We start from the raw sequence: 57,671 nt of genomic DNA, 5'->3' as shown, positions 1-57,671 counted from the left end.
CTGCTCGCCGGATTGATCCCGGTCGCGCGCCACGACGAGTATCGCTTCGCCCGCTGTCCCGGCGCGCCGGGACAGGCGAACGCGCCGGCCTGGGGCCGCGCCGACGAACTGAAGGCCCTCGCCCGGACGAAGATCCTCGCCCCGTGGCAGGGACTCGTCGAGCGCGCGGTGCACAGCCTGAGGAGCATCAACGCCGACCCGACACGCGCCAAGGAAGCCGACCCGGCCAAGCGTCTTCCCGACATCGCCGACCTGAACAGCGGCATCCGCCAGCTCAACAGCCAGCTCGCCGAGACTTCGTGGCGACTGCTCCAGGACTTCCGCGAGTTCCTCGACGCGCACCTGCCGCGCGTCGCCGGGCGACTCGGCGAGGTTCCGCCGGGCTCACCCGCAGCGGCCGACCACGCCGGGCGGCTGCTCGTCTCGCTGGACCGGCTGTCCTGGCCGGCGACCCTGCAGGCGGACCTGACCGCGCGCGACTGCCTGGTCTCCGAACTGCACGGCGCGAGCCGGCCGTTCTCCGCGTCGCTGCGCGTCGCGCTCGATGGGCTCGACCCGTTGGCCCACGCCGCCGTGGTCCGCGCGCTCGACAACGCGGCGAGCGTCTTCCCGCAGCCGATCGACGGCGGCTGGCCAGGCTTCGCCTTTCCGCTCGTCGTCGCCGACACGCGCAGCGCGACGCAGGCCGAACACCTCGCGCTGCCGCGCGAGAACGCCGCGCCACTCGCCTTCGCGGCCGACGACAGTGGTCAGGCGACGGCGACGACCGCACTCGAGAGCTGGTTCGCGCTGCTCGAAGCGGCGATCGACCAGGCCGTCGCCGCCGGCGAGTCGGGCCCCACGACGCCGCAGGCGACCTCGGCGGCCCGGCTTGCCGAGGATCTGCGCGACGATTCCGGGCCACCGCGTTACATCGTCCGCTTCGTCCACCGCCGCTGCGACTGCGGGCCGCTGCACCCGCCGGTGATCTCGGGCCCTTCGGAGGTTTTCGAGCTCGCCGGCTTCTTCGACTCCGAAGCGCCTCTGCGCCCGATCCGCATCGCGCTGCCTTTCGACACGACGCCGGGCGGGCTGCGCAAGTTCGGCCGGAACAGCGCGTTCATCATGTCCGACATCCTCTGCGGGCAAATGAAACGCGTCCGCCGGCTCGGCTTCGGCGACCTGGTTCTCTCGGTGCTCCCCTGGCCGTTCCACAAGGACCTCGACGTCGGAGCGATGGGCCCCTGCGGCGCCGACAGCGGAGCCCGCTTCGGAACGATCTGTTCGCTGTCGATCCCGATCATCACGATCGTCGCGTTCATCCTGCTGATCGTCATCGCCACGCTGCTCGACCTGATCTTCCGCTGGCTGCCCTTCCTGATCACCTGCTTCCCGGTACCCGGACTGAAAGGAAAACGCTGATGGACGAGGCCGATCTCTACGGGCGCGGCATGGCCTTCCCGATCCGCGTCGGCGGCGATGGGCGGATCGCCTGGTCGGCCGGCGAGAGCAACGTTCGCGAATCGCTGCATCTCGTCCTGCTCACCGGCCAGGGCGAGCGACTGCGTCGGCCCGACTTCGGCGCCGGCCTCGAGCGTTTCCTCTTCGAGCCGAACACACCGGCCACCTGGCGGGCGATCGAGGAGCGCATTCGCCGAAGTCTCGAGCGCTGGGAAGCGCGGCTGCGCGTCGAGAGCATCGAAGTGCTCGCCGACCCCGACGATCCCGAAGCCGCGCTGGCCACGCTCGCCTTCACGCTCGTCGCCAGCGGCGAGAGTGGCCGCAGCACGCTGTCGATCCCGGTCCGCGGAAGATAGGAGACCGTCATGCCGATCACCCTGCCCGCGATCGACGATCGCAGCTATCAGCAACTGGTTGCCGACGCGCTCGCGCGCATCCCGATCCACACCCCCGAGTGGACGCACACCGGGCCGTCGGACCCGGGCGTCACGCTGATCGAACTGTTCGCGTTCATGGCCGAGAGCCTGCTCTACCGCGCGAACCTGATTCCCGAACGCAACCGCCTCAAGTTCCTGCAACTGCTCGGGGTCCCGGTGCTGCCGGCGAACCCGGCACACGGTCTGGTCCAGGTGCGCAACGACGCCGGGCCGCGGGTCAATGTCACGCTGCCCGCAGGTCTCACGTTCTTCGCCGGAGCGCTGCCCTTCGTCGGCGAACAGGGGCTCGACGTCCCGCCGGTCGACGGCTACTGCGTCGTCAAACGGACGGTCAACAACCCGGACAGCGCCTTGCTCGACTACTACCGCCAGCTCTACGAAGCGACCGGACGCGACTTCGACGGGCTCGCCGGGAGCACAGGCGAAGCCGGCACGACGGCCGATCCGGTGCTCTACGAGAGTGTCGCGCTCGACGACCTGCGCGACGTCTTCGACGCCGGTAACGACGCCGTCGACGGCGCACTGTGGATCGCGCTGCTCGCTCCGGCGAAGAGCAACGAAGCCGAAAAAGCCGCGGTGCGCGCCGAGCTCGCCGGCCGCACGCTCTCGGTCGGGTTGATCCCGGTTCGTGCCGATCCTGCGGCGCGCCTCGTCCCGGGCAGCCCGGCCGCCCCCCCGCCGGCGCTTTCGGTGTGGATCCCCGATCCGAGTTCCGGCGGCACCCGCTACGCGCGCCTCGACTCGGTCGCTCCGCAGGGCTTCCCCGATCAGCCGGGAATCCTGCAGGTCACCCTCCCGAAAGCCGAGTCGCTGATCACCTGGAGTGACCAAGAGCCGCTCGAGGCCGGCGTCGGCGACCGTCCGCCGGCGCTCACCGACGACGCCATCGACGATCGCGTGCTGACCTGGCTGCGCATCGACGGCCTCGCCGGCGCCGGTGTCCGCCTGTGCTGGGCCGGCGTGCACTGCGTGCCGATCAGCCAGCGCAGCCGCGTCGCGCGCGAACTGCTCGCCCCGGGAGACGGCGAGGCCGACCAGCGGCGGCAACTGAGCCACGGCCAGGTGCTCGCCGATTCGCTCGTCGTCCTCGTCGGCGGCCAGCGCTGGACGCCGACCGACGAACTCGAATCGGCCACCGGCGAAGGGCAGCCCGGCTCGCTGGTCTTCGCGCTCGACGCCGAAGCCGGGATCATCCGCTTCGGCGACGGTGTACGCGGCGCGCGGCCGGCGAACGGCGCCGAGATCGCCGCCGGCTTCGACTGGTCGGCCGGAGCCGCCGGCAACGTCGCCGCCGGGGCGATCCGGCTCGCCCCGGATCTGCCGCCGGGCTTCAAGGTCGGCAACCCCGTCGCGTGCACCGGTGGCACCGACGCCGAGCAGGCGGCTGACGCCGAAAAACGGATTCCGCTGGTCCTCCGCCACCGCGACCGGGCAGTCAGTGCCGAAGACTTCGTCGAGGTGCTCAAGGCCGCGCCGGGCGCCGACGTCGGGCGCATCGACGTGCTCGCGGCATGGCACCCCGAACTTTCGCCGGCGATGCCCGGTGACCAGCCGGGCGTGGTCACCGTGATGGTCATCCCGCGCCGTGATCCGGGACACCCCGACACGCCGCGGCCCGACGCCGGGTTCATCGACGCGCTGTGCCGGCACCTCGCCCCACGCCGCCTGGTGACCTGCGAGGTGCTGCTGCGCGCGCCGGTCTATGCGGCGATCTGGATCAGCGTCGGCATCGAGATCATCGCCGGACAGTCGGTCGCCGAAGTTCGCGAACGCGTCCGCGCGGCGCTCCACGACCACCTCTCGCCGCTGCCGCCGACGGTGACCGGGAGACCCATACCGAGTGTCCCTGGCCTCGAGAACGGCTGGCCGCTGTTCCGCGCGGTCGGCGCGCTCGAACTGGCGACGGTCGTCGCGCGCTGTGCCGGAGTTGCCGGCGTCAGCGGCCTGCTGCTCGGCGACGGCAGTGGCAGCCGCCGGGACAGCGTGCCGATGCACGGCCTGCAGCTGCCGTACATCGCCGGACTGTCGGTGACCCTCGGCGATGCGGTGCCGCTCGACGAGCTCGTCGGACGCGGCAGCGGCCCGTCGGCCGACGGCGGAGCCGACGCGGCAGGACCTCCGCCGCGCCGGCGCCTGCCGGTACCCAAGGTTCCGCAGGAGTGCTGAAGTGGACGTCAACGGCAGCCGCCACCATACACTGACCAGCCGCGACGACTGGCTCGGCTGCCTGTCGTCAGCCGGCGACGAACGGCAGCTCGAGTGGCGCGGCGGTGCGCTGGCGCTGCGTGCGCGGCTCTTCGAGTTCCGCGCGCAGCATCCCGAAGCTCCGGCTGGCGACGAGGAGACCGGGCGCGGCGGCGTCTTCGATGCCTACGGCAACCTCTATTCGATCTCCGCGGATCGTCGCGGACTGTGCATCCGCTCGTCAGGCAGCGGCGGGGTCAGCGACTTCTGGCCGGTCGCGGGCTCGACGGGCGGCGACACGCAGCTCGCCGGGAGCGGCGAGATCGAGGGCTATCGGCCGGGCACCGGCGTTTCGTCCGACGGCTCCTTCCGGCCGCTGACCCCGGTTGGCCCGCTGCCGGGCTTGCCGCCGCGCCTCGACGCGATCACCATCACCCGGGCACATTACCTCGTCGCCGCTTCGCGCGAAGCCGGCGGCCTGCTGATCTTCGATCTGCACGGCGCCGGGCCGCCGCTCTTCCAGCCGTGGCCCGGATTGGGCGGCGCCGAGGCGCTCGTCGAGCACGCCGACGGCAGCGTCGGCGTGCTCGTCGGCAGCCGGCTGCTGCGTAGCGCACCCGACCTCAGACCTTTGGTCGCCGACGACCGGAGGCCGCCGGCTTTCGCTGAGACGCTGCCGGGAGACGGCGCGTCGAGCCCGCCGGTCACGCCGGAGAGCCCGCCAACCGGTGATCGCCCGTGCGAACTCGACCTTCGCCCGGCGTTGCCCGATGACGCCGACGCCGAGGCGACCGCGCTCGCCATCCTGCCCGGCGACCGACTGCTCGTCCTCGGCCAGCTCGGCGGTCAGCCCGGCCGCGTCTGGCTCGGCGCGCTGGGCCTCGACGGAAGACCGATCCCGGTCGCCGCCGGCGAAGAAGGCGGCGAGAGCCCGCCAGGCACGGCGACGATGGTCGTCGCGCTCAATCCGCTGATCGGAGCGGTCACCGTCGATCGCCGCGACCCGACTCTCGCCAGCCGCGCGCTGGCCATCGACTGGGGACCGAAAGCCGCCGCCACGAAGGACGGCGACGCGCCGTTTTCGATCGTCGTCGTCGGATCGACCGGCGACCAGGCCTATCGCTTCGCCGCGCGCTGGAACGACGGAAGACTCGTCGTCGGCGTCGTCGGCGAGTACCTGCCGATGCGCCGCTATCAGGCGATGGGCCTCGCCGCACTGCCTCCCGGCGCGCGCCTGCACGCGTATCCCGACAGCCGCGTCTTCTACGCGACCAGCGGGCGCTGGGCGCCGCTGCTCGCCCTCGCGCAGCCGCGCTTCGTGCGCGCCGCGACGCTGACCACCCCGGCGTGGGACAGCGGAATTCCTGGCTGCGTCTGGCACCGGCTGACGATCGATCTGCGCCTGCCACCAGGAACTTCGCTGAGCGTCGACACGCGCAGCGGCGAGACCGCCGAGGACCTGCAGAGGGCCGAATGGCGCAACGAGCCGGCACCGCTGCGCAGCGCACGCGGCAGCGAGCTTGCCTGGCGCGCTTCCGGGGATGCGCCCGATGGCACCTGGGAAATCCTCCTCCAGGCGGCGCACGGCCGCTGGTTCCAGGCGCGCCTGCAGATCGACGGCGATGGCCGGCAGACGCCGTTGCTGCGCGCGCTGCGCGTCTGGTATCCGCGCTTCTCGTACGCTCGCGAGTATCTGCCGCCGGTCTTCCGCGCCGACCGATCGAGCGCGGACTTCCTCGACCGGCTGTTGGCCCTCTTCGAAGGCGAGTTCACGCGCTGGGAAGAACGGATCGCCGCCGCCCAGTGGCTGTTCGACGCGCGTACGGCACCACGCGAGAGCCTCGACTGGCTCGCCGGCTGGCTCGGCCTGGCTTTCGACCCGGCAGCCGACGAGACCCGGCGCCGCCTGCTGATCCGCCACGCGATGCTCGGCCACGCGCGTCGGGGCACCGGACCCGGAATCCTGCTCGGCGCGACGCTGGCCTGGGAAGCGACGGTCGAAGAAGACTGGCTGCGCCACCCCGAAGCGCTCGCCGAACGCCCGCACGGACTGCGACTGCACGAACTCTTCGCGCTCGACGCGCCGTTACCGGCGGGCGTCTGGCGCCCGACTGAAGGGCGCGCCGCGCTGCTCGCCACCGGGCGACTCGCCGGCGACCCGCGGTTGGCCGACCCTGGCGAGCTCGCCGCCGCCGGAGTCGCTGGCGCGGCAGCGCTCGCCGCCGCCGAACCCGCGCGGCGAGCGCAGTTGCTCGGCGCACTCGGCTTCGTTCCGCGCGCGGCGCTCGAGGAGACTCGTCTCTGGGCCGCGTGGTCCGACGCCGCCGGCAGCGACGCGCAACCGGCACTGCCCGAAGACGAGCCCGCAGACGCCACAACGTGGACGCGCTACCTCGCAGCGAGTCAGCCCTGCGCACCTCTCCGCCAGCGCTGGCAGGACTTCCTCGCCCGGCGCTGGCGCCGCGTCTCGGCGCTCAACGCCGCGTGGGGAAGCCGCTGGCGGAGCTTCGCGCGGATTCCGTCGCCGGTCGTCGTTCCCGGGCCGGAAGGCGCGCTCGGCGACTGGCACCGCTTCGAGGCACAGGTGCTGCGCGCGCTGGCCAACGCGCACCGTTTCCGCGTCGTCCTGCCGCTGCCCGACGGCGACCTCGACCTCGACGATCTGGTGCGCCGTCGCGCCGCCGTGCTGCGCGTCGTCGAGCGCGAGAAGCCGGCGCACACGACCGCCGAGGTGCGCTTCGGTTTCGACCTCTTCCGCGTCGGTGAGGCTCGCCTCGGCCTCGACACGCGACTCGAGACCGGGCTTTCGCGGCGCCCCGAGCTCGCCGCCCTGGCCTTCGGCAGCGGCCCATTCGATCCGGCGGTGCTCGGACGCACCGATCTCGGCGGCGCGCGTCTGGCCACCGCCCGTCCCCACCCGCCGGCCGACCGGATCGGTCTGGATCGCGGCTAACCCTCTACCGGAGATCATCATGGCTTGCTGCAGCGGATCCTCGTTCATTCCCGCTCCCGACGCCGCCCTCGATCCGGGCAAACGCGTCCATTTCACCTTCGGCATGGTCCTCGGCGTCGACGATTTCCGTCAGGAACACGCCTACCTGGCGGCCCGCGACGAACGGCTGCTCCGCGAAGCGATCGGTTACGGGGTGATCAGCGGTCTCGACGTCGTCGCCCGCGCCGATGCCGCGGACGCGACACGCGTCGAGGTCAGGGTGGCGCCGGGCCTCGCGCTGCTCCCTGACGGCAAGCTCGTCGGTGTCGCTGCCGAGCAGTGCGCGTCACTCGGCGACTGGCTCGCCGGGCCGGAGCGCAGGAACGCCAGCGGCGACGTCAGCGCCTATGTGGTTCTGCGCTACGCCGAGAAGTCGAGCACACCGGTGCCGATCCCGGGTGAACCGTGCCGCGACGAAAGCGCACTGCAGGCCGATTCGCGGATCGCCGACAGCTTCGTCCTCGACTTCACGTGGAGTGCCCCTTCGAGTCGCGAGGACGACGCGCTGCGCAGCTTCGCCGCCTGGCTGCGCCGCATTCCGGTGCACAGCACGCCGGCGGTCACCCCGCCGACGGTCGCCGAGTTCCAGACCGCCGTCGAACAGTCGGTCGGCCAGGCGATCGACGCCGGCTGGCCGGCGACGGTCGACCCGCCGCTCGCCGAAACCCCGCCCGCCGCAGCGGCCCTCTACGCCGGTCTGCTCATCCCGCATGCGCACTACGCCGAGTACGTCCAGGCGGCCTTCGACGTCTGGGTCCGTCGCCTGCGCGGCAGGTACCTGGCCCACCACGGCCCGGTCCCGACCGCCGAAGACGACGCAGAAACCGGTCTGCTGCTCGCGGCGATCGACTGCACACTGGTCGGCGGACTGCTCTCGGCGCTGCGCGGAGTCCGCCTGCTCGGCCGCCCGCAGCTCGCCCATCTGCGCCTGCTCCAGGAATGGTTGCTGACCCGGGCCGACGACGCGCCACGCGACGCGCATTACGTTCTCGGCACGAGCGACCCGCGCCTGCCCGAAGCCCAGGACTTGCACGCCGCTTTCGCCGCCACGACGCGCAGGATGGCCCGCGTCGAGATCCAGGGCGACGACGGTCTCGTCCGACCGGCGGCGATCTGGCCGGAGACTGCCGCCGATTACTACGGTCCGGAAATGAGCGCTCCGATCCCCGTCGGTGACGGCGGAACCGGCCAGAGCACAGACCCGCAGCCTGGGCAGCTGCTCGTCGGCGCGCCGCCGGCCTTCGTTCTCGGCAACCTGCTCGGCGCGACGCACGCCGGCAGCGGCGGACCGGTGGCCAACGTGCGCGTCGATGTCGTCGCGCAAGCGCCGGACATCCTGCTCGACACCGCCCAGGATATCGACCCCGAAGCGTCGCCGAGCTTCGCCGGGCTGACCGTCGGCGGGACGCTGACCAGCGAGACGCTGACCGTCGCTCAGACGGCCGGCATCGGCGGCCTGCTGACCGCCGGTGGCGGGATTAGCGCCAGCGCGATCACCGTCGCCGGACTCGACTCGGCGCTGATCGCCGGTGACACGCTCGGCCAGTTGGTCAAGGCGACGCGCTGGGACGGCGTCGAGGCCAACGTCACCAGCCAGCCGACCTACTACTACGCGCCGGGTCAGGGTCATGCGGTGCGCGTCGGCGACGGCGGAACCGGCCTGACCACAAGGCCGCAGCCGCTGCAGATGCTCGTCGGGCGCAACGACGCTGCCGCACCGGCATACGTGCTCGCCAACCTCGTCGCCGGCGCGAACGTGAGTCTGTCGCTGACCCACCAGGATCTGCCGCCGCTGCCCCCGCAGCCGGCGCGACGAATCTGGAACCTGCAGATCGACGCCACCGGCGGCAGCGTCGCGCTGCCGATCGACGCCGCGCGCGGCGGCACGGGCCAGACGACGAACCCGCAGCCCGGGCAGATTCTCGTCGGCGACGGCGGCGGCGAGTTCGCCGTTGGCGACGTCTCGGGCGCCAACGGCGGCCGCAACCTGAGCGTCAGCGCGAGTGCTTCGGGCCTGTCGATCGACACCGTCCAGGACCTGCACGCCGCGGCCGAGCCGACCTTCGCCGCGCTGCGCCTGAGCCAGCCGGCGACGACCCGGGCGACGCACGCGCTCGGCTGGAGCCGCGACACTCGCGAAGTGGTGATCGACGATCTGCCGGCAAGCCGCGGCGTGCACCTTCTGACGACGGCACAGCGCGTTCAGCAAGCTGTCCGTGACCTGCCCGCCTTGGGCACCGGCGACCAGGTCCTGGTTTACCTCAACGACAGCGCGGTCAGCGCGGCACTCGACGAACCGACGGTGGACGGCCAGATGCTGATTGTCAAGATCGCGCGCGACGCTGGACCGCTGACCCTGGGCGGCAGGATCGACCTCGGCGATCTGGCTCTCGAGAAAGGCCAATCGATAACCCTGATCGGCAGCACGCGACTCCGGGAGTGGCTGGTCGTCGGGAGGATCTGAACATGGCCGGAACTGCGATCGCCCTCAATCAGCCTGTGGCCGCAAGCGGCTCGGCGCGGACCTTCTTCTTCAACGGCCGCTTGCTCTCGGCCGAGGACCTGCGGCGCGAACAGGCGCTGCGCGAGAACGGCCAGAGCCAGCTCGCGCGCCTTCTCGGCTGCGGCGTCGCCAGTGGGCTCGAGGTTTCCGGCAGCCCGCTGAGCAGCGCGCTGTCGATTGCCGGCGGTCTCGGCGTCACCGCCTCGGGCCAGGTGATCGAGGTCGACGATCTCGATCTCGACCTCGCCGGTGCCGCAGGCAGCCGCCGCAGCGGCGGCTTTGCCGACTGCGCGGCGGCGATGGCCAACCTCGAAGGCCCTTCGGCCGGCGTTTACCTGCTCGTCCTGACGCCGACGTGGATCGCCAGCGGACGGGCCGCGACGCTGCTCGGTGAAGTCGGCGCGTGCAACCGGAACGTCGAGCAGCCGGCCGTTCGCCTGCGGCTGCTCAAGCTCAGTGCGCCGGCCGGAGCCAGCGAAGCGACGCTGCGCAACCTCGTCGCGTACTCGCTGCTCGCACCCGAGGACCCGGCCACCGCGATCAGCACTCGTCCGGCCAGCGGCGCCCCGCCCGGCACCGTCCGGCTCGTCGGCTGGTGGCCGGGAGCGGTCGTGCCGACGCTCGGCGTAGACGACCTGCCGCTCGCCGTGCTGCGCATCGACGACCGGGCGCGGCTCGTGTGGATCGACGGACCGGCTGCCCGGCGCCGTCTCGCGCAGCCGCCGGGACTCGCCGGCGATGGCCTCTGGCGCGAATCGCACGCGCTCGAAATGGAAGCCTTCGCCGGTCAGTTCGTGGCCCAGCTCGCCGACGAAAAGGCCAGCCTCGACCGGAACAGCCAGGCGCCCGGAGCCGCGGCGTTCGTCCGCCTGCCGCCGGTCGTGCTGCTCGACAGCGCTGAGCTCAGGCTGCTCTCCGGTGTGTTCGGCGAGGTGTTCAAGCTGCCCGCGCCGGTGTCGACGAGCCGCGCCGACTTCGTCCGCGCGCTGCATGACGGGCTTCACGACACAACCGGAACGACGCGCGAAGCCGGCAGGCTGCACCTGGCGATCCTGCGCCTCGCCGGGAGCGACCGTTACCTGCTCCGATTGCACGCGCCGACCGAGACGACGCTCGTCGACCGCGGCCCTGGCGAGCTGTCGTCGAAGCGGCTGGCCAGCCTCGCCGGCCGGACGCTGCACGATCGCAATGCCGACGCCGAGAAGCGCTCGCTCGCCGCTTCGGTGCTCACCCAGGCCCCCGACCGGCCGCGGCGGTCGCGCAAGCCACCGGCAGGCTGAGAAGCGATGCCAGGCGTCGACCAGGCGGTGGCGCGGCGGGCCGTGCCGGCGGGAGTTCGTCGCAGTAACCGGAAAGTCTCGCGATGTTCCCCTCCCCAGCGTTGACCATCGGCCGCCTGCGCGCACGCTCCGACGGCGCGCAACCGGTGATCGCCCGGCTCGCCGCCGAGGCGTTGGCCAGCGAGGTCGCAGAAGCGTTGCCGCTGCTCCCGCCGCAGTCGCTGCTGTTCGTCCGCCGAGTCGAGCTGCTGGTGGCCGGCGACGCTCTTTCGCGGATTCCCGGCAGCGCTCTTCGCCGAGGTTCCGCGGCGGCGGTGCGCAGCCAGCTCGCCGTCGCGCTCGCCGGGGCGATCCGGCCGGCCAGCGAAGCCGCCCGCGACGACGCCGTGGCAGTGCTCTTCGCCGACGAAGCCGAGATGCTCGCCTGCCTCGCGCGCGACGCACTCGCCGGTCGCCTCGACCGCTGGTGGTGGCGCAGCGTGCTCGGCCGGCGGCACCCCGAATGGACGCAGGCCTTTCTCGACCGCCCGGCAGCGGTTTCGGCCGCACTCGGCCTGCTCGCCCGCGCCGGACTCGCCGAGCGAGTGCAGGCGTCGCTGGCCGGCGATCATCCGGGCAGCGAGCACTCGCCGGTGCCCGTCGGACTGCAACCCGGCTCGGCAGCAACCCGCGTCGACGCCGAAAGGATGAGGCCATCCGCCGACCAGCCACAGGCCGCGGCGGCGGCGCCGCCCATCGAGCGCAGCGCGCGGCAGCCAGCCGTTTCCGGGGGCGCTGGGAGCGACTGGCATCCCGCGGCCCTCGAGCCTGCACCAGCCGCGACGGCGTCGGCGGACGACGCGCCAGCCCGGTTGGCCGTCGTGCAGCCCGCCGACCCGGAGACCAACAGCGGCCGGCGATCGCCGGGCACGCCCCCGACGACCTCGCGGGACACCGCGCGTCCTTCGGCAAGCAATCTCCCGGTGGCCCCTTCCGGCAGCGAATCGCTGGCGGCCGATCGGCAGGAGGGCAGCGCCGACGGGGCGCCCGGGATCGCCTTCCGGCCGACCACCGACGTTCCACCCGTCGCGGGCGACCCGCATGCGCCGCGGCCACCGGGCGCAGTGCCGGCCGCAGATCGCCGTTCCCCGGCCGGTTGCCCGACGCTGACTGAACGGCCCCGCCGGGTCGCGGCGACGCCCGGATCCGGCCACGCCGCTTCCATCGACGGGCACGTGCGCCCTGTACGGAGCGACTCCACGCCGACCGCCGGTCGGCTACCGGCGTCCTCTCCCGAGGCTCCGCCGGGCATCCCGCAACCGGCGCCGCCCAGCGCGCCGGCCAGCGAACGCGGCGAGATCGACCGTTCACCAGTCGCCGATGACCTTGCCCCGGCGCTCGAAGCGCCCGCGGCCGTCGACGAGCCTGCGGCCTGGCTGCTCGCCGAGCCGCCGAGGGTGATCGTCACGCGTTGCGCGCGGCTGCTTTTCCTGGTCAACCTGCTGCTCGGCGACGGTCTCTATCCGGATTTCACGCGCCCCGCCGAGCGCGGCTTTCCGGTCTCGCTCTGGCGTCTGCTCGCGTTGCTCGGCGTCGCGCTCGCCGGCCCCGAATTCCGCGACGATCCGCTGCACGCGGCGCTCGTCGCGCTGGCCGACGAATCACCGCCCGACCCGCGTCTCGAGACGACCGATCTCGCCGCGTCGTGGCCGATTCCCGAGCCCCCTGGAGAGCGACGGCTGCGCGCGCGCAGCCTGCGTCGGCAGGCGCGAAACGGCTTCGCTCGCTGGTTCGCTCGCTACCGGATCTCGGTCCGCCGGCGTCTCGCGGCCGCGCTGTCGGTCGCCCCGGCGCGCGTCGGCAGCGCATTCTGGCAGGAACGGGGAAGCGCCAGCGTCTGGCTCTCGCCGAGCGAAGTCGTCGCCGTTCTGCCGCTCGCCGAGCATCCGGTCGTCTGGCGGCTCGCCGGACTCGACCGCGACCCCGGCCATCTGCCGAGCACCGGGCGCTCGCTGCGCTTCGTCTTCGAGTGAGCGGCGATGAAGCCCGACGACCTGCGCCCGATGATCGCCGAAGCCGAAGACACGGCCAGCGGCGAATGCTTCCGGCCGCTGCTGCTCGCTGCCGCGTGGCGCATCGCCATCCATGCGCATGAACTGCTCGGCGACCAGATCGACGAGCGTTTCCCGTTCCTCTCCGAGTACGCAGCGGCATTCGAGGCAGGCGGCGACGAGCCGCCCGAGCACCCGCTGCGTGCGCTGGCGAGCTGCGCCGGCTGGCCGGCAAACGCGATCGACGTCTGGCTCGTACACGGACTGCCCGAGGAGGACGCGCGCTTCGCCGCGGTGTTTCAGGCGCTCGACCTGGACAGCGGCGGGCGCCGGCCGAGCCTGACGCTGATGCAGGCCTGGTGGGGCACGCTGCCGCGCGAAGGGCTGCGCCCGGCGCTGCGCGCGCTGCTCGATTGTGGGCTGCTGGCCGGCAACGCCGAAGGCGGCTACCTCGTCGAGGAGAACTGCTGGGCGGCGGCGCGCGGCGAGGCGCCAGGCGAACCGCTGCCGGGCGTCTGCCTGCAGCCTGCGACAGCCGCGCCGGCACTCGCCGATCTCCTGCTCCCCGACGAAACCCGGCGCATCGTCGACCGACTCACCACGCGGCTCGCGGAGAGCGGCGGGACGGTCATCGTTCGCGGCCCCGAGCACAACGGGCGAGGCAGCCTGCTGGCCGCGCTCGCGCGCAGCGAGGGCCGCCCGACGCTGACCATCGACTGGCCGCTGCCCGCCGGCGAAGTGCCGCTCTGGCTCGGCGCCTTTGCCGCGCTGACCGGCGCCCGGCCGCTGTTCCGCCTGCGCGCGAATCCCGGCGAGCGGCTGCGCCTGCCGCGGCTGCCGGGCTACGACGGCTGGGTCGGCGTCGTCTGTGCCGACGACGATGCCCTCGACGATCCGCCGCTGCCGGCTCGCCGCCTGACGCTGCCGCTGCCGGACGCGGCGTTGCGCGAGCGCCTGCTCGCCGCCGGCGCGCCCGAGCTGACCCGCGCCACGCGCAGCGAGCTCGCCGCGCTGCTCCATCTCTCGAGCGGCCACCTGCGGCGCGCGCTGGCCCAGGGCCTCGACCCGCTGCAGCCACCAGCCGAGCTCGCCGCGGCGCTGCGCGAGGTGGCGCTGGCCGCTGGCTCGGCCGAACTCGACGGCCTCGCCCGGCGACTCGAGACGAGCGGCACCGACTGGCATTCGCTGGTCCTCGATCACGACTTGCGCCGCGACCTCGACAACCTCGAAGCCCGTTGCCGGCAGCGCGACCGGCTGCGCGAGACCCTGCCGCAGGCCTTCGCCGCACGGCTCAACGCCGGCGTCCGGGCGCTGCTTGCCGGACCTTCAGGGACCGGCAAGACGCTCGCCGCGCAGGTTCTCGCCGGACGGCTCGGCGTGCCGCTCTACCGCCTCGACCTGTCGTCGGTGGTCAGCAAGTACATCGGCGAGACCGAGCGCAATCTGCACCGGCTGTTCGCCGCCGCCGAAGCGCTCGACGTGATGCTGCTGCTCGACGAGGGCGATGCGCTGCTCGCCCGGCGGACTTCGGTCGGCAACGCGCACGACCGCTACGCCAACCTCGAGACGAACTTCCTGCTGCAACGCCTCGAAAGCCATCGCGGGCTCGTGCTGGTCACGACCAACGCGCTCGAGCGCATCGACGACGCCTTCCTGCGCCGCTTCGACGTGCTCCTCAACTTCCGGCTGCCCGAGGCCGGCGAGCGGCTCGCCCTCTGGCGCGCGCACCTGCCCCACGGACACGCCATCGCCGCGCCGGTGCTCGAGCGCATCGCCGAAGCCTGCCTGCTCTCGGGCGGGCAAGTGCGCAACGTCGTCCTCGCCGCCGCCTCGTCGGCGCTCGCCGTCGGCCGCCCGATCGACGAGGAGATCCTCTTCGATGCGCTGCGCCGCGAATACCGGCGCAGCGGCGGTCTTTTCCCGCTCGGCGGCTGAAGATGGCCATGCTCGCGCTGCGCGCCCCTCCGCGGCGAGTCGCCAGGCCAAAGGCCGACCCGCGCTTCGTCGCCGTCACGCAGCAGATCGACGCCGGCGCGGCAAGGCTGCGCAAGCACGTCCCGGCGGCGCAGAAGGCGCGCGAAGCGTCGCGCTCGGCGAAAGCGCCGGCCAACGAGCGGCTCGCCGGCGCCAAGGCCAAGGTCGTCGACGAGGTCAAGGCGGCGCCGACTCCGAAGCCGCAGCCGACGTCGTTCAAGGCGCTGCTGCGCGCCGAGATCGACAAGGCGATGCCCAAGACGCTCGGCGACACCGAAAAGTTCATGGCCGGAGGCCAGTCGGGGGCGATGAAGGGCGCGCTCGGCGGAAACGTGGCGACCCAGAAGAGCGCGGCGACGGGGCCGGTCGACCAGGCGACGAAGAAGAGCCCCGACCCGGGCAGCGTTCCCGCGCAGGCGTCGGCCGCGCTGCCCGCCGAGCCGGCCCCGCAAAAGCCCGCCGTCGCCGCGGGCGAAGGAATGCCCCCGCCGGCGACGCCGGCCGAGGTCTCGCTCGATCAGTCGAAGAAGGACACGACGCAGGCGCTCAAGGACGAGAGGATCAGGCCCGAGAGCCTGACACGGGCCAACGACCCGCGCTTCAGCGCCGTCGCCGGCGCCCAGGCGCAGGTCGCCAGCCAGGCCGACAAGGCGCCGGCGGCGTTTCGTGCGAGGGAGAGCGGCGTGCTCGCCGGCGCCCGGGCGCAGGCAGGCGGCGTCGCCGGCCGTGGAGCGTTGCTCCTCGCCGCGACGCGCGGACGCGGCAACGCGCAGGTGCTCAGCCGCCAGCAGCAGCAGGCGGCCAGGGAAGAGGCCGAGCGCCAGAAGGTCGCCGCGCACATCGAGGGCATCTTCGCGCGCACCAAGGCGCGCGTCGAGGCGCGCCTGCAGTCGCTCGACGGCGAGGTCTCGGCGATCTTCGATCCCGGAGTCGACGCCGCGCTGACGGCGATGAAGTCCTTCGTCGACGACCGGATCTTCAAGTACAAGCTCGAGCGCTACCTGACGATTCCCGGCCTCGGCCTTGCCCGCTGGCTGCGCGATCAGGCGCTCGGCCTGCCCGACGAAGTCAACGCCTTCTACGAGCAGGGCCGGCGAGTCTTCCAGGCGGCGATGGACCGGCTGATCGACCGCGTCGCCAACCTCGTCGAGACCCGCCTGGCGCAGGCCAAGGCCGACGTGGAGTCAGGCCAGAACGAGATCCGCGGCTTCGTCGCCGGCCTGCCGGCGAACCTCAAGGCCGCTGGCGACGCGGCGGCGAAGGCGGTCGGCGACCGCTTCAACGAACTGTCGCAGAGCATCGACGCGAAGAAGGAAGAACTCGCTGCGAGCCTCGCGCAGAAGTACAAGGAAGCCTTCGACAAGGCCGACGAAGCGCTCAAGGCGATGCAGGACGAGAACAAGGGCCTGCTCCAGCAGTTCGCCGAGAAACTCGGCGAGGTCGTCAAGGCGCTGCTCGAGTTCAAGGCCAGGCTGATGGGCATCCTCAGGAAGGGTCAGGAGACGATCCAGCTGATCCTCGACGACCCGATCGCCTTCCTCGGCAACCTGATCGCCGCCGTCAAGGGCGGCTTCAACGCTTTCGTCGGCAACATCTGGACGCATCTCAAGGCCGGTTTCATGGCCTGGCTGTTCGGCTCGCTGGCGGCGATGGGCATCACCCTGCCGAGCGACCTCAGCCTGCCGTCGATCCTCAAGCTGGTCCTCGACGTGCTCGGCATCACCTACGAGAAGATGCGCGCCAAGGCGGTCAGGCTGATCGGCGAGCGCGCGGTCGGCGCGATCGAGAAGGTGGTCGAGTACGTCCGCGAACTGATCACCGGCGGACCGGCGAAGCTCTGGGAGAAGATCAAGGAGGATCTCGGCAACCTCAAGCAGATGGTCATCGACGCGATCCAGGACTGGCTGATCACGACGATCATCAAGCAGGCGGTGGCCAAGGTCGTCTCGATGTTCAACCCCGCCGGAGCGATCGTCCAGGCGGTCATCGCGATCTACAACGTGGTCATGTTCGTGATCGAGAAGGCGCAGCAGATCATGGCCCTGGTCGAGGCGGTGGTCAATTCGGTGGCGGCGATCGCCAGCGGCGCGATCGGCGGCGCGATCAGCTGGATCGAGAAGTCTCTGGCCAGCGCGATTCCCGTGCTCATCGGCTTCCTCGCCCGGCTGATCGGTCTCGGCGGGATCAGCGACAAGATCCGCGAGTTCATCCGCAAGGTGCAGTCGAAGGTCGATGCGGCGATCGACAAGGTGATCGGCAAGATCGTCGCCACGGTCAAGAAGCTGTTCGGCAAGGGCGGCAAGGCAGGCGACGGAGACAAGCAGAAACAGCTCGAGGCCGGCGAGAAGGCCATCCTCGAGGTCGCCGGCAAGTACCGTGCGGGCGTCGAGGAGCGCGCCGACATCGACCGTGAACTCGCCGGCGTCAAGCGGGCACACCCGGTCTTCAAGACCATCGGCACGAGGGTCGAGAGCGGTCAGGTGTACTGGTTCTACACCGGCTCGGGCAAGAAGGGGATCGTCGCGGCCGAGTCCAAGGAATGGGCGGTCGGCACGCACGAGGTACCACGCCCGGCGGCGGTCACCAAGGCCAAGGGCGAATCGCACCACGTGCCGCAGAAGATCCTGCTGGCGTCGATGGGCGAGTTCTACCAGGCGGTCGCGACACCGATCGCCAAGGTCGACAAGCCCCTCGCCGAGCGCATGCGCTCGGCCGGCAAGTCGCGCCTGAACAGGTACAAGAAGGATGGACCCGGGCTGTCGGCGATCTGGCTGAAGAAGAAGGTGCACAAGGCCGCGCACCAGGCGCAACCACTGAAGGACGTCGAAGCAGAGGCGAAGAAGCTCGAAAGCAAGGGCGACCTTCTCGATTCGACGATTGTCGGCGAGGGAGCGGTCGGCGGCGGCATCGCGGTCGACAAGGGCGTCAGCGTGCCCGCGACGACGCTACCCGCGAACGTCTCGCTGGTCGGCAAGACGCCCGACAGCGGAGGGGTCACGGAAGCCAACGTACACGTTCAACGCCGCCACCTGTTCGCCGCCATCGGCGGCTCGCTCGGCAGCAGCAGTGTCGGCTTCGGCCGGACGTCGACTGGCAAGCGGCGGGCAACCGCGCAGCAGATCGCCAGGGAGAAAGCCACGAACGCAGCCCAGGCCGAGAAACTCAACGAGCGCGCCTCGGCTCTGTTCAAGGCGCAGTGGAACGGGTTGCTGGCTGGCGGGCTGACCGGCGTCAATGCAGCGCTGGGCAAGGACGACGGCTGGCGGGCCAAGCTTGTCGAACAGGCGAAATCCACCTGGGCGGGTGACCTGGCAAAACCGTGAGCCACGCCGCTGCGCCGCGCATCAGCTGCCTGATGCCGACCTGCAAGCGCCAGCGTTGGCTGCCCGCGGCGGTCGCCAACTTCCTCGCCCAGGACTTCGCCGACGCCGAACTGCTGATCGTCAGCGAGGACGGCTTTCCCGACAGCCTCGTCGCGGCGCTCGCTGGCGGCCGTGTCCGCCACGCCGCCTGCCCGCCCGGGCTGAGCCTCGGCGCGAAGCGCAACCTGGCTGGCGAACTCGCGCATGGCGAGATCCTCGCCCACTGGGACGACGACGACTGGTACGCCCCCGACCGCCTGAGCCGGCAGTACGCCGCGCTGCACGGCGACCCCGGCAAGGCCCTCTGCGGGTCGGGCCGGGTCTACTTCCGCGAACTCGACGGCGACCGGGCCTGGGAGTACCGCTACCAGGGCAGCCGCCGACCATGGCTCTGTGGCGCGACGCTGATGTACCGCCGCGCCTTCTGGCTGGCCCACCGCTTCCCCGACCAGGCGATCGGCGAGGACAACGCCTTCGTCTGGTCGGCCCGGCCGGGCCAGGCGCTCGACCTCGACGACCCGGCGCTCTGCGTGGCCAGCGTGCATGCCGGCAATTCGAGCCGCAAGCAGACGAATGGCGCCTGGTGGACGCCGGTACCGCGTTCGCGCATCGAGGCGCTGATCGCCGCGAGCGCGACGCGCGGCGCGAATTCCGTTGAGGGACGCCCGCGCGCCGTGCTCGCTCTCGCCGGTGGCCTCGGCGACGTGCTGCGCTGGGCGTCGCTGATCCCGGTGCTCGACGCCGCCGGCTACGCCGTCGACCTGCTCGTCGCCGCCGACCAGCCCGACTGCACAGCGCTGTTCGACGGGGCGGCGGGCGTGCGTCGCGTGCTTGCCGCCGGTCGGCCCGGCGACGCGCCGCCGGCCGGCGAGCCGCCACCCGAGCTGGCCGTTTTCGCCTACTGGGCGATTCCCTTCGCCGACCGGCTGCCGGCACGCCGGCAGTTCGCCGCCGACCGCGAGCGCTGGATCGTCGAAGGCGACTGCGGCTGCATCGCGGCGATCGCCGGCGAACTCGGCTGGCGCGCTCCACTGCCCGTCCCACCGCTGTCGCCGCTGCTCGCCCGCACGGCCGACGCGACCACCGCCGGGACGCTGGCCATCCACGCCGGCTGCAAGCCCGGCTGGCCGTGGAAGAAGTGGCACGGCTACGGCGAAGTCGCCGGACACTTCGCGTGCGTGCTGCGCGTCGGCACAGCCACCGACGACGACGCCAACGGCACCTACTTCGGCGAGCCGATCCGCTGGCCGGAACACGTCCGCGACGCGACCACGCCGCGGTCGCTCGCCGATACCGCGCGGCTGATCGCCGGCTGTACGGCGATGGTCGCCAACGACTCGGGGCTGATGCATCTCGCCGCGGCACTCGGGGTGCCGACTCTCGGCATCTTCGGGCTGACCAGCCCGGCGCGCGAGGCGATGCCCTGGCCGGCGCTGCACACGCTCACCGGCGGCCTCGACTGCGAACCGGCTTGCCGGCGTCAGCCGTGGGGCCGACGCGACTGCGAACGCCACCTGCAATGCCTGAAGCAGATCCAGCCGAGCGCCGTCGCCGCTCGCCTCCGGGAGATCGCCCCGGGGCTAGCCGAAAAGGGGATCGCGGAAAGCCGGCCGTCCGGCGCTGCGCCGATCGCCGTTGGCCCGGCCCGCGCGCCGCTGCCGCTCGCCGTCCGCCTCGGCGGCGGCTTCGGCGACCTGCTACTCGCCGGCCGGGTGATCGAGAGGCTCCGCGAACTCGCCGGCCACGGCGAAGTCGTCTGCTACGGCGAACGGCCCGAGCTCGCCGAGCAGGCGCTCGTCGGCCGTGGCCTGATCGTCGCCGCGCGGCCGCTGCGCGAGTGGCCGGCGGCCGGCGGCTTGCGCGTCGAGATCACCCAGTTCGTCCGCTTCTTCGACTCGCCCGTGCGCTGGCGGCCGACTCATCCCGAGCTCGCCGGAGTGATCGCCACCTCGAACCGGCGGATCGAGAGCGTCCGCGGCCTGGTCGATCACCACCCGCATCTCGACGGCTTCTGGGCGCGCTTCAACCAGGCCGCCGGCCGGCGACGCGGCGAGTCGCTGGCCTGGACTGCCGGGCTCGACATCGACCCGACCGACCCCTCGCCGGCCGGCGCGAGCGGGCGCACGCCGCACGAGTCGCCGCTCTGCGTGAGCCTCGACGAAGCCGACGCCGGCCCGCGGCTGCGGCTCGCCGCGGAGGGCCGGCGCTGGGTCACCGTGCACGACGGCTTCGACACCAGCGCCCGCGTTTCGCCCGGGGGAGCGGTCAAGTGCTGGCCGCTCGAACACTGGCGCGAACTCGTCGGCCGACTCGGGGCCGCCCGCCCCGAGCTGCGCATCGTGCAGATCGGCGGGCCGAGCAGCCGGCCGATCCCCGGCGTCGATGACTGCCTGATCGGGCGGATTCGCCTCGGCGAAGCGCTCTGGCTGCTGCATGGCGCGGAGCTGCACATCGACGGCGAATCGGGCCTCGTCCATGCGGCGCACGCGCTGGGCACGCCGTCGGTCGTCCTCTTCGGGCCGACCGACGCCGGCTTCTTCGGCTACCCGGCGAACGCCAACCTCAGCGCTGGCGTCTGCGCGCCGTGCTGGTGGAGCACGCCCGACTGGATGGGGCGCTGCCCGCGCGGGCTCGAACGACCCGAGTGCATGACCGCGATCAACCCGGCGACCGTCTTTGCGGCGGCGCTCGCGCGGCTCGACGCCGCAGCCGCGCAGCCGCGCCCGCGGCTGCGCGTCGCCGTGGGCGCCGTGTGGACGGCTCCCGGCGAAGCGGCCGGCGAGCGGCTCGCGGAACTCGAGCGGAACGCCGGAATCGTCTACGGCACCGACGGCCACGGCCACGGCCCGGCCAGCGGCTGCCACCTGCACGCGAGCAAGCGCTGGGAATACGGCTTCGCGCTCGACGCGCTCGCCGGCCTCGACGGGAAACGGCTGCGCGTCGCCGACCTCGGCTGCGGCCGCGGCGCGCTCGGCCCCTGGCTGGCCGCGCTCGGCCACGCGGTCAGCGGATTCGACCGCGACTTCGCCTGGGACGGTCGCCCCGACGCGGCGGCCCGCTTCCTCGCCTGGGCGCCGACGCAGGGCTTCCGCCCGCGCCCGGCGACGCTGCACGCGCTGCCCGAGCCCGACGCCGACCCGGGACGCGGCTTCGACGTCGTGCTGATGATCTCGGTCCTGCAGCACCTCGCCCACCCGGCGCTGGCACTCGCCGAGGCGGCGCGGATCGTCCGCCCCGGCGGGCGGATCGTGCTCACTTTCGATCTGGCCAGCGATCCCCGGCGCTTCGAGGATCCGCGGCACCGCCGTTCGATCGCCAGCCCGGATCGCCTCGGCGAATGGCTTGGCATCGCCGCCGGTGAAACCGTCCTCGATGACGAGCGGATCGGGCGTTCGGCGATCGCGCTGCAGGCCGCCGGGGTCGCCGGCATCCCGCCCGGGCTGACCGTCGGCGGGCTCTGCCTGGTCCGCGAGGACTGAGCGCAGGCCGGCAACCGGCAGACTGTCGAAATTTTTTACACCGGCCCGCCAACGGCGTCGGGCCGTTAACAAGTTTTTCTTTCCGCTCAGAGACTTCTCGATCCACCATGCGATCGGCATGGCATTTGCTTCCCATTCGACTGCAGGGGGTTTCCAGTACTCGGTTGCAAGGCCGGGGTTTGACTGGATTTCTTTCGATCATGGCAAGGAGGGAAGATGAGCAAGAGATCCTTCGCCCGCTCGGCAGCGAGCCTGGCGATTGCGACAACGACGCTGTGTGCGACACTCGGTTTTTCAGCCGCCGCGAACGCGGCGCCAACGGCTATGGCACCGGGCTCGGTGGTCGCGGGCAAGACCATCGGGGAATGGACTGCCGCCTGGTGGCAGTGGGCGTTCTCGCTTGGCGGAGCAACAACCACGCCGCCGACCAATCCGTTCCTCGACGACGGTTCGTTCGGCGCTCAGGTCGCACAGGCCGCGGCCAACAGCGGCCAAGGTGGGCCGGTGTTCTTCCTCGCCGGAACGACCGTGCTGAACCCAACCCTCCCCGTGACCCGCAGTTTCGACGTTCCGGCCGACAAGTATCTGCTGCTGCCGATGATCAACTACGAGTGCTCCGACCTCGAAGGCAACGGGAACAACTATGGCGACCTTCGAAAGTGCGCCACCACGGACGGGATCGACGCGGTCGACAGCCTGACGGCAACTGGCGTCAGCCTGCCGACCAATAACCTGTACGCGTTTCGCGAACCGACTCCTGCCAACACGACGTTCTCTTTCACCGTTGCACCCGACAACGCCTTCGGTCTCAACCCGGGAACGGCGAACCTCGCCGTCGCCGACGGCTACTACCTGATGCTCCAGCCAATCGGCCTTGGGCAGCACACCATCACGTACGGTGGCGGGATCAGCAGCATGCCCTTTTTCACCGCGGTCCAGCTGACGATGAACGGCGTTCCCGAACCGGCGTCGCTGAGCCTGCTGGCCGTCGCGCTGCTGGGCATCGGCCTTGCCGGAGGCCGATTCCGGCGAGTCTGAGTCCGTCTGCCGTCCTGGCGAAGCCATAGCCTCCTGCATCCGCCCGGACGGCATCGCGACGGCCTTGCACCGGGCCGGCGTTCGAGCCGGCCCCGACCAGTTTCCGTCCGCAACGTTTCGCGACCGAGGCCAGCACGGCCGGTCGGCAGCGGAGACCCCGGCGATATGCCGGTTCGAGGACGGCGACACGCTCCCGTCGCGTTGATCGCCCCCGATCGACGCGAAGGCCAACGCGCCCGAACCCCGGCCGTCGACGCAGGGACCGCGGTCGCCGGTGATCCTCGACAACGTCGTGAGCAACTGATTGACCACCGCGTCCCGTCGGGCGTCTTCGCGGAGATCCGCAGCGGCGGGCCGCGGGCGAGCCATTTTGTCAGCCCGAGGTCGCTCGCTGAGCACGAACAGGCAGGCGACACTCGTTGCCGCACCGCTCACCGCTGCGGGAACTCGCCTTTCGCCCGCCGATTCGCCGATAATCCGCGCATCGTCCCGCGAAGGTCCCCATGCTCTCCATGCATCCCCTCTGGCCGTATTCCGGCGCACGCCGCCGGCTGTTGTTGCGGGTCGCCCTGAGCTCCCTGCTGTTCTGCGCAGCCCCGCCACGGGCCGGCGCCGGCGAGTTGCTCTGGTTCGCGGACGGGCGGCCGACGCCGGCTGCGCAGCAGGTGGTCGACCTGCTGCTCGCGGCGACGGCGGATGGGCTCGATCCCCGGGACTACCAGGCGCGAGCGCTTGCCGAGGCGATCGCGCGGGCATCCGGCGAAGCCGAACTCGCCGCCGACGCGCTGTCGAGCCTCGACGAGGCGTTGACGGGCGCGCTCAGAAGCTACCTCGACGATCGCCGTTTCGGGCGCGTCGACCCGCGTCAGGTCGGCGCGAACTACGCGCCACCGCACCGCGACCTCAACGAGGCCGACTCGCTGCTCGCCTCGATCGCCGGTAACCGATCGGCCGACGAGACGGCCGGCGGGCTGACCGAGGCACTGCCCGAATACTCGCAACTGCGCACGGCGCTCGCCGGCTACCGCCGGCTGGCTGCGGAGCAGGCCTGGAAGAGGAGCCTGCCGGCGCCGCCCGATGGCCGCCTGAGCCCCGGCCAGAAGTACGCCGGCCTCGATCTGCTCGCCGAGCGCCTGAGACTGCTCGGCGATCTGGCGAATGGCCCGTCGCTTCCGGCGCGCTACGAGGGGCGGATCGTCGAAGCAGTGAAGGCCTTCCAGCGCCGGCACGGGATCTCGGCCGACGGGGTCGTCGGCCGCGAGACGCTGGCGCAGCTGCAGGTCCCGCCGGCGGTGCGTGTCCGGCAGATCGAGCTGGCGCTCGAGCGCCTGCGCTGGACGCCGCTGCTCCAGGCGCCGCGGGTGATCGTCGTCAATGTTCCGGAATTCGCCCTCGGCGCGTACGAGGTGCATGACGGCCAGCTGCGATCACGCCTGGCGATGCGGGTGATCGTCGGCACCGCCGGCAAGACGCAGACGCCGATCTTCGACGCCGAGCTGCGCTTCATCGAGTTCAGCCCGTACTGGAACGTTCCGCCGTCGATCGCCCGCGGCGAGACGCTGCCGCGCTTGCGCCGCGACCCGTCGTACTTCGACCGCCAGGGCTTCGAGTTCGTCGACGGCGACGGGCGGGTCGTCGCCGGTTTCTCCGAGGCCGGGCTCGACGCAGTGCAGCGCGGCCAGATGCGCATCCGGCAACGCCCCGGCGCAGCCAACGCGCTCGGCGACATCAAGTTCGTCTTCCCGAACAGCGACAACATCTATCTTCACCACACGCCCGGTACCCATCTCTTCCGCCGCGACCGGCGCGACTTCAGTCATGGCTGCATTCGCGTCGAAGCGCCCGTCGAACTGGCGCGGTTCGTCCTCGCCGGAGAACCCGAGTGGACCGAAGAAAGGATCGTCCAGGCGATGCGCCGCGGAAAATCGGCGACGATCCGCCTCCCCGAACCACTGCCGGTGGTCGTCGCCTACCGCACCGCCGTCTTCCGTGACGGGAAGATCCATTTCTTCCCGGACATCTACGGGCTCGACCGCGTTCTCGACGAGGCGCTGAGCCGGCGCAGGCCGCCGCCACTGCCTTCCCTGGCCAGCCAATCTGCCATAAGATCGCGGTTCTGGAACTGAGCCAGGGAAACCACGTTGAGACTGCAAGAAAACTCCCGCCGACGCTTCCTCGGTCACGCCGCCCGCCTCGCCCTGGCCTCGGCGGTACTGCCACTGGCCCGACCCGCGCTGGCGGCGCTGCCGAATTCCCGCCACCTCGCATTCGAGCACACGCACACCGGCGAACGCCTGTCGATCGTCTATGCGCTCGGCGAGCGTTACCTGCCCAACGCGCTGCAGCGCCTGAACGTCTTCCTGCGCGATCATTACTCGGGCGCAGTCGGGACGATCGACCCGCAGCTCTTCGACCTGCTCTTCCACGTCCGCGAGGATCTGGCCTGCGATCAGCCGTTCCAGGTCATCTCCGGCTATCGCTGCCCGGAGACCAATTCACGGCTGCGCCGCACTCGCGGCGGCGGCGTCGCCAGGCACAGTCTGCACATGGAGGGGAAGGCGATCGACGTGCGCATCGGTGGAGTTCCACTGGCCGACCTGCGCGAAGTGGCGATGGCCCGGGAAACCGGCGGAGTCGGCTTCTACTCGGACGCGGACTTCGTCCATCTGGACACCGGACGGATCCGCTACTGGTAACCGGCGCCGCGCGGACGGGCCGCCGGCGACTGCTTCACGGCCGGCCGCGAAGCTTCCCCGGCGCGCCGCAGAGCGGGCAGTGCTGCAGCGACAGCGGCTGCGCGAGGCGGCAACGTTCGAGCAGTGCCTGGTCGGCGAAGATTTCGCGGGCAGATCTGTCTGCGACGACCCTGCCCTGGTCGAGAACGACGATTCGCGGGCACAGTTCGGCGACCATGTCGAGGTCGTGGCTGGCGATGATCGTCGTCTGGCCGAAATTGCGGATCAGCCCGAGGATCTCGCGCCGGGCGAAGGGATCGAGCCCGGCCGTCGGCTCGTCGAGGACGAGCACTTCCGGCGACATCGAGAGCACCGTGGCGATGGCCACCCGCTTGCGTTCGCCCACCGACAGCCGGTACGGCGCGCGGTCGCGTAGAGGCCACGCGCCCACCCTGCTGAGCGCTTCCTGAGTCACCCGCTCGGCCTCGGCGCGCGAAAACCCGAGGTTGAGCGGACCGAAGGCGACGTCCTCGAAGACCGTGGCCATGAACAGCTGATCGTCGGGGTCCTGGAAGACGAGGCCGACCGAGCGGCGGATCGCCGGCAGGCTCCGGGTCTCGACGCGCTGGCCACCGAGCTGCACCTCGCCGGTGGTGGGCAGCAGGCAGCCGTTGAGGTGCAAGAGCAGCGTCGACTTGCCGGCGCCGTTGGCACCGACGATGCCGACGCACTCGCCGGCGGCGACGCGCAGCGAGACCGCGCTCAGCGCGACCGTAGCGTCGGGATAGACGTGCCCGAGATCGCGCAGGTCGACGACGAACTCGCTCACGCCAGGACCCGCCGGGTCAGCGATCCGAGCAGTTCGGGCAGGTCGTAGCGACGGACGACACCGAAGAAGCCAAGCCAGCCGGCGACGAAGACCAATTCGCGAATGGCGAGGCGCCGGCCATCGGCGATAGCGGGTTCGCCGGCGTAGCAGCGGGAGAGCATGGCCATCTGCACGCGCTCCGCGCGCTCCCAGGTGCGCAGCAGAAGCAGCCCGATCAGCGACGAGGCGGTGGTCAGGGCGACGCCCCTTCCCGCCGAGCGCAGCGTCACCGCCCGCACACTGCGCTCGACTTCGTCGATCAGCACGAACAGGTAGCGATGGAGGAAGCGCAACTGGGCAACCAGCGGGCGCGGCAGTCCGAGGCGCTGGAGCGCCGTGCACAGCGCCGGAAAGCTGGTGACCCCAACGAGGATCACTGCCGCACTGAGCGTCAGCAGCGCGCGAACGCTGATCGACGCCCACGAGAGCCAGCCACCGGTCAGCGCAAGCGGGCCGATCGCGAAGACGACCTGCCGGTCGAAGAACGGGTTAGCGAGGCCCACGAGCAACGCGAACGGAGCGGCCACGGCAACCTGGCTCGCCACGCACGACAGCGGCAGTCGCCCGATGATCGCGAGGGCGACTGGAAAGACGGCCAGCGGCAGCAGCGACGCGACGGCGTAGCGATCGAACGAAGCGACGCAGACGACGAAGGCGAGCGTCGCGAGCAGCTTCGCGCGCGCATCGAGACGGTGGATCGGCGTCTCCGACCGGCCAAGCCGGTCGAGCTGCCGGACCTGGGCCAGCAGCGTGCCGATCAGCGCCATGGCTCGAAATCAGCCTGCGCAAGCGGCGGCCGGGTGAAGCGCCCCGGGACGAATTGCGGCGCGCATCAGCGCTGCTCCCCTGGCGCACGCGCCGGTCGCGTCCACCACCTGAGCAGAACGCCGATCAGTACGACCAGAACGAGGGTGACGAGAGCGCCGACGATGCCCGAAACGCTGCTGCCGATGCGGGCGCGCGACGGGTCCTCGGCAGACCGGCCGGCTTCGCCGGACGCCCTGCCGTCCTCCTCCTTCGCGAATCCGTAGTCGGGAAACACGGCGAGCCTCTGCTGGATCCCGGCGAGGAGGCCGTGAAGCCCCCCGGCGGGCGCGTCAAGGGCCTGCTCACCGGCCACCCGCGCGATCGACCACTCGAGCCCATCGGGATCCTCGGAGGCAAACCACGACAGCAGACCGCCGGTGACCAGCGCCGCGCAGAAGAGAACACCGATCAGCCGGGTAGCCGAGCGGCCCGCGGAGGCGCTGATCGCGGTGCCTTGGTCGAGCAGATCCGGACGGGCTCGCCCGACCAGGCCGACGATCGCGGCAGTCACGAAGCCCTCGACGAGACCGATCGCCAGATGGATCGGAAGCATGAACAACACGAAGGTGGCGAACGGCAGCGCCGATATCCCCGAGGCGAGCGTCTCGACGACCACCGCGAAGGCGCCGAGCTGCAGGGCGACGACCGCCGCCACGACGCAGGCGACGCTCAGTCGCTTCGCGCCGGGCCGGTCGCCGGCGATCGGCCGGTAGATCAGCGGGTAGGCGACGAACGCCGGCAGAAACGCCATGTTGAAGATGTTGCAGCCGAGCGCCAGCAGGCCGCCATCAGCGAAGAACAGCGCCTGGACGATCAGCACGGAGCTCACCGTCAGGAAAGCCGCATACGGTCCGAGCAGGATGGTCAACAGCAGCCCTCCGCCGAGATGGCCACTCGATCCCGTTCCCGGAATGCTGAAATTGATCATCTGGGCGGCGAACAGAAAGGCGCCGAGCACGCCCATCAGCGGCGAACCGTTCCCGGCCGGAAGACCCCGCAACTTCCTGGCGCAGTACGCCGCGGTTCCCGCGGTCACCGCCCAGAACGTTCCGCCCACCGCGGGCGACAACAGCGCATCGGCCATGTGCATCGCAACTCTCCTCCCGGCGACCCCTTGCCGGGCATCCAGCGCATTCTGTCACAACGCCGGCTTCGCTGGCCAGCCGGGCGACGCCCGGCAGGGCAACCGGCGACGATCAGCTCCCGCCGGCCCCCGGAAAGCGCTCGAACAGGGCGATCGATTCGACGTGAGAGGTGTTCGGGAACATGTTCACGACGCCCGCACCACGCAGGCGGTATCCCTTCTGCGCGACGAGGATTCCGGCGTCGCGGGCGAGCGTCGCCGGGCTGCACGAGACATAGACGATGCGCCGGGGAGCGCGCTCGCCGAGCGACTTGACGAGTTCGAGCGCACCCTCGCGCGGGGGATCGACGAGCATTCCGTCGAAGTCGCCGAGCCCGGCGAGCGACTCGGCGGTGATCTCGAACAGGTTGGCGACCCGATATTCGACGCGACTCGCCAGACCGTTGGCCAGCGCGTTGGCTTCGCCACGGCGAACGAGATCGGCGCTGCCGTCCACGCCGAGCACCCGCGCAGCGCAGCGGGCGATCGGCAGCGTAAAGTTTCCGAGGCCGCAGAACAGGTCGGCGATCCGCTGGCCCGGCCGCGGGTCGAGCAGACTCAGTGCGCGGCGCACGAGCACGCGGTTGACCGCGTGATTGACCTGCGTGAAGTCGGTCGGCAGGAAATGGTGTTCGATCGCAAAGTCGGGCAGCCGGTACGACAGTTCGGGCCCGTTCGTCGGGTGGAAGCGAAAGGCGGTCGCCGGCCCGCCGGGCTGAAGGTAGAAGACGACCGCGTGACGGTCGGCGAACTCGCGCAACAGCAGTTCGTCGGCGGCCGTCGGCGGCTCGAGGACGCGCAGCACGAGCGCGGTGACCTGCTCGCCGACGGCGACCTCGATCTGCGGCAGACGGTCGCGGATGGAGAGCCCGCCGATCAGCGCGCGCAGCGGCAGCAGCAGATCGGAGACCGGGCGCGGGAGGATCGCGCACTGCCGCATGTCGGCGACGTAACTGCTCTTGCGTTCGTGGAAGCCGACGAGGACGCCGCCCTTCTTGGCCACGTGGCGCACCGCGAGGCGGGCCCGGAACCGATAGCCCCAGGGCCGGCCGTGGATCGGCGCGTAAAGCTCTTCGGCCCGGTTTCGCCCGAGGTGCCAGAGGTTGTCCTCGAGCAGTCGCTGCTTGGCGGCGACCTGTGCGGCGGGGTCGAGATGCTGCATGCTGCAGCCGCCGCAGACGCCGAAATGGGGACAGCGCGGAACGACCCGGTCGGTCGATGGACGGACGATACGCACGGCGTGCGCGAGTTCGTAGCTTGGCTTGCGCCGGTAGGCGACGAATTCGACGGTCTCGCCGGGCAGCGCTCCCTCGACGAAGATCGCCTTCCCCTCATGCCGGGTGATCCCCCTCGCCTCCTGATCGAGAGACTCGATGTAGCCGGTCGGCATCGCGCGCTTCCAGGAACCAGATGGGCGATTCTATCCCGAACTCCGCGCCCGCTGGCCCGTGTATCATACGCGCTGGAGCATGCCCACGCGACTTCCGGGCCAATGACGAGCAGCGAACTGTTCACCAGCTGGTCAGACCATGACCGCGCCGTGCAGCGGATGTTCGAGCTCGTCCGCTCGACGCTGCTCGTCTTCGACGGCGACCTCTCGCACCTGGCGCTCGAACGTCCCGAGCGGATCGCGGCCTTGCGCCGGGTGCTCGGGGCAGCGGACTTTCACCGCCGGGTGACGATCGTCGTCCGCCGGGCAGACTTCGTTCGCCAGTACTGCCCGCAACTGATCGAGCTGCTCGCCAACCATGCTCCGACGCTGACGATCATTCACGCGCCGCCGCAGATCGCAGCGGCCAGCGAATCGCTGCTGATTGCCGACGGCGAGCACGCGCTGGTGCGTTTCGACGACGATCAGCCACGTTGCCGCCTGATCACCGGCAACAGCACCGAGTGCGCTCCGTATCTCGCGCGCTTCGCAGAGATTCTCGGCGAGGGCGGCGATCCGCTGAGCGCAACGACGCTCGGCCTGTAGCAGCCGCACCCACTTTGACCACGCCTCCCGCCGTGCACCGGTCGATCGCCGCGCTCGCGCCGGGGGCAGGCGGTGGATCGTGCCGTACGGCGAGCGGAGAAGGCGCATGAGCCGCCTGCAGGCGAACCTGCTGCTGCTCGTCGTCGCCTTGATCTGGGGCTCGGCGTTCGTCGCCCAGGCCGACGGAATGCGAGGGGTCGGACCGTTGAGCTTTACCGGCATCCGCTTCCTGATCGGCGCCGCGCTCGTCTGCCCGCTCGCCTGGCGTGAAGCGAAGAAGCTCCGCGAGTGCGCCCTCTGGTCGGGGCCTGCCGACGCGCTGGCGGTCACCGGTCTCGGCCTGCTGCTGATGCTCGGCGCGACGCTCCAGCAGATCGGGATCACCGGCACGACGGTCACCAACGCCGGCTTCCTGACCGCGCTCTACGTGCCGCTGGTCCCGCTGCTCGCCTGGTTGCTGCTCGGCACCCGGCCGCAGCACGTCCTCTGGCCGGCCTCGTTCGGCTGCCTGCTCGGCACGTGGCTGCTTTCCGGCGCAGACGGCTTCAGGCCGGGCGCCGGCGACGCCTGGGTGATCGCCAGCAGCGTGTTCTGGGCTCTGCACGTCCTCTTCGTCGGACGCGTCGCCGGACGAATGGCCGCCCCGTTCTTGCTGGCTTTCGGCCAGTTTCTGGTCTGCGGACTGAGCAGCCTGATCTGGGCATGGCTCGGCGGAGAAGCGATCTCCGTTGACGGAGTACGCCACGCCTGGCCGCCAATCCTCTACTGCGGAGCGATCTCGGTCGCCGTCGGCTTCACGGCGCAGGTCATCGGCCAGCGCTTTGCGCAGCCTTCGGACGCGGCGATCATCCTCTCCGCCGAGACGGTCTTCGCGGCGATCTTCGGCAGCCTGCTTATGGACGACCGCCTGACTGCCGCGGGGCTCGCCGGTTGCGCGCTGATCCTGGCGAGCATCGTCGCCGTCCAGCTCGCTCCGCTGTCCCCGGTCAGGCGCAGCGCGCGAAAAGGCAGAGTCTCGACGCCGCTCGGTCAGTAACCGTGGCGGACCTGCGAGAGGAATGCCCTCGCCCGCTCGTGCGCGGGATTCGAGAAGAAGTTCGCCGGGCTGGTGTCCTCGAGGATCGCCCCTTCGTCGAAAAAGAGGATTCGGTCGGCGACCTCGCGCGCGAATCCCATCTCGTGGGTGACGACGAGCATCGTGATGCCGCTGTGCGCCAGTTCGCGCATCACGGCGAGGACTTCATTGACCATCTCCGGGTCGAGCGCCGAAGTCGGCTCGTCGAACAGCAGAACCTTGGGATCCATCGCCAGCGCACGGGCGATGGCCACCCGCTGCTGCTGACCACCGGAAAGCTGAACCGGATACTTGGCCGCCTGGCTCTTCAGCCCGACCCTTTCGAGCAGCGCCATGGCCCTGGCCTCGGCCGCTTCGCGGCTCATCCTGCGCACGCGGATCGGCGCCAGCGTCACGTTGCGGAGGATCGTCAGATGCGAGAAGAGATTGAAACTCTGGAAGACCATCCCGACCTCGCGGCGAATCGCTGCGAGATTCCTGACGTCGTCGTCGAGCGTCATTCCATCGATGACGATCTCGCCCGAATCGTGGGCTTCGAGGCGGTTCAGCGTGCGCAGGAAAGTGGACTTGCCCGAACCTGAGGGACCGACGATCGCCGTCACCTGCCCTTCGTGGAAGGTCGCCGAGACGTCGCGGAGCGCGTGAAACGAACCGAAGTGCTTGGCCACCTTGCGCACGTCGATGATCGGTCGCGGAGCAGCAGCGGAGTCCATCGGTCGTCGCCCGCTTCAGCGCCGCTGCCCGACGTCGAGCTGCGCCTCGAGCGCAGCGGTCAGCGTCGTGAAAGCCGTGGTCAGGATCAGGTAGATCACGGCGATGGTGATGAACACCGGGATCGGCTGATAGCTCTCGGCCTGCACGCGATAGCCGACCATCGTCAGCTCGACGACGCTGATCGCGTAAGCCAGTGACGAGTCCTTGACCAGCGAGGCCAGGTTGTTGGCCAACGCGGGCAGAGCGACGCGCATGCTCTGTGGCAGGACGACGTCGAGGAAGGTCTGCAGCGGGGTCAGCCCGAGAGCTCGGGCCGCTTCGACCTGGCCTGCCGGCACCGCGAGGATCCCGGCGCGAACGCATTCGGTGTTGTAGGCACCGACATTCAGCGACAGGGCGATCGCCGCGCAGGCGAAGTCGGAAAGTTCCACGCCTTCGGGCATGATCGTGGGCAGCGCGAGCCAGACGAAAAGGATCTGGAGGAGCAGTGGCGTGCCGCGGATCAGCCACACGTAGCCGTCGCAGAACCAGCGCAGAAGGCGGAGAGGCGAGAGCTTCCCGAGACCTGCGAGGACGCCGATCAGCACCCCGGCGCTACCCGAGATCAGCGTCAGACTGACCGTCACCCTGGCGCCGTCGGCGAACTGCTCCGCCGCCGGACCGATCGGCGCCGGAACGGCAGACAGCGGAATCGCCATTCCCCAAAGAACGACGAGCAGACCGATCATCGCCGCGAACATCGCTCCGCCGGGATGCTGCCTCGTCCAGTTCATCGTTCGCTACCCGCGCTCACGAACGGCAGGAGATGTCTTCCTTGAAGTACTTCTCCGAAAGGGCGCGATAGGTCCCGTCCTTCATCACCTCGGCCAGCGCCTGGTTCAGCTTGTCGGCGAGTTCCCTGTTGTTCTTGCGCAGGATCATCGACACGCGTTCGACGAAGACCAGTTCGCCGGCGGTGATCCCGGCTCCCGGGTTCTTGTCGAGCGTTGCCTTGACGGTGAACTTGTCGGAAATCCAGGCGTCGACCTTCCGGGCACGCAGCGCCGAGAAGGCCTCCGGATCCCCCTTGTAGGTCTTGATGTTCCGGACCCCGGGGATCTTCTTCGCGGCGTCGGCGTAGCTGGTGGCCAGTTGCACGCCGACGACCTTGCCCGGGAGCGCGGCGACGGTCAGCGGGCCATCCTTGTAGGCGGCGATCTGCCCCCCGGTGCAATAGTGTGGATTGGCAAAATCGACCGACTTGGCGCGCTCCTCGGTATAGCCGTGGGAGGCGATCGCGAAGTCGAAGCGATCCTGATTGAGCGCAGCCAGTTGCGCGTCGAAGGGGACGACGCGCCATTCGAGCTTGAGTCCGAGCTTCCTGGCGATCGCCTCGGCGAGTTCGACTTCGAAGCCGGTCAGCTTCGATCCCTCGAAGTAGTTGAACGGCTGAAAACCGCCTTCGGTCGCCGCGATGATCGTCCCGGAATCCTTGATCGCCTTCCATTCGCGCGCCTCGGAGGGAGCACTGGCGACGAACGACAGGGACATGGCGAGGATCAGAGACCTGGCAAGGAAACGCATGGAACCTCCTGTTCGAAGAAGCGCACGGCGAAAGCCCGTCAAGCCCCGCCCCGAAATGATCGCCGTCAGTCGTCCCGAGTCCGCGGGGAAGCAGCCAAGGGTACAACAAAGAGTGGTGGATGAGCGCAGGAAACGCGGCTCGCCGCCAAGCTGACCACGACCGCACGGGGTGATTGCAACAGAAGACCCGGAGTTGGGCCTCCGGCGGCAGGTCACGACGCTCGATCGAGGCCCGTGGCGCCAGACACGCCCCCTGGCACCGGCGCGCGGCTTGTGGTGAGGGATTCCCCGGTCGGCCGGCCGGCAACGGCGAAGGCTAAGGTCGGGCGATGTCGCCGGTCAGTCCGGCGTACTCATCGTTCCCGGCAAGCAGCCCTGTTCGGGGAGAGTCGGCTTCGAAGCGGGGGCCTGCCGTGCCACGGGCCACGACCCTGCAGCCCTTGCCCAGCGCGGCTTGGTCTACGCGCGGATCGTAGTAGTCGAGTGCGCGCTGGCTGCCCAGGCGAGCGGCGAGAGCGAGGTAGGTGTTCGCGAGGGCAGGATTGCGCAACTCGCGCGGACCCCTGGCGAGGATTCGGCCGACGCGGAAGAAGCCTTCGGCGCTGCCCAGCATCGCCGCGTCGCAGTAGCGAGCGATGGCCCGCAGGGGATCGTGGCGGCCCGCGTAGCCGAGTTCGGCGGCCCGGCCCTGAGCCAGCGCCGCAGCGACACGCGACGGTTCGGAAAGGCCCTCGGCGGCAGCCGTCGCCGACAGCAACCCTGAAACGAGCAACAGGCAGAACGACTGTTTCCGGAACATGCAACTTCCTTGGTCAGAACGCGCAACGGTTGACCTGGAGGCATCGCCAAGAGGAGAGGAGCCAGACTGGAGCCGGCTCGACCCGCTACGTATAAAAAATTTTGCGCTTCCGGCAGCCAGTCTGCGCGGAAGAAAGTCACGCTTTGCCGATGATCCGGCGCGCCTGCGCAACGGCCGTCTCCCGCGACTTCCCGGCTTGTTTGCCGGGAAGCGGCGTTCCGGCGACGTTTCGGCGAGCATCGGCAGTTCCCGGCTGGCGCAGGACTTGCTATAGTCCTGCCCCACACCGCCGGGTGGACAGGCCACCCGTCCGACCGGCGGCTTCCGTTCCGTAGCCGGCCAGCCAGGTTCACCGTGAGTTCCGCCCCGAGCACCCAGCCAACCGACAGCCCGTCCCCGTCCGAAGTGCTTCGCGAGGTCGCCCGGCGGCGAACCTTCGCGATCATTTCGCATCCGGACGCGGGCAAGACGACGCTGACCGAAAAACTGCTGCTCTTCGGTGGGGCGATCCAGCTCGCCGGGACGGTCAAGGGGCGCAAGAGCGCGCGGCACGCGACCTCCGACTGGATGGAAGTCGAGAAGCAGCGCGGCATCTCGGTCACCAGTTCGGTGATGCAGTTCGAGTTCCGCGAGCACACGATCAATCTGCTCGACACCCCGGGGCACGAGGACTTTTCCGAGGACACCTACCGTGTGTTGACGGCGGTCGACGCAGCAGTCATGGTCATCGACGCGGCCAAGGGAGTCGAAGCACAGACGATCAAGCTGCTCAACGTCTGCCGGATGCGCCACACGCCGATCATCACCTTCATCAACAAGCTCGATCGTGAGGTGCGCGAACCGTTCGATCTGCTCGGCGAGATCGAATCGGTACTCGGCATCGAATGCGCGCCGATCACCTGGCCAATCGGCATGGGCAAGAGCTTTCGCGGCGTGTACCACCTGCTCAACGACTGCGTGCTGAACTTCGTCCCTGGAGAGGAACGGCGCAGCGAGGCCGAGCGCGTCGACGGCCTCCACAACCCGGTGCTCGATTCCCGGTTCCCGGGCGAGGTCGCCCGCCTGCGCGACGACGTCGAGCTGATTCGCACGGCCAGCAATCCCTATGATCTGGTCGGCTTCCTCGCCGGACGACAGTCGCCGGTGTTCTTCGGCTCGGCGATCAACAACTTCGGCGTCCAGGAGGTGCTCGAGGCACTGCTCGACTGGGCACCTCCTCCACAGGAGCGCGACGCGGGGACCCGCATGGTGCAGCCGGCCGAGCCGTCGTTCAGCGGCTTCGTGTTCAAGATCCAGGCGAACATGGACCCGCGCCACCGCGACCGCATCGCCTTCCTGCGGGTCTGCTCGGGCCGTTACACGCCGGGCATGAAGGTGCGGCACATCCGCCTCAATCGCGAGATCAAGCTGGCCAACGTACTGACTTTCATGGCCAACGAGCGCCTGCTGATGGAAGATGCCGTGGCTGGAGACATCATCGGCATTCACAACCACGGCAACCTGCACATCGGAGACAGCCTCAGCGAGGGCGAAGCACTCGCTTTCAAGGGCATCCCCTACTTCTCGCCCGAACTCTTCCGAGTCGCCCGCCTGCGCGACCCGCTGAAGGCCAAACAGTTGCTCAAGGGGCTTCAGGAGCTCGGTGAGGAGGGAGCGATCCAGGTCTTCGAGAATCTGGCGACCGGTGCCCTGTTGCTCGGCGCAGTCGGTTTCCTGCAGTTTGAAGTCGTCGCCCAGCGCCTGCAGACCGAGTACAAGGTCGACGCGGTCTTCGAGGCCGCGGAAATCCACACGGCGCGCTGGCTGACCTTCCCCGACGACGCGACGAGACGCGGTTTCGAGCGCGAGCAACTGCAGCGGATGGCCAGGGACGTCGACGGCAACCCGGTCTTCCTGGCCAGTACGCGTTACAACCTCGAAGTCACCCAGGAAAAGTGGAGCCGCGTGGGCTTCCACGACGCACGCGAACACGGGCAGGTTTTCGCTTGAACGGGGGCGTGGCGAGCGCCGGTCGCGCGAGCCCCTCGACGAGGAGAGTGCGATGAAGCACCTGGACGACAAACTGCTGAGCTTTCTCGAAGCACGGATTCTCGGCGTGCTCGTCGAGAAGGAAAGGACGACCCCGGATGTCTATCCGCTGACGCTGAGCAGCCTGACCACCGGGTGCAACCAGAAGACGGCGCGCGAGCCAGTGGTCAGCGTCGAGGAAGCCGAGGTGCAGTCAGCGCTCGAAGCGCTGCGCAGCCGGGTGCTGGTCATCGAAAGTTACGGCGCCTCGGGGAGGGTCCTCCGCTACGCCCAGAACGTCGCCAGAGTCTATGGGTTGCCCGCGGGGAGCGTCGCCCTGCTCGCCACCCTGGTCCTCAGGGGACCCCAGACGGCCAGCGAGCTGCGCGCGAACAGCGCACGCCTCCACTCCTTCGACGACAACTCGGCAGTCGAAGCCTATCTCGACGAGATGGCTGAGCGCAGCACCGGCGCGCTCGTCGTCCGCTTGCCGAAGCAACCGGGATCGCGCGAGCCGCGCTGGACTCACCTGCTCTGCGGAGACGCCGAAGGGTGGGCACGGAACGAGGCGCGACCCCCTGCCAGCCCGGGGGAACCGGCCGATCTGATCGATCGGGTCGTGCGCATCGAGAAGGAAGTCGCCGAACTGCGCGCCGCGCTGCAAGACCTGACGAAGCTCGCACGGGCGGCCGCGCGGTCCACCGACGATCCGCAGCCGCGGTAGCCGGAAAGCCCGCCACAGACTGCAGGACGGCAAGCCATCAACCGGCGCGGCGCTCGCGCTCCGCGAGGGCCGACCGGCCGCGCACGCGAGACTCGGCCGGCTCAGACGTCGACGGCAACCGCCTGAGCGAGGAACTCGATCTTCCTGCGCAGATCCTCGTCCGAGTCGGGATAGCGCTCGGCGATCAGGCGAAATTCCTGGTTGATCTCGGCAAAGGCGTCCACGACATCCGGGTCGAAATGGCTCCCGCGCCCCTCGATGATGATCTCGGTGGCGGCCTCGTGACTCATCCGCTCCTTGTACACGCGCCGGCTGATCAACGCGTCGTAGACGTCGGCGACGGCCATCAGCCTCGCCGAGATCGGGATCTCGTCAGCACGCAGCCCCTGCGGGTAGCCGCTGCCATCCCATCTTTCCTGGTGGCACAGTGCAATCTCCTTGGCGATCGTCAGAAACTCGACGCTTCGCCCGAGCCAGTCCTCGGCGAGCTGGATCGCGTCCCGACCCAACAGCGTGTGGCTCTTCATGATCTCCATCTCCTGCGGATCGAAGCGCCCCGGCTTGAGCAGGATTCGGTCGGGAATCCCCACCTTGCCGATGTCGTGCAGCGGCGCCGACTTGAAGAGCATCCGGATGTTCTGGTCGGTGAGGAAAGCGGCAAAGCGAGGGTGATGCCGCAACTGCTCGGCCAGCGCGCGCACGTAGCGTTGAGTACGCAGCAGATGCTTGCCGGTCTCGGAGTCGCGGGTCTCGGCGAGTGAGGCCATCGCGAGAATCGTCATGTCCTGGACGGCTTCGAGTTCCCTGACCCGGCGAGCCACCTCGACTTCGAGGAAGTCGTTCTTGCTGCGCAGGAAATCGGCGCTGGCCTTGAGTGAGAGCTGGGTGGCGACGCGCGCCATGAGGATCGGCGGACTGATCGGCTTGGTGATGTAATCGACCGCTCCGAGCGCCAGGCCCCTCTGCTCGTCCTCGATTTCCGACCGGGCAGTGAGAAAGATCACCGGGATGTGCCGAGTCCCGGGGTCTGCCTTCAGGCGGCGGCACACTTCGTAGCCGTCGAGGTCGGGCATCATCACGTCGAGCAGGATCAGGTCCGGCGGTGCCGGTGAGGCCGCTATCCTGAGCGCCTTCTCTCCATGGTTGGCGACTTTCACCCGGTACGTATTCCGAAGCAGCGCCGACATCAGCGACAGGTTGTCCGGCGTGTCGTCGACTACCAGAACGGTCGCTCTCCCGTTCAAATCTGTCGTGTCGATCATGGGCTCTCCCCAATTCGGGAAATGAGGCCGGCTGCCTCGATGCTGACTCGCAGCGCAGCCAGACCGGCCTCGTAGTCGAAGCTGCGGACTGCCGACTCGATGGCTCGATAATTGCCACCGAGAGCCGTACGCAGAAGTGCCGACTCGGCGTCGAGCAGGTCTCCGGCTTCGGGATCGTTGTCCGCCAGCAGGCTGGCCAGGCGGCGGCAGACCTCGGCCGGACGCAAGGGGTCGACGTCCGGAGATCGCTCGTCGCCGTCGTCGGGCGGCAGGCGAGCAGCCAGCGCGGCGGTCAGGGCAGCGAGCGCTTCGGCGAGCGGAACGAGAAGCCGATCGACCTCGGCTCGGGGTCGCCGTTCGGCCAACGCCGATTCGAGCATCCCGGCGCGCCCGCGCAGGTCGAGCGCCCCGATGTTGGCGGAAACGCCTTTGAGCGTGTGCGCCAGGCGTTCCGCCAGGCGCCAGTCGTCGCTGGCCAGCGCAGCCCCGATGTCGGCAGCAGCCTGCCGCTGACCGACGAGGAACCTGCGCAGCATCGAGAGATACAGGGGCTTCCGGCCGAGCACGCGGCGCAGGCCCGCCACCGTGTCGAGGCCCGGGATGTCGAGCGTGTCGAGGTTCTCGGGAACGTTCGTCGCGATCGGCGGCTGTCTCACCCTGGCCCACTTGCGGAGCAGCCGCCAGAGCTCGGCAGGCTCTATCGGCTTGGCAACGAAATCGACCATACCGGCTTCGTGACACTGCTGCCGGTCGCCTGACATGGCGTTGGCGGTCATCGCCACGACCGGCAGGTCGGCGCGTTCGGGAAGCGCCCGGATCGCCCGGGTCGCAGCGAGGCCATCCATCACCGGCATGTGCATGTCCATCAGGACGAGATCGTAGTGCGCAGCCCTGACCTTGTCGACAGCCTGCTGCCCGTCGGCCGCGAGATCGACCAGGAGACCCGCGCTGACCAGCAGTTCGCTGGCGACCTCCTGATTCAGCGCGTTGTCTTCGACGAGCAGCACGCGCGCGCCCCTGGTCGCCGCCAGACGTTCGTCGACAGGACTCTGCGCTCCCCGCTGCCCCGGGAACTGGCCTGCGGCTCCACCGATCAAGCGGATCACGCTGTCGAAAAGCAGCGAGGCATTGACGGGCTTGAGGAGAACGTCCCTGATCCCTTCGGCTGCTGCCTGCTCGAGCAGTTCCTCCGAGCTGTCGCCGGTGATGATCACCAGGTGCGGAGCCGGCGAAAGGCTCAGCAAGCGGATCTGCTTCGCCGTTTCGACGCCGCTCATCCCGGGCATCTGTGAATCGAGGAAGACGATTTCATAGGGGTCGTACTGCGCCGCGCGGGCGACTTCGGCGACGGCGAGGTCACCCGCGGGCAGGTCGGTGACCACGAAGGTCATCGCCCTGAGGAGGTCACGGATGACCGCCCGTGCGCTGTGGTTGTCATCGACGACGAGCAGGCGCCGGCCGCGCAGGTCGGGGCTTGGCACGAGCGTTCGCGCCTCGAGAGGCGAACGCCGCAGCCGGGCGGTGAACCAGAAGGTCGACCCTCGACCATAGTCGCTCGACACGCCGACCTCACCGCCCATCAGCTCGGCAAGCTTCTTGGAGATCGCCAGTCCGAGACCGGTCCCGCCGAAACGTCGGGTGATCGACGTATCCGCCTGCGAGAAGCTGCGAAACAGGCGGCCGACCTGCTCCTCGGTCAGACCGATTCCGGTATCGCGCACCTCGAAGAGCAGCAGGAGGCTTTCCGCGTTCTGCTCGGCGACGCTGACGCGGGCATCGACCTCGCCCTGCTCGGTAAACTTCACCGCATTGTTGACGTAGTTGATCAGGATCTGGCCCAAGCGCAGCGGGTCACCGATCATCAGGGCGGGGACCGCCGGGTCAACGTCGAAAACGAGTTCGAGCCCCTTCGCGGCGACCCGTCCGGCAACCAGCGTGGCGACGTTGTCGAGGACTTCCTCGAGGGCAAACTCGGTTTCCTCTACGGCCAGCTTGCCGGCTTCGACCTTCGAGAAGTCGAGAATGTCGTTGACCACGCCGAGCAGGTGCTGTGCGGAGTCCTGAATCTTGCCCACCTGATCACGCTGACGCGGCGACAGATCGCTTCTCAGAATCAGGTGGGACATGCCGATGATCGCGTTCAACGGAGTGCGGATCTCGTGGCTCATGTTGGCCAGGAAGGCGGTCTTCATCCGGTTGGTCTGTTCGGCCAGTTCCTTCGAGCGCTGCATCGCGTCGGCAGCTTCGCGTTCCCGGGTGACGTCCTCGAACATCCACACCGTTCCCCGCCCCAGTTCGGCCGGATCGACAGCCCGGCCGCTGATCCGGCACCAGAACAGGGAACCGTCCCTACGCTGGAGTTCGAGGACGCGCTTGACGATCTCGCCGCGCATCAGGTCGGCGTCGATCTCGCGGATGACCTTCGGATCCTGCCCGAACGGTACGCAGATCCGGGGCGACCTGCCGATGATTTGGTTGGGGGCATAGCCGAGCAGCTCTTCGAGCCGACGATTGACATTGACGAAGGCCCGGTTGCGGATGAAGGCGATGCCGAGGCTGGCGGTCTCGAAGATCGCGGTCTGCTCTTCGTGGGCGCGTCTGATGCGCTCCTCGGCGGCTCGCCGCGCGGTCGTGTCACGCAGGACGACCACCGTCCCGGCGAGAGTGTCGCTCCGATAGAGGGGTGTGGTCGCGTATTCGACGGCCAGCGCGGTGCCGTCGCTTCGGCGCAGCAGTTCGTCATCGACCTTGCGCGCTACGCCATCGCGGGCGGTCTGGAGCATTGCGCTGGTACCAGGATCGGGGCCACTGCCGTCGCCACGCGGGTAGCACACCTCGGCCGGAAAGACCTTGCCGAGCAGCTCATCGACCCGGTAGCCGAGCATGCCGAGCACCGCCGGGTTGGCGAAGGTCAGACGACCATCGGTGTCCAGCCCGAGGATCCCGTCGCTGGCCGATTCGAGGATCAATCGGCCATGTTCCTCGAGCGCAGCCAGTTCGACTGCCTGCCTTTCGAGCTGCGCGGCCTGTTCCTGTGTCGCCTCGAGCAGTCTCTGGGTGCGGGTGCTCCGCTCCATCACCTCGAGGCTCAGCGCGACGATCGGCATCAGGCCATCGAGCACGGCCCTCCCGTCGTCGCCGAAGGGCCCGCTGCCGCCCAGGGCGACGACCGCCAGGGTCCGGCCTGAACGGACGACCGGGACGAGCAGCAGCGTTCTCGCACCGCTGCTCCGCGCATCGACGGGCGTGCCGGCCGACACGTCGGACTCGTAATCGACGACCCGCTCGCGGGCGTCGTGGGCACAACGCCCGACGTCGCCCTCGCCGATGGTGGTCACCGCCGGACCGCCGAACTCGCCGGCGCCATCGGCAGCGATCTTCTTGAGGGTACGGCGGTCCTCGGCGACGATGAAGAAGGCTCCATGGTCAGCGCCGAGAGCGGGGACCAGTGACGAGATCAGCTGCCCGGCCAACTCGGTGAAGGTCGCCGCTTGCTGGATCTGCCCCGAGATCGCCGCGATCTGTGTCCGGATCCAGCGCTGGGCGGCCATCCCCTGTTGAACTCCCTGCAGGGCGAAGAGGCTGCGGGCAAGCTCGCCGACTTCATCGCGCCTTCGCTGGTACGGGATCGTCTCCTTCACGTCGCCTGCGGCCAGCGCGGCGACGACCTGCCCGAGGCAGCGCAGCGCCCCGGTTCTCGAGCGCCTAGCCACGACAATCGCGACGAGCAGCGCGAGCGACCCGCCGATGAGCAGCAAGCATCCGGTCAGCGTCCGTAGCGCTGCTTCCTGCTCCTGGCCCGCGAGCTGCGCCAGGCCGGGCAGGATGAACGCGCCGCCAGCGAGCAGTGCGACGACCGCGGCAGCGAACAGCAGCCAGGAAGCTGAAGGTCGCTCAACCATGGCCAGCGCGGAAGCGCCGCTCGCTCACGGCAACCGGCGGGTCCCCGGGAGGCGGCAAGGCATCGGCGGCCGAAGCGCTGCCCTTCGCCCTGGGATTGCAGGGCAGCCGCACGCGCCGGCGGAGGCGACCCGGGCTCGACCCCGATCTGGCAGGGCAATGCGCGCTACCAGCCGGACACAAGGACTTTTTCCGCCCAGAAGAGGCCGGTGATCGTCTTGGCGTCGGTGATCGATCCGCTGCGCACGGCTTCGAGGGCTTCGTCCAGCGGCACTGCGACGACGTCGATGAACTCGCTGCTGTCGAGAGACTGGGCGGCAAGGTGTTCCAGGCCGGCGGCGTGGAATATCTCGATTCGCTCGTTCGAATAGCCGACACACGGGTGCATGACCCCGAGGTGGCGCCATTGTCCGGCCGAGTAGCCGGTTTCCTCGAGCAGCTCGCGGCGGGCAGTGGTCAGGACGTCTTCGCCCGGGTCGATCTTTCCGGCGGGGAGTTCGAGAAACGAACGGCGCAGAGGATAGCGATACTGGCGGACGAACAACAGGCGCCGGTCGTCGAGCTGGCCAATGACCACCGCCGCTCCCTGGTGCCGGACGTATTCGCGAAGACACTCGCGGCCGTCGGGCAGACGGACACGGTCGCGGCGGACGTCGAGCAGCTTTCCGCCAAAGACCTGCTGGCTGTCGACTTCCTCCTCCCGGAGGTGGGCGAACAGATCATGCATCACGGGAACTCCTCAACGAAAACGCCCCGTCGAGCGGGGCGTTCCGGCGCCGCGGCAGCGGCCCTACAGTGAGCGCAGCAACGAGAACGCGCAGAGCGACATCAGCGCCTGCGGGAAGACGCCGAGCAGCGCGATCGCCAGGCCGTTCGCCGAGAGCAGCAGCTTCATGTCCAGCGGCGCCTCGACCGGCGAAGTCGTCGCAGGCGGGTCGAAGTACATCAGCTTGACGACCCGCAGGTAGTAGAAGCAGCCGATCAGCGAGAAGGCGACGGCGACGATCGCCAGCCAGAGCTGACCAGCGGCGACGACCGCCTGGAGCACCGAGAACTTGGCGAAGAAACCGACGAAGAACGGTATCCCGGCCATCGAGAACATCATCATCATCATCAGCCCGGCGAGCCAGGGGTTGCGCCGGTTGAGCCCCTTGAAGTCGTCGAGCTCGTCGGACTCGAGGCCGCCGCGCGCGAGCAGCAGGATCATCCCGAAAGCGCCGGCACTGGTCAGCACGTAGGTGATCACGTAGAACATCGCCGAGCTGTAGGCGTTGAGCGCAAAGCGTGCGTCGCCTCCGACGACCCCGGTGACGACGCCGAGCAGCATGAAGCCCATGTGCGAGATCGCCGAATAGGCGAGCATCCGTTTGAGGTTGGTCTGGGCGATCGCGGCGATGTTGCCGACGGCCATCGACAGCACCGCGAGCAGGATGAGCATATCCTGCCAGTCCTTGGCGAGAACGATCAGCCCGTTGATCAGCAGCCGGACCATCATCGCGAAAGCGGCGAGCTTCGGCGCGGTGGCGATGAACAGCGTGACCGCCGTCGGCGCGCCGTGATAGACGTCGGGGATCCACATGTGGAACGGTACGACGCCGAGCTTGAAGGCGATTCCGGAGACGACGAAAACCAGGCCGAAGACGAGCACTCCCTTGTCGGCCTGGCCCAGGTAGAGCCGCTCGGCGATCGCGGTGATCTCGAGCGTCCCGGTTGCCCCGTAGATCATCGACATGCCGTAGAGCAGGACTCCGGATGCGAGGGCGCCAAGCACGAAGTACTTCATCGCCGCCTCGGTCGCTGGCACCGAATCCCGGTTCATCGCGACCATCGCATAGAGCGAGAGCGAGAGCAGCTCGAGCCCGGCATAGACGGTGACCAGATGATTCGCCGAGATCATCACCATCATGCCCAGCGTCGCGAACAGCGCCAGGGCGTAGTACTCACCCCTGAGCATCTGCTCGCGCTCGAGGATGTAGCCCCGCGAGTAGAAGAGGACGACGATCACCGTCAGATAGAGCAGCAGCTTCAGCAGGTCGCCCATCAGGTCGCCGACGAACATGTTGCTGAACGTATAGGTGATCTCGCCCGTGCTGACGGCGAAAGTGACCACGGCCGTGCCGACGAGACTCAGCTGGGTGAGCACGAAGGTCAGCGTTCGCTTCCTGTCCCTGACGAATAGATCGAGGATCAGGATCACGCAGGCCATCAGCAGGATGAAGATCTCGGCGCTCGCCGGACGGAGGTCCGGCGTCAGGAACTGCATTTCGGCAAGAGTCATGGCGGCTACCAGTTATTGGATCTTGCTCAGGGCGACATGGTGCAACAGCTCATTGACCGAACTGTGCATGACCTCGGTGAACGGCTGCGGGTACAGACCCATGCCCAGCGCGCCGATGGCGAACAGGACGAAGATCAGGAACTCGCGCGCGTTGATGTCGGTCAGCTCGGCAACGTGATGGTTGGCTACCGCACCGAAGACGACCCGCTTGTACATCCAGAGCGTATAGGCAGCGCCGACGATCATCGTCGTTGCCGCGGCGAAGGCGATCCAGAAATTGTGCTTCACCGACGCCAGGATGACCATGAACTCGCCGACGAAGCCGGATGTCGCCGGCAGGCCGGCGTTGGCCATCGCGAAGAGCATGAAGAAGGCGGCGAACTTGGGCATCGTATTGACCACGCCGCCGTAGTCGGCGATCTGCCGGGAGTGGGCCCGGTCGTACATCACGCCGATCGAGAAGAACATCGCTCCGGAAACGAAACCGTGCGAGATCATCTGGACGAGCGCGCCTTCGATGCCCATCGCGCTGAAGATGAAAAAGCCCAGAGTCACGAAACCCATGTGCGCGATCGACGAATAGGCGACGAGCTTCTTCATGTCGTCCTGCACGAGAGCGACGAAGCCGATGTAGATGATCGCGATCAGTGACAGCGCGATGACCAGGCCGGCAAGTTCGTGCGAGGCGTCGGGGGTGATCGGCAGCGAGAAGCGGAGGAAACCGTACGCGCCAAGCTTCAGGGCGATCGCCGCCAGGACGATCGAGCCGCCGGTCGGGGCCTCGACGTGCGCGTCGGGCAACCAGGTATGCACCGGCCACATCGGCACCTTGACCGCGAAGGCGATCAGGAAGGCGAGGAACAGCCAGACCTGCGCGTTCAGCGCCAGCGGCATCTGGTGCCAGTCGAGGATCGAGAAACTGCCGCCGGAGGCCAGGAACAGGTAGAGCAGCGCGATCAGGAAGAGCAACGAGCCGAAGAGCGTGAACAGGAAGAACTTGAACGCGGCGTAAACCCGGTTGGGACCTCCCCAGACGCCAATGATCAGGTAGAGGGGGATCAGCGAGGCCTCGAAGAAGACATAGAAGAGGACGCCGTCGAGCGCGGAGAAGATGCCGTTCATCAAGCCCGACATGATCAGGAAGCCGGCGTTGTACTGGGCGACCTTGCTCTCGATCACCTGCCACCCGGCGAGCACGACGGTGACGGTGATGAAGCTGTTGAGGATCACGAAGGGCATCGAGATGCCATCGACGCCAAGATGGTAATTGACGTTGAACCGCGGGATCCACGAGCGAAGTTCGACGAACTGCATCGCCGGAGTGTGCACGTCGAAACCCGTATACAGCGGGATGGTCACCAGCAATCCCGCGACCGCCCCGAGGAGCGAAAGCATCCGGGCCAGCGGGGCATTCCGGTCAGAGCCGGTCGCCAGGACGACGAGCCCGGCAAGGATCGGTACCCAGATGGCGAGAGAGAGAAGCGGCGTGCCTGACATATCAATCCCAGTCTTTTGCTAGCTCAGGCGCGCGTGACCCAGAGGGTCATCAGGACGAACACGCCAATGATCATCGTAAAAGCGTAGTGGTAAATGTGACCGGTCTGGAAGAAACGAACCACGCTTGCAAACCAGCCGACGAAACGCGCCGAGCCATTGACGATGACGCCGTCGATCAGCCCGGCATCGCCACCCTTCCACAGGCCACGCCCGATCAGGCGAGCGCCACCGGCGAAGAACACCTCGTTGAACCTGTCGAAGTAGTACTTGTTGTCGAGCAGCGTGTAGATCGGGGCAAAGCGGGATTTCACGGCTTCCGGGATGTCCGGACGCCTCAGATAGAGGAACCAGGACAGCGCGACACCAGCCAGCGCCAGCCAGAAGACGGCCGTGGTCAGCGCATGGGTGGCCATCGCGAAGGCACCGTGGAAGTGGTGAGCGAGTTCTTCCATCACCGGGTGCGCCTGTTCATCGACGAAAATCGCGTCCTTGAAGTAGCCGCCGAAGAGCATCGGCCCGATGGCCACGTAACCGATGACCACAGACGGGATCGCCAGAAGGATCAATGGCAGAGTGACCACCCACGGGGTCTCGTGCGGCTTTTGCCCGGGAGCGAGCCCGTGGTGTTCGCCGTGCCCGGTGTCCGCGCCATGATGCGCGTCGTGGCCGTGGTGAGCGGCGTCGGCATCGGCCGCGTGCGCGTCGTGGTGGGTGTGGGCAGCGGGTGCGTCATGATGGCCGGCATGGTGCGCTGTCTGGCCGAAGCGCTCTTCGCCATGGAAGACGAGGAAGTACATCCTGAACGAGTAGAAAGCGGTGACGAAGACGCCGGCCATCACCGCGAAATAGGCGAAACCCGACCCCGGAATGTGCGAGAGCTTGACCGCTTCGATGATCGAGTCCTTCGAATAGAAGCCGGCGAAGAACGGCGTGCCGATCAGCGCGAGCGAGCCGATCAGCGAGGTCAGCCAGGTGATCGGCATGTACCTGCGCAGGCCGCCCATGTTGCGGATGTCCTGATCGTGATGCATGCCGATGATCACCGAACCGGCGGCGAGGAAAAGCAGCGCCTTGAAGAAGGCATGGGTCATCAGGTGGAAGATCGCCACCGAATACGCCGAGGCTCCCAGGGCGACGGTCATGTAGCCGAGTTGGGAGAGTGTCGAATAGGCGACGACGCGCTTGATGTCGTTCTGGATGACGCCGAGGAAGCCCATGAACAGGGCGGTCACCGCGCCGATCACGATGACGAAGGACAGTGCGGTGTCGGAGAGTTCGAACAGCGGCGACATCCGGGCAACCATGAAGATCCCGGCGGTGACCATCGTCGCCGCATGGATCAGTGCCGAAATCGGCGTCGGACCTTCCATCGAGTCGGGCAGCCAGACGTGCAGCGGTACCTGCGCCGACTTGCCCATCGCCCCGACGAAGAGCAGGACGCAGATGGCGGTCATCAGCTCGACCCCCTTGCCCGAACCGAAGAGCGAGATCGTCGTATCGGCCGCCGCAGGAGCCTTGGCGAACACCGCCGCGTAGTCGAGTGTCCCGAACCAGGTCAGGACCAGGCCGATGCCGAGGATGAATCCGAAATCGCCGACGCGGTTGACCAGAAAGGCCTTGAGGTTGGCGAAGATCGCCGTCGGGCGCGTATACCAGAAGCCGATCAGCAGGTAGGAAACGAGGCCGACGGCTTCCCAGCCGAAGAAGAGCTGCATGAAGTTGTTGCTCATCACGAGCATCAACATCGAGAAGGTGAACAGCGAGATGTAACTGAAGAAGCGGTTGTAGCCGGGGTCGTCCTGCATGTAGCCGATCGTGTAGATATGTACCATCAGCGAGACGAAGGTGACGACGAGCATCATCGTCACGCTCAGCTGGTCGATCAGGAAGCCCACTTCGAAGCGGTAGTCTCCCGAAGTCAGCCACTGGTAGACGGGGCCGTTGAAGGTATTGCCGGCCATCACGTCCTTGTAGATCAGGAACGAGGCGAAGCAGCTGATCGCCACGCCGGCGATGGTCACGCCGTGCGCCACCCAGCGCGGGATCACCCGACAGAACAGGCCGGCAATGATCGCCCCGACGAGAGGAGCCAGGGGAACCAGCAAATAGAGCTTTTGCATTTCCATCGTCACCCCTTGAGGCTGTCCAGATCATCCACGTGGATCGTCTTCAGGTTGCGGAACAGCACGACGAGAATCGCCAGGCCGATGGCGGATTCCGCAGCTGCGACGGTCAGGATGAAGAAGACGAAGACCTGGCCGGCGAGATCCTGAAGATAGTGCGAGAAGGCGATGAAGTTCATGTTCACCGCCAGCAGCATCAGCTCGATCGACATCAGGATGATGATCAGATTCTTGCGGTTGAGAAAGATGCCGACGACGCTGATCGCGAAAAGAATCGCGCCCAGGATCAAGAAATGGGACAGTGTAAGCAAGGTACCTCCCTGATTCCCTTTGCATGGGGTGCGGCAGCTTGGCGCGCACCCGGCCGGATTCGCCTGGTTCTTGTGCTGGCTCGATGGTTGCTGGTCAGTCCCTCTTTTCAGCGGGCATCTGCAGCACGCGGACGCGGTCCCGAGCCTTGACGAAGACCTGCTGCGACGGGCTGACCGACTTGTTCTTGCGCCTCTCGCGCTGCGTCAGGGCGACCGCAGCGACGATGCCGACGAGCAGGACCACCGAGGCCAGCTCGAAAGGATAGACATAATCCGTGAACATCAGGCGACCGACGGCCTGGACGTTGCTGTGCTCCGCACCGGCCTGCTCGACGCTGGTCTCGAACAGGCCGAGGTAGTTCCCGCCGAGCACCAGGGCCATCTCCGAGACCATCAGCAGAGCGATGATCGAGCCAAGCGGAAGATAGCGCCAGAATCCCTCGCGGAGACGGTCGATGTTGATGTCCAGCATCATCACCACGAACAGGAAGAGGACCATCACCGCGCCGACGTACACCAGGACCAGAGCGATCGCCAGAAACTCGGCCTGCAGCAGGATCCACACGCCGCTCGCCGTGAAGAAGGCCAGGACCAGGTAGAGGGCAGCGCGCACCGGGTTGCGTGCGGTGATCACCCGCAACCCGGCGATCACCAGGATCGCCGAAAGGAAATAGAAAACGAAGGTCCTGAATTCCATCTTGTCGGTCTGCCTGTCAGCGGTATTTCGAATCGAGTTCGCGATCGGCCGCGATCTGCGCTTCGTAGCGATCGCCGTTGGCCAGAAGCATCGCCTTGGTGTAATAAAGATCGCCGCGGCTTTCCCCGTGATATTCATAAACGCGGGTCTCGACGATCGCGTCGACCGGGCAGGCTTCCTCGCAGAAACCGCAGAAGATGCACTTCGTCAGATCGATGTCGTAGCGTGTCGTGCGCCGTGAGCCGTCGGCGCGCTGATCCGACTCGATGGTGATCGCCATCGCCGGACAGACGGCTTCGCAGAGCTTGCAGGCAATGCATCGTTCCTCGCCGTTGGGATAGCGGCGCAGCGCGTGCAGGCCGCGGAAGCGGAAACTCTGCGGCGTCTTCTCTTCGGGGTACTGGACGGTGATCTTGCGCGCGAACATGTAGCGCCCGGTCAACGACAGGCCCTTGAGCAGCTCCTTGAGGAGGAGGCTGTTGAAAATTTCCTTCATCGAGCCCATGACTCGCCCCTCATTTCCAGATGTTCAAGGGTGACATCATCCAGACCCCGATCACCACCAGCCATATCAGGCATACCGGGATGAACACCTTCCAGCCGAGGCGCATGATCTGGTCGTAGCGATAGCGTGGGAAGGTGGCACGAACCCAGAGGAAGATGAACAGAACCGCGGCGATCTTCAGGAACAGCCAGAGGATGCCGTCGGGCAGGAAACCGAAGGGGGAAAGCCAGCCGCCGAGGAAGAGGATGGCCGCCAGCGACGATACGAGGATCATGTTCGCGTACTCGGCCAGAAAGAAGACCGCAAAAGCCATTCCCGAGTACTCGACGTGGAAGCCGACGATCTCGGATTCACCCTCGGCGAGGTCGAACGGCGCGCGGTTGGTTTCGGCGACGATCGACACGAGATAGACGATGAACATCGGCAGCAGCGGCAGCCAGTTCCAGGACAGGAAAGCCAGCCCCTTGTCAGCGAAGTAGCCCTGGCTCTGGGCCCTGACGATGTCGCCGAGGTTGAGACTGTTGGAGACCATCAGGACGACGACCAGCGCCAGGCCCATGGCGATCTCGTAGGAGATCATCTGCGCGGCGGAGCGCATGCCGCCGAGGAACGCGTACTTCGAGTTCGATGCCCAGCCCGAGAGGATGATTCCATAGACGCCGACCGAGGTGATCGACATGATGTACAGCAGACTCGCGTTGATGTTCGCGAGGACCAGCGTGTCGTTGAACGGAATCACCGCCCATGCGGCGAGTGCCGGAGCAAAGGCGAATACCGGCGCGAGCAGGAAGACCGCCCGGTCGCAGCCGGTGGGAATGACCACTTCCTTGAACAGCAGCTTCAGGCCATCGGCGATCGGCTGGATCAGCCCCCATGGACCGACGCGGTTGGGACCGATCCGCACCTGCATCCAGCCGATGACCTTCCGCTCCCAGAACGTCAGGTAGGCGACGACGAGCAGCAGCGGCGCAATGATCAGCACGATCTTGAGCAAGGTCCACACCAGTGGAAACGCTGCCCCGAAAACTCCCTGCAACACTCCCTGCAGCGCCTCGACCATCATGCACGCTCCACGTTGATCGCACCGAACATCTCACCCAGCGCCGCGGTCGAGCTGTGCGCCGCGGCAACCCGGACACACCCGTCGGGTACCGTGTCGTCGAGTCTGGCGGTCAGCAACGCTTCGCCACTGCCCTGCCGGACGCGCACCTGGACCCCGTCGGTGACTCCGATCGAGCCGAGCGTACGGGCGCTCATGCGCGCGGTCGGCAGCGCCGCATCGCGGGTCATCTGGAGCGCCGGTGCCCGGCGGACCAGTGGGTCGGCAAAGTGGATCGGGACGTCCGCCACCCGCTGCAGGCTGCCCTCTGCGGTCGCTCGCCGGACGGAGACCGCGACCTCACCTCCCTTGAGCCCGTTGTCGAGTCCGCCGACGAAGAGCGATCCGGGTGGAACGAGTTCGTCGCGGACCTGCTCACTCGACGTCTGGTCGAAACCCGAAAGAGCGAGAAGGTTGCCAAGCACGCGCAGCACCTTCCAGCCCGGGCGTGCGTTGCCAAACGGGGCAACGACGCCAGCAAAGCTCTGCGGCCGCCCCTCGGCGTTGACGAAGGTTCCCGAGGTCTCGGTAAACGGGGCGACCGGCAGCAGGACATCGGCGTACTCGGTCTGTGCGCCGTCGGCAAACGGGGTCAGCGCGACGACCAGCGCGGCCTGAGCCAGCGCCGCGCGGGCCAGCTGCGGATCGTGGCAGTCGAGTTCCGGCTCGATGCCGAGCAGAACGTAGGCCCGGCGCGGCTGGGCGAACATCTCGTAGCCATTGAGAGCGGTCGGCAGCGCCTTGGCCAGGTAACCGCCGACGCTGTTCGCCGCCTCGCCGATGAAGCCGTAGCGAGCCGAGGTCAGCCTGGCCAGCGAGCTGGCCAGTGCGTGGATCTCGGCGGCCTGCGGGTGCTGCTCGACGGCATTGCCGAGAAAGATCGCCCGCCTCTCGCCTTCGAGCAGGCTGCGGGCGATCGCCTCGCTGGCCGCGCACGGCTCGACGTTTTCGAGGCCGGCCGGAGCGCGCCCACCGCTCAGCGCGGCCGCGGCCTTGACGATGGCCGCCAGCGCGCGAGGGAGATCGGCGGGGGCGACGGCGAGTTGCGCGTGCAGGTTGATCAGCGGGTCGTCCCGAGTCACCGAAACGAGACTGACCTTGCCCGACTTCCTGGCCAACTGTCGCAGTCGCTGGGCGAAGAGCGGATGATCCTTGCGCAGGAAGCTGCCGACGACCAGCGCAGCGTCGAGCTCCTGAATCTCGGCGAACCTCAGACCAAGCCAGGGTATTCCGGCGAGCTTGCCGTCGGCCGAGAAGTCGCGCCGCCGCGGACGGAAGTCGATGTTGCCCGACCCCAGGCCACGCGCCAGCTTCTGCAGCAGGTGCAGTTCCTCGAGCGTCGAGTGTGGAGAGCCGAGGAAAGCCAGCGAATCCGGCCCACTGTCGGCGACGATGTCCCTCAGGGCGTGAGCGACGTAATCGAGAGCGACGGTCCACTCGACCTCACGCAGCGCGCCGTCCACACGGACCATCGGGTTGGCCAGCCGTGCCGGTGAATTCAGGGCTTCGTACGAGAACCGGTCCTTGTCGGAAATCCAGCACTCATTGACTTCTTCATTCTCGCGCGGCAGCACCCGCTTGACGACGTTGTTCTTGATCTGGACGGTCAGGTTGGCGCCGACGCTGTCGTGCGGGCTGATCGACCGCCGCCGCGACAGCTCCCAGCTTCGCGCAGAATAACGGAAGGGCTTCGAGGTCAGCGCGCCGACCGGGCACAGGTCGATCATGTTGCCCGAGAGTTCCGAATCCACCGAGCGGCCGACGAAGCTGGTGATCTCCGAGTGGACGTTGCGGTTGGCCATCCCGAGTTCCATGACTCCGGCGATTTCCTGACCAAAGCGGACGCAGCGCGTACAGTGGATGCACCGCGCCATTTCCTGCATCGAGATCAGCGGCCCGACGTCCTTGTGAAACACCACCCGCTTGTCTTCCGCGAAGCGCGAAGCGCTCCCTCCGTAGCCGACGGCGAGATCCTGCAGCTGACACTCGCCGCCCTGGTCGCAGATCGGGCAGTCGAGGGGATGGTTGATCAGCAGGAACTCCATGACCCCTTGCTGGGCCTTCACGGCCAGCGGTGAATGGGTAAACACCTTCATGCCGTTGGTCACCGGAGTGGCGCACGCGGGTAACGGCTTGGGCGCCTTCTCGACCTGCACGAGGCACATCCGGCAGTTCGCGGCGATCGAGAGCTTCTTGTGATAGCAGAAGTGGGGAATGTAGGCGCCAAGCTGCTGCGCCGCATCCATGATCGTGCTGCCTTCCGGCACATCGGCTTTCTTGCCGTCGATTTCGATTTCCATCGTCCGTCCCTAAACCGTTGCCGTAAAGAAGCCACTTCCGGCGCGCTGGACATCGACGGGCACGAGGCACTTCCTGTTTTCGATGTGGTACGCGAACTCGTCGCGGAAGTGTTTGATGAAGCTCTGTACCGGCATCGAAGCAGCATCGCCCAGCGCACAGATGGTTCGGCCCATGATGTTCGTGGTCACGCTGGCGAGGAGGTCGAGATCGTCGGGGCGCCCTTTACCGTTTTCTATGCGGTGCACGACCTTGTACAGCCAGTTGGTGCCCTCACGGCACGGCGTGCATTGGCCGCACGATTCCTCGTAGTAGAAGTACGAGAGACGTTCGAGCGCCTTGACCATGCAGGTCGTCTCGTCCATGACGATCACTGCGCCCGACCCGAGCATCGAACCCGCCTTGCTGATCGAGTCGTAATCCATCGTGCAGTCCATCATCATCGCGGCGGGAACGACCGGCGCCGACGAGCCCCCTGGAATGCAGCCCTTGAGCTTGCGCCCGCCGCGCATGCCGCCGGCCATCTCGAGCAGGGTGGCAAAGGGGGTGCCGAGAGGAATCTCGTAGTTCCCGGGGCGGTTGACGTGCCCGGAGACGGAGAACAGTTTCGTTCCACCGTTGTTCGGCTTGCCCGCTTCGAGGTAGGCCTCGCCGCCGAGGTTGATGATGTACGGGATCGAGGCAAAGGTCTCGGTGTTGTTGATCGTCGTCGGCTTGCCGTAAAGCCCGAATGACGCCGGAAATGGCGGCTTGAAGCGTGGCTGCCCCTTCTTGCCCTCGATCGACTCGAGCAGTGCCGTCTCTTCGCCGCAGATGTACGCTCCGTAGCCATGGTGCGCGAAGAGGTCGAAGTCGAAACCCGAGCCGAGGATGTTCGTACCCAGGAAACCCGCCGCCCGCGCCTCGTCGAGAGCCTCCTCGAAGCGCTCGTAGATCTCCCAGATCTCGCCGTGGATATAGTTGTACCCACGCCCCGCACCCATTGCGTAGCCGGCGATGATCATTCCCTCGATCACCGAATGCGGGTTGAAGCGCAGGATGTCCCGGTCCTTGAACGTTCCTGGCTCGCCTTCGTCCGAGTTGCAGACCACGTACTTGTCGCCAGGGAACGAGCGCGGCATGAAGCTCCACTTCAGCCCGGTTGGAAAGCCGGCCCCCCCGCGACCGCGGAGGACCGATTTCTTGACCTCGTTGATCACCTCGCCCTGCGGCATCTTCCCTTCGAGAACCCGGCGCAATGCCCTGTAGCCGCCGCGCGTGAGGTAGTCCGCCAGACGCCACGCCCTGTCGCCATCGAGGCCGACGGTGAGCATCGGGTTGATTGCACCGAGGATCGCCATTACTTGAGCTCCGCCAGCAGTTTGTCGATTTCCTCGGGGTTCATCCAGCTGCACATGCGGCGATTATTGACGATCATCACCGGAGCATCCCCGCAGGCGCCCATGCACTCGCTTTCCTTGAGCGTGATCAGGCCGTCCGGAGTCGTTTCGTTGTAGCCGATCCCGAGCTTCTTCTTCAGGTACTCGCCGGCATCGACGCCACCGGTGAGCATGCACGGCAGGTTCGTGCATACCGACACCTTGTACTTGCCGACGGGTTTGAGGTCGTACATGCCGTAGAAGGTGGCCACCTCGTAGGCCGCGATCGGCGCCATTCCGAGATACCCGGCGACGAACTCGATCGCTTCGTTCGACAACCAGCCCCGCTCTTCCTGGGCAATGGCCAAGGCGGCCATCACCGCCGACTGCTTCTGATCCGGCGGGTACTTGGCAATTTCCCGATCGATTCTCTTGAGGGATTCTGGAGTCAACATCAGCGGTCAATCTCGCCAAAAACGATGTCCTGGGAACCAATGATCGTCACCACGTCGGCGAGCATGTGTCCGCAAGCCATCTCGTTCATCGCCGAGAGGTGTACGTAGCCCGGCGCGCGAATCTTCAGACGGTAGGGCTTGTTCGCCCCGTCGGAGATCACGTAGATCCCGAATTCGCCCTTCGGATGCTCGACGGCCGAGTAGACCTCCCCTTCGGGGACGTGAATCCCTTCGGTGCACAGCTTGAAGTGATGGATCAGTTCCTCCATGTTCGACTTCATCGCCTCGCGACTCGGCGCGGCGACCTTGCAGTTGTCGGACATCACCGGGCCAGGATTCTGTCTGAGCCAGTCGATACACTGCTTGATGATGCGGTTGGATTGCCGCATCTCTTCCATGCGCACCAGATAGCGATCGTACGAATCGCCGGTGACCCCGACCGGGATGTCGAAATCGAGGCGATCGTACACTTCGTAGGGCTGCTTCTTGCGCAGATCCCAGGCAATCCCCGAGCCACGCAACATCGGCCCGGTGAAACCGCGCTGCAAGGCGCGCTCGGGCGAGACGATACCGACATTGACCAGTCGCTGTTTCCAGATCCGGTTGTCGGTCAGCAGCGTCTCGTATTCGTCGAGCAGCGCTGGGAAACGGCTCACGAAGTCATCGAGGAAGTCGAGCAGCGAACCGGCCCGCGCCGCGTTGAAGGGCCTGATCTGCGCAGCGCTCTTCCACTTCGACTCCTGGTACTGGGGCATGCGATCGGGGAGGTCGCGATAGACACCACCCGGACGATAGTAGGCCGCGTGCATGCGCGCGCCGGAGACCGCCTCGTAAGCGTCGATCAGATCCTCACGCTCGCGAAAGGCGTAGAGAACCATGGTCATCGCCCCGACGTCGAGACCGTGACAGCCGACCCAGAGCAGATGGTTGAGGACGCGCGTGATCTCGTCGAACATGACGCGGATGTACTGCGCGCGGATCGGCACCTCGATGCTCAGCAGCCGCTCGATGGCCATGCAGTAGGCGTGCTCGTTGCACATCATCGACATGTAGTCGAGGCGGTCCATGTACGGCACCGACTGAATCCAGGTCTTCGTCTCGGCGAGCTTCTCGGTCGCCCGATGGAGCAGGCCGATGTGCGGGTCGGCGCGTACGACCACTTCGCCGTCGAGCTCGAGGACGAGGCGCAGCACGCCATGCGCGGCAGGGTGCTGCGGCCCGAAATTCAGCGTGAAGTTGTGCAGTTCAGGCATGGTCGACGTTCCCGTAGGTCGCCTCGCGGACGATCCGCGGCGTGATCTCGCGCGGCTCGATGGTTACCGGCTGGTAGATGACACGTTGCTGGTCAGGGTCATAACGCATCTCGAGGTAGCCGGAGACCGGGAAATCCTTGCGGAAAGGATGGCCGACGAATCCGTAATCGGTGAGAATCCGCCGCAGGTCGCTGTGTCCCGGGAAGACGATCCCGTACAGGTCGAAAGCCTCACGCTCGAACCAGTCGGCCGAGTTCCATACCGGGGTGATCGAGGGGACCGACGGGAAATCGTCGTCCTCGGCGAAACAGCGGACGCGCAGGCGCCAGTTGCGGGTGATCGACAGCAGGTGGGTCACCACTGCGAAACGCCGCCCCTGACGGGCAACGTTGCCGTAAGCCGAATAATCCACTCCGCAGAGGTCGATGAGTTCCTCGAAAGAGAGACTCGCCGTGTCGCGCAGACGCAGCATCACATCCAGATAGTCGGCGGCATCGACTTCGACGGTGACTTCGCCATGCGCCGACTTCAACGACTTCAGGCGATCACCGAGGCTTTCCTGCAGGTTCAGGGTCAGCGCTTCCAGCGTGGCAGACATGGCTCACTTCCGATCGGAGGGTCAGCGGGCGATGGTGTTCGTACGGCGAATCTTGTTCTGGAGCTGGATCAGGCCGTAGATCAGCGCCTCGGCCGTCGGCGGGCAGCCGGGGACATAGATATCGACCGGCACGATGCGGTCGCATCCCCGGACCACGGAGTACGAGTAGTGATAATAGCCGCCCCCGTTGGCGCACGAGCCCATCGAAACGACCCAGCGCGGTTCGGCCATCTGGTCGTAGACCTTGCGCATCGCCGAAGCCATCTTGTTGGTCAGCGTCCCGGCGACGACCATCACGTCGGACTGACGCGGACTCGGGCGGAAGACGATGCCGAAGCGGTCCAGGTCATAGCGTGAGCACCCGGCCTGGATCATCTCGATCGCGCAACAGGCCAGACCGAAGGTCATCGGCCACAGCGAACCGGTACGCACGTAGTTGATCAGCTTGTCGGCCGTCGTGGTGACGAAACCTTCCTGGAGAATGCCTTCGATGCTCATCACTCACTCCCAGTCGAGGGCGCCCCTGGCCCAGGCGTACACGTACCCGACGACCAGTATGGCGATGAAGACCATCATCTCGATGAAGCCGAACCATTTCACCGCCTCGGTCTGGGCAATCTCCTTGAAGATCGTCGCCCAGGGGAGAAGGAAAGCGACCTCGAGATCGAAGAGAATGAAGATGATGGCGATCAGGTAGTAGCGCACATCGAACTTCATGCGCGCATCCTCGAAGGCTTCGAAACCGCACTCGTAGGGAGAGAGCTTTTCGGCATCCGGCCGATGCGGACCGACGACCAGGCCGGCGATGACCGGGGCGAAACCGAAAGCGACCCCGACCAGGATGAAGACAAACACCGGGAAATAGCTCTCGAGCATGATCCGCCCCACAAGCGCTTCGATTCAGACCGCAGCCATCGCCAATGCAAAGCTGCTACTGGTGCCGACGATGAGACTCGAACTCATACGACCGAAGTCACTACCCCCTCAA

Annotated in this window: 42 protein-coding genes (1 of these 42 running past the window's edge); 17 read left to right on the top strand and 25 right to left on the bottom strand. The window is 68.1% G+C overall.

Annotated elements, in window-relative coordinates; genetic code table 11:
• The 13 genes from NFW05_RS09060 to NFW05_RS09000 all read left to right on the top strand — a co-directional run.
• Positions 1–1,401 carry the 3' portion of a hypothetical protein gene (locus NFW05_RS09060; protein ID WP_295305316.1) on the top strand. It extends 669 nt beyond the left edge of the window, so 1,401 of the gene's 2,070 nt are visible here — the last part of the coding sequence; its start codon lies off the left edge, out of view; its stop codon occupies positions 1,399–1,401.
• Positions 1,401–1,796 carry a GPW/gp25 family protein gene (locus tag NFW05_RS09055; protein ID WP_295305314.1) on the top strand — a complete coding sequence of 132 codons (396 nt, stop codon included), beginning with the start codon at positions 1,401–1,403 and terminating at the stop codon, positions 1,794–1,796. The genes NFW05_RS09060 and NFW05_RS09055 overlap by 1 nt, the downstream gene beginning before the upstream one ends.
• A gap of 9 nt (positions 1,797–1,805) precedes the next feature.
• Positions 1,806–4,043, top strand: coding sequence for a baseplate J/gp47 family protein (locus NFW05_RS09050; protein ID WP_295305311.1), 2,238 nt, complete (start codon positions 1,806–1,808; stop codon positions 4,041–4,043).
• Position 4,044: 1 nt separating this feature from the next.
• Complete coding sequence (locus tag NFW05_RS09045; RefSeq protein WP_295305308.1) at positions 4,045–7,014, top strand: phage tail protein; 2,970 nt, start codon at positions 4,045–4,047, stop codon at positions 7,012–7,014.
• A 19-nt stretch (positions 7,015–7,033) separates the two neighbouring features.
• Positions 7,034–9,517 (top strand): hypothetical protein, encoded by a 2,484-nt coding sequence (locus NFW05_RS09040; protein ID WP_295305305.1) that lies wholly within the window; start codon positions 7,034–7,036, stop codon positions 9,515–9,517.
• A 2-nt stretch (positions 9,518–9,519) separates the two neighbouring features.
• Positions 9,520–10,836 (top strand): hypothetical protein, encoded by a 1,317-nt coding sequence (locus NFW05_RS09035; protein WP_295305302.1) that lies wholly within the window; start codon positions 9,520–9,522, stop codon positions 10,834–10,836.
• 83 nt (positions 10,837–10,919) lie between these two features.
• The gene (locus NFW05_RS09030; protein WP_295305299.1) at positions 10,920–12,848 is read left to right on the top strand and encodes a hypothetical protein; all 1,929 of its coding nucleotides are present in this window, start codon (positions 10,920–10,922) and stop codon (positions 12,846–12,848) included.
• A 6-nt stretch (positions 12,849–12,854) separates the two neighbouring features.
• Positions 12,855–14,801, top strand: a complete 1,947-nt coding sequence (locus NFW05_RS09025; RefSeq protein ID WP_295305297.1) for an ATP-binding protein — start codon at positions 12,855–12,857, stop codon at positions 14,799–14,801.
• 8 nt (positions 14,802–14,809) lie between these two features.
• Positions 14,810–18,163 (top strand): hypothetical protein, encoded by a 3,354-nt coding sequence (locus tag NFW05_RS09020; RefSeq protein WP_295305292.1) that lies wholly within the window; start codon positions 14,810–14,812, stop codon positions 18,161–18,163.
• 32 nt (positions 18,164–18,195) lie between these two features.
• On the top strand, positions 18,196–21,681 hold the full coding sequence (locus NFW05_RS09015) for a glycosyltransferase family 9 protein (RefSeq protein ID WP_295305280.1): 3,486 nt from the start codon (positions 18,196–18,198) through the stop codon (positions 21,679–21,681).
• A gap of 216 nt (positions 21,682–21,897) precedes the next feature.
• A complete protein-coding gene (locus tag NFW05_RS09010; RefSeq protein WP_295305270.1) occupies positions 21,898–22,719 on the top strand; it encodes a hypothetical protein in 822 nt (273 codons plus the stop codon).
• Positions 22,720–23,222: 503 nt separating this feature from the next.
• Positions 23,223–24,845 (top strand): L,D-transpeptidase family protein, encoded by a 1,623-nt coding sequence (locus NFW05_RS09005; RefSeq protein ID WP_295305267.1) that lies wholly within the window; start codon positions 23,223–23,225, stop codon positions 24,843–24,845.
• Positions 24,846–24,860: 15 nt separating this feature from the next.
• Complete coding sequence (locus NFW05_RS09000; RefSeq protein WP_295305265.1) at positions 24,861–25,415, top strand: DUF882 domain-containing protein; 555 nt, start codon at positions 24,861–24,863, stop codon at positions 25,413–25,415.
• A 34-nt stretch (positions 25,416–25,449) separates the two neighbouring features.
• Here NFW05_RS09000 and NFW05_RS08995 read toward each other — a convergent pair whose 3' ends face one another.
• The 4 genes from NFW05_RS08995 to rlmD all read right to left on the bottom strand — a co-directional run bounded on the left by NFW05_RS08995 (position 25,450) and on the right by rlmD (position 29,582).
• The gene (locus NFW05_RS08995; protein ID WP_295305262.1) at positions 25,450–26,223 is read right to left on the bottom strand and encodes an ABC transporter ATP-binding protein; all 774 of its coding nucleotides are present in this window, start codon (positions 26,221–26,223) and stop codon (positions 25,450–25,452) included.
• Positions 26,220–27,029, bottom strand: coding sequence for a cobalt ECF transporter T component CbiQ (gene cbiQ / locus NFW05_RS08990; RefSeq protein ID WP_295305259.1), 810 nt, complete (start codon positions 27,027–27,029; stop codon positions 26,220–26,222). The genes NFW05_RS08995 and cbiQ overlap by 4 nt, the downstream gene beginning before the upstream one ends.
• 65 nt (positions 27,030–27,094) lie before the next feature.
• The gene (locus tag NFW05_RS08985) at positions 27,095–28,159 is read right to left on the bottom strand and encodes an energy-coupling factor ABC transporter permease (RefSeq protein ID WP_295305256.1); all 1,065 of its coding nucleotides are present in this window, start codon (positions 28,157–28,159) and stop codon (positions 27,095–27,097) included.
• Positions 28,160–28,265: 106 nt separating this feature from the next.
• The gene (rlmD, locus tag NFW05_RS08980) at positions 28,266–29,582 is read right to left on the bottom strand and encodes a 23S rRNA (uracil(1939)-C(5))-methyltransferase RlmD (RefSeq protein ID WP_295305253.1); all 1,317 of its coding nucleotides are present in this window, start codon (positions 29,580–29,582) and stop codon (positions 28,266–28,268) included.
• Positions 29,583–29,684: 102 nt separating this feature from the next.
• On the opposite strand from rlmD, the gene NFW05_RS08975 reads away from it, so the two are divergent.
• On the top strand, positions 29,685–30,167 hold the full coding sequence (locus NFW05_RS08975) for a hypothetical protein (RefSeq protein ID WP_295305251.1): 483 nt from the start codon (positions 29,685–29,687) through the stop codon (positions 30,165–30,167).
• A 106-nt stretch (positions 30,168–30,273) separates the two neighbouring features.
• The gene (locus NFW05_RS08970) at positions 30,274–31,203 is read left to right on the top strand and encodes a DMT family transporter (protein WP_295305248.1); all 930 of its coding nucleotides are present in this window, start codon (positions 30,274–30,276) and stop codon (positions 31,201–31,203) included.
• Here the strand turns inward: NFW05_RS08970 and NFW05_RS08965 are convergent.
• The 4 genes from NFW05_RS08965 to NFW05_RS08950 all read right to left on the bottom strand — a co-directional run bounded on the left by NFW05_RS08965 (position 31,197) and on the right by NFW05_RS08950 (position 34,318).
• Positions 31,197–31,955 carry an amino acid ABC transporter ATP-binding protein gene (locus NFW05_RS08965; RefSeq protein ID WP_295305245.1) on the bottom strand — a complete coding sequence of 253 codons (759 nt, stop codon included), beginning with the start codon at positions 31,953–31,955 and terminating at the stop codon, positions 31,197–31,199. The two genes, NFW05_RS08970 and NFW05_RS08965, sit on opposite strands and share 7 nt — an antisense overlap.
• A 15-nt stretch (positions 31,956–31,970) precedes the next feature.
• Entirely contained in the window at positions 31,971–32,729 is a 759-nt protein-coding gene (locus NFW05_RS08960; RefSeq protein WP_295305243.1) for an amino acid ABC transporter permease, read from the bottom strand.
• Positions 32,730–32,745: 16 nt separating this feature from the next.
• Positions 32,746–33,519, bottom strand: coding sequence for an ABC transporter substrate-binding protein (locus NFW05_RS08955; RefSeq protein WP_295305241.1), 774 nt, complete (start codon positions 33,517–33,519; stop codon positions 32,746–32,748).
• A gap of 316 nt (positions 33,520–33,835) precedes the next feature.
• Positions 33,836–34,318 carry a hypothetical protein gene (locus NFW05_RS08950; RefSeq protein ID WP_295305238.1) on the bottom strand — a complete coding sequence of 161 codons (483 nt, stop codon included), beginning with the start codon at positions 34,316–34,318 and terminating at the stop codon, positions 33,836–33,838.
• A gap of 354 nt (positions 34,319–34,672) precedes the next feature.
• Between NFW05_RS08950 and NFW05_RS08945 the strand changes: the two genes are divergently transcribed.
• Entirely contained in the window at positions 34,673–36,307 is a 1,635-nt protein-coding gene (locus NFW05_RS08945) for a peptide chain release factor 3 (RefSeq protein ID WP_295305235.1), read from the top strand.
• Between the two features lie 52 nt (positions 36,308–36,359).
• Positions 36,360–37,049, top strand: a complete 690-nt coding sequence (locus NFW05_RS08940) for a YceH family protein (RefSeq protein ID WP_295305232.1) — start codon at positions 36,360–36,362, stop codon at positions 37,047–37,049.
• Positions 37,050–37,150: 101 nt separating this feature from the next.
• Here the strand turns inward: NFW05_RS08940 and NFW05_RS08935 are convergent, their stop codons facing one another.
• The 17 genes from NFW05_RS08935 to ndhC form a co-directional block, all read right to left on the bottom strand.
• Complete coding sequence (locus NFW05_RS08935; protein WP_295305230.1) at positions 37,151–38,311, bottom strand: two-component system response regulator; 1,161 nt, start codon at positions 38,309–38,311, stop codon at positions 37,151–37,153.
• On the bottom strand, positions 38,308–42,213 hold the full coding sequence (locus NFW05_RS08930; RefSeq protein ID WP_295305227.1) for a response regulator: 3,906 nt from the start codon (positions 42,211–42,213) through the stop codon (positions 38,308–38,310). The genes NFW05_RS08935 and NFW05_RS08930 overlap by 4 nt, the downstream gene beginning before the upstream one ends.
• A 164-nt stretch (positions 42,214–42,377) precedes the next feature.
• Positions 42,378–42,938, bottom strand: a complete 561-nt coding sequence (locus NFW05_RS08925; RefSeq protein WP_295305224.1) for an NUDIX hydrolase — start codon at positions 42,936–42,938, stop codon at positions 42,378–42,380.
• Between the two features lie 63 nt (positions 42,939–43,001).
• Positions 43,002–44,474: an NADH-quinone oxidoreductase subunit NuoN gene (gene nuoN / locus NFW05_RS08920; RefSeq protein WP_295305506.1), complete on the bottom strand. Its 1,473-nt coding sequence runs from the start codon at positions 44,472–44,474 to the stop codon at positions 43,002–43,004.
• A gap of 27 nt (positions 44,475–44,501) precedes the next feature.
• A complete protein-coding gene (locus NFW05_RS08915) occupies positions 44,502–45,986 on the bottom strand; it encodes an NADH-quinone oxidoreductase subunit M (protein WP_295305222.1) in 1,485 nt (494 codons plus the stop codon).
• Positions 45,987–46,009: 23 nt separating this feature from the next.
• Positions 46,010–48,112: an NADH-quinone oxidoreductase subunit L gene (nuoL, locus tag NFW05_RS08910; RefSeq protein WP_295305219.1), complete on the bottom strand. Its 2,103-nt coding sequence runs from the start codon at positions 48,110–48,112 to the stop codon at positions 46,010–46,012.
• Positions 48,113–48,114: 2 nt separating this feature from the next.
• Positions 48,115–48,420, bottom strand: a complete 306-nt coding sequence (nuoK, locus tag NFW05_RS08905; protein ID WP_015768187.1) for an NADH-quinone oxidoreductase subunit NuoK — start codon at positions 48,418–48,420, stop codon at positions 48,115–48,117.
• Between the two features lie 94 nt (positions 48,421–48,514).
• Positions 48,515–49,117, bottom strand: coding sequence for an NADH-quinone oxidoreductase subunit J (locus NFW05_RS08900; RefSeq protein WP_295305216.1), 603 nt, complete (start codon positions 49,115–49,117; stop codon positions 48,515–48,517).
• 16 nt (positions 49,118–49,133) lie between these two features.
• The gene (gene nuoI, locus NFW05_RS08895; protein WP_295305214.1) at positions 49,134–49,622 is read right to left on the bottom strand and encodes an NADH-quinone oxidoreductase subunit NuoI; all 489 of its coding nucleotides are present in this window, start codon (positions 49,620–49,622) and stop codon (positions 49,134–49,136) included.
• A gap of 10 nt (positions 49,623–49,632) precedes the next feature.
• A complete protein-coding gene (gene nuoH / locus NFW05_RS08890) occupies positions 49,633–50,685 on the bottom strand; it encodes an NADH-quinone oxidoreductase subunit NuoH (protein ID WP_295305211.1) in 1,053 nt (350 codons plus the stop codon).
• The gene (gene nuoG, locus NFW05_RS08885) at positions 50,682–53,021 is read right to left on the bottom strand and encodes an NADH-quinone oxidoreductase subunit NuoG (RefSeq protein WP_295305207.1); all 2,340 of its coding nucleotides are present in this window, start codon (positions 53,019–53,021) and stop codon (positions 50,682–50,684) included. Before nuoG ends, nuoH begins: the two co-directional genes overlap by 4 nt.
• A gap of 9 nt (positions 53,022–53,030) precedes the next feature.
• The gene (gene nuoF / locus NFW05_RS08880; protein WP_295305503.1) at positions 53,031–54,332 is read right to left on the bottom strand and encodes an NADH-quinone oxidoreductase subunit NuoF; all 1,302 of its coding nucleotides are present in this window, start codon (positions 54,330–54,332) and stop codon (positions 53,031–53,033) included.
• 26 nt (positions 54,333–54,358) lie between these two features.
• Positions 54,359–54,832 carry an NADH-quinone oxidoreductase subunit NuoE gene (nuoE, locus tag NFW05_RS08875; protein WP_295305204.1) on the bottom strand — a complete coding sequence of 158 codons (474 nt, stop codon included), beginning with the start codon at positions 54,830–54,832 and terminating at the stop codon, positions 54,359–54,361.
• Positions 54,832–56,085: an NADH-quinone oxidoreductase subunit D gene (locus NFW05_RS08870; protein ID WP_295305201.1), complete on the bottom strand. Its 1,254-nt coding sequence runs from the start codon at positions 56,083–56,085 to the stop codon at positions 54,832–54,834. The genes nuoE and NFW05_RS08870 overlap by 1 nt, the downstream gene beginning before the upstream one ends.
• The gene (locus NFW05_RS08865) at positions 56,078–56,683 is read right to left on the bottom strand and encodes an NADH-quinone oxidoreductase subunit C (protein ID WP_295305198.1); all 606 of its coding nucleotides are present in this window, start codon (positions 56,681–56,683) and stop codon (positions 56,078–56,080) included. The genes NFW05_RS08870 and NFW05_RS08865 overlap by 8 nt, the downstream gene beginning before the upstream one ends.
• A 21-nt stretch (positions 56,684–56,704) precedes the next feature.
• Entirely contained in the window at positions 56,705–57,181 is a 477-nt protein-coding gene (locus NFW05_RS08860; RefSeq protein WP_295305195.1) for an NADH-quinone oxidoreductase subunit B family protein, read from the bottom strand.
• Positions 57,182–57,184: 3 nt separating this feature from the next.
• Positions 57,185–57,559 carry an NADH-quinone oxidoreductase subunit A gene (gene ndhC, locus NFW05_RS08855; RefSeq protein WP_295305192.1) on the bottom strand — a complete coding sequence of 125 codons (375 nt, stop codon included), beginning with the start codon at positions 57,557–57,559 and terminating at the stop codon, positions 57,185–57,187.
• Positions 57,560–57,671: the final 112 nt, after the last annotated feature.

Source organism: Accumulibacter sp., from assembly GCF_023806625.1.
Lineage (GTDB): Bacteria > Pseudomonadota > Gammaproteobacteria > Burkholderiales > Rhodocyclaceae > Accumulibacter.
Note: the sequence above shows the minus strand (reverse complement) of the source record. Positions and strands in the feature narration are given on the sequence as shown.

Coding starts and splice junctions, on each gene's coding strand:
- NFW05_RS09025 (WP_295305297.1), top strand. CDS start 12,855: ATGAAGCCCGACGACCTGCGCCCGATGATCGCCGAAGCCGAAGACACG.
- nuoH (WP_295305211.1), bottom strand. CDS start 50,685: ATGATGGTCGAGGCGCTGCAGGGAGTGTTGCAGGGAGTTTTCGGGGCA.
- NFW05_RS08955 (WP_295305241.1), bottom strand. CDS start 33,519: ATGCGTTTCCTTGCCAGGTCTCTGATCCTCGCCATGTCCCTGTCGTTC.
- ndhC (WP_295305192.1), bottom strand. CDS start 57,559: ATGCTCGAGAGCTATTTCCCGGTGTTTGTCTTCATCCTGGTCGGGGTC.
- NFW05_RS08975 (WP_295305251.1), top strand. CDS start 29,685: ATGACGAGCAGCGAACTGTTCACCAGCTGGTCAGACCATGACCGCGCC.
- nuoG (WP_295305207.1), bottom strand. CDS start 53,021: ATGGAAATCGAAATCGACGGCAAGAAAGCCGATGTGCCGGAAGGCAGC.
- nuoN (WP_295305506.1), bottom strand. CDS start 44,474: ATGCAGTTCCTGACGCCGGACCTCCGTCCGGCGAGCGCCGAGATCTTC.
- NFW05_RS08915 (WP_295305222.1), bottom strand. CDS start 45,986: ATGTCAGGCACGCCGCTTCTCTCTCTCGCCATCTGGGTACCGATCCTT.
- NFW05_RS09030 (WP_295305299.1), top strand. CDS start 10,920: ATGTTCCCCTCCCCAGCGTTGACCATCGGCCGCCTGCGCGCACGCTCC.
- NFW05_RS08865 (WP_295305198.1), bottom strand. CDS start 56,683: ATGTCTGCCACGCTGGAAGCGCTGACCCTGAACCTGCAGGAAAGCCTC.
- NFW05_RS08985 (WP_295305256.1), bottom strand. CDS start 28,159: ATGCACATGGCCGATGCGCTGTTGTCGCCCGCGGTGGGCGGAACGTTC.
- NFW05_RS09035 (WP_295305302.1), top strand. CDS start 9,520: ATGGCCGGAACTGCGATCGCCCTCAATCAGCCTGTGGCCGCAAGCGGC.
- NFW05_RS09005 (WP_295305267.1), top strand. CDS start 23,223: ATGCTCTCCATGCATCCCCTCTGGCCGTATTCCGGCGCACGCCGCCGG.
- cbiQ (WP_295305259.1), bottom strand. CDS start 27,029: ATGGCGCTGATCGGCACGCTGCTGGCCCAGGTCCGGCAGCTCGACCGG.
- NFW05_RS09040 (WP_295305305.1), top strand. CDS start 7,034: ATGGCTTGCTGCAGCGGATCCTCGTTCATTCCCGCTCCCGACGCCGCC.
- NFW05_RS09010 (WP_295305270.1), top strand. CDS start 21,898: ATGAGCAAGAGATCCTTCGCCCGCTCGGCAGCGAGCCTGGCGATTGCG.
- nuoF (WP_295305503.1), bottom strand. CDS start 54,332: ATGCTCACCGTCGGCCTCGATGGCGACAGGGCGTGGCGTCTGGCGGAC.
- NFW05_RS08970 (WP_295305248.1), top strand. CDS start 30,274: ATGAGCCGCCTGCAGGCGAACCTGCTGCTGCTCGTCGTCGCCTTGATC.
- rlmD (WP_295305253.1), bottom strand. CDS start 29,582: ATGCCGACCGGCTACATCGAGTCTCTCGATCAGGAGGCGAGGGGGATC.
- nuoL (WP_295305219.1), bottom strand. CDS start 48,112: ATGGAAATGCAAAAGCTCTATTTGCTGGTTCCCCTGGCTCCTCTCGTC.
- NFW05_RS09055 (WP_295305314.1), top strand. CDS start 1,401: ATGGACGAGGCCGATCTCTACGGGCGCGGCATGGCCTTCCCGATCCGC.
- NFW05_RS08965 (WP_295305245.1), bottom strand. CDS start 31,955: ATGGACTCCGCTGCTGCTCCGCGACCGATCATCGACGTGCGCAAGGTG.
- NFW05_RS08930 (WP_295305227.1), bottom strand. CDS start 42,213: ATGGTTGAGCGACCTTCAGCTTCCTGGCTGCTGTTCGCTGCCGCGGTC.
- NFW05_RS08900 (WP_295305216.1), bottom strand. CDS start 49,117: ATGGAATTCAGGACCTTCGTTTTCTATTTCCTTTCGGCGATCCTGGTG.
- NFW05_RS09050 (WP_295305311.1), top strand. CDS start 1,806: ATGCCGATCACCCTGCCCGCGATCGACGATCGCAGCTATCAGCAACTG.
- NFW05_RS08870 (WP_295305201.1), bottom strand. CDS start 56,085: ATGCCTGAACTGCACAACTTCACGCTGAATTTCGGGCCGCAGCACCCT.
- NFW05_RS08940 (WP_295305232.1), top strand. CDS start 36,360: ATGAAGCACCTGGACGACAAACTGCTGAGCTTTCTCGAAGCACGGATT.
- NFW05_RS09020 (WP_295305292.1), top strand. CDS start 14,810: ATGCTCGCGCTGCGCGCCCCTCCGCGGCGAGTCGCCAGGCCAAAGGCC.
- NFW05_RS08860 (WP_295305195.1), bottom strand. CDS start 57,181: ATGAGCATCGAAGGCATTCTCCAGGAAGGTTTCGTCACCACGACGGCC.
- NFW05_RS08960 (WP_295305243.1), bottom strand. CDS start 32,729: ATGAACTGGACGAGGCAGCATCCCGGCGGAGCGATGTTCGCGGCGATG.
- NFW05_RS08950 (WP_295305238.1), bottom strand. CDS start 34,318: ATGTTCCGGAAACAGTCGTTCTGCCTGTTGCTCGTTTCAGGGTTGCTG.
- NFW05_RS08925 (WP_295305224.1), bottom strand. CDS start 42,938: ATGCATGATCTGTTCGCCCACCTCCGGGAGGAGGAAGTCGACAGCCAG.
- nuoE (WP_295305204.1), bottom strand. CDS start 54,832: ATGTTGACTCCAGAATCCCTCAAGAGAATCGATCGGGAAATTGCCAAG.
- NFW05_RS08935 (WP_295305230.1), bottom strand. CDS start 38,311: ATGATCGACACGACAGATTTGAACGGGAGAGCGACCGTTCTGGTAGTC.
- NFW05_RS09015 (WP_295305280.1), top strand. CDS start 18,196: ATGCCGACCTGCAAGCGCCAGCGTTGGCTGCCCGCGGCGGTCGCCAAC.
- nuoI (WP_295305214.1), bottom strand. CDS start 49,622: ATGGGCTCGATGAAGGAAATTTTCAACAGCCTCCTCCTCAAGGAGCTG.